This is a genomic window from Shewanella sp. WXL01, assembly GCF_012263345.1.
In the GTDB taxonomy this organism is placed as follows: Bacteria; Pseudomonadota; Gammaproteobacteria; order Enterobacterales; family Shewanellaceae; genus Shewanella; species Shewanella maritima.
Genome location: NZ_JAAIKQ010000008.1, coordinates 55847 through 113517, shown reverse-complemented (window position 1 = coordinate 113517; position 57671 = coordinate 55847). Strand labels below are relative to the sequence as shown.

The 57671-nt window shown below is 45.3% G+C and carries 49 protein-coding genes (2 of these 49 running past the window's edge); 19 read left to right on the top strand and 30 right to left on the bottom strand.

Annotation, left to right across the window (positions count from 1 at the left end; genetic code table 11):
• Positions 1 to 1149, top strand: partial view of a urocanate hydratase gene (hutU, locus tag G3R49_RS16070; RefSeq protein ID WP_167870333.1) — the 3' portion only. The gene continues 525 nt to the left of window position 1, outside the view; the window shows 1149 of its 1674 coding nt (coding positions 526–1674); its start codon lies beyond the left edge, outside the window; it ends in the stop codon at positions 1147 to 1149.
• A complete protein-coding gene (gene hutH / locus G3R49_RS16065) occupies positions 1149 to 2687 on the top strand; it encodes a histidine ammonia-lyase (RefSeq protein WP_167870332.1) in 1539 nt (512 codons plus the stop codon). Before hutU ends, hutH begins: the two co-directional genes overlap by 1 nt.
• 108 nt (positions 2688 to 2795) lie before the next feature.
• On the opposite strand, the gene G3R49_RS16060 is transcribed toward hutH, so the two are convergent.
• Positions 2796 to 3332 carry a TonB-dependent receptor gene (locus G3R49_RS16060; RefSeq protein ID WP_130599953.1) on the bottom strand — a complete coding sequence of 179 codons (537 nt, stop codon included), beginning with the start codon at positions 3330 to 3332 and terminating at the stop codon, positions 2796 to 2798.
• A gap of 191 nt (positions 3333 to 3523) precedes the next feature.
• Between G3R49_RS16060 and G3R49_RS16055 the strand changes: the two genes are divergently transcribed.
• On the top strand, positions 3524 to 4780 hold the full coding sequence (locus tag G3R49_RS16055; protein WP_130599955.1) for a mechanosensitive ion channel family protein: 1257 nt from the start codon (positions 3524 to 3526) through the stop codon (positions 4778 to 4780).
• A 27-nt stretch (positions 4781 to 4807) separates the two neighbouring features.
• On the opposite strand, the gene G3R49_RS16050 is transcribed toward G3R49_RS16055, so the two are convergent.
• Positions 4808 to 5365 (bottom strand): lysophospholipid acyltransferase family protein, encoded by a 558-nt coding sequence (locus tag G3R49_RS16050; protein WP_167870331.1) that lies wholly within the window; start codon positions 5363 to 5365, stop codon positions 4808 to 4810.
• A 158-nt stretch (positions 5366 to 5523) separates the two neighbouring features.
• Here G3R49_RS16050 and G3R49_RS16045 point away from each other — a divergent pair, with 158 nt between their 5' ends.
• Positions 5524 to 5943, top strand: a complete 420-nt coding sequence (locus G3R49_RS16045; RefSeq protein ID WP_167870330.1) for an SgcJ/EcaC family oxidoreductase — start codon at positions 5524 to 5526, stop codon at positions 5941 to 5943.
• Positions 5944 to 5993: 50 nt separating this feature from the next.
• Here G3R49_RS16045 and G3R49_RS16040 read toward each other — a convergent pair whose 3' ends face one another.
• The 4 genes from G3R49_RS16040 to G3R49_RS16025 all read right to left on the bottom strand — a co-directional run bounded on the left by G3R49_RS16040 (position 5994) and on the right by G3R49_RS16025 (position 9617).
• Positions 5994 to 6473 carry a DUF2489 domain-containing protein gene (locus G3R49_RS16040; protein WP_167870329.1) on the bottom strand — a complete coding sequence of 160 codons (480 nt, stop codon included), beginning with the start codon at positions 6471 to 6473 and terminating at the stop codon, positions 5994 to 5996.
• Between the two features lie 217 nt (positions 6474 to 6690).
• Positions 6691 to 7230: a Der GTPase-activating protein YihI gene (yihI, locus tag G3R49_RS16035; protein WP_167870328.1), complete on the bottom strand. Its 540-nt coding sequence runs from the start codon at positions 7228 to 7230 to the stop codon at positions 6691 to 6693.
• Positions 7231 to 7295: 65 nt separating this feature from the next.
• Entirely contained in the window at positions 7296 to 7961 is a 666-nt protein-coding gene (locus G3R49_RS16030; protein WP_130599963.1) for a class I SAM-dependent methyltransferase, read from the bottom strand.
• A 1032-nt stretch (positions 7962 to 8993) separates the two neighbouring features.
• Positions 8994 to 9617 (bottom strand): cytochrome c, encoded by a 624-nt coding sequence (locus tag G3R49_RS16025; protein ID WP_130599965.1) that lies wholly within the window; start codon positions 9615 to 9617, stop codon positions 8994 to 8996.
• Between the two features lie 255 nt (positions 9618 to 9872).
• Here G3R49_RS16025 and yihA point away from each other — a divergent pair, with 255 nt between their 5' ends.
• The gene (gene yihA / locus G3R49_RS16020; protein ID WP_130599967.1) at positions 9873 to 10523 is read left to right on the top strand and encodes a ribosome biogenesis GTP-binding protein YihA/YsxC; all 651 of its coding nucleotides are present in this window, start codon (positions 9873 to 9875) and stop codon (positions 10521 to 10523) included.
• Between the two features lie 1004 nt (positions 10524 to 11527).
• Here yihA and polA read toward each other — a convergent pair.
• Positions 11528 to 14284, bottom strand: a complete 2757-nt coding sequence (polA, locus tag G3R49_RS16015; RefSeq protein ID WP_130599969.1) for a DNA polymerase I — start codon at positions 14282 to 14284, stop codon at positions 11528 to 11530.
• A 670-nt stretch (positions 14285 to 14954) separates the two neighbouring features.
• Here polA and elbB point away from each other — a divergent pair.
• The gene (elbB, locus tag G3R49_RS16010) at positions 14955 to 15608 is read left to right on the top strand and encodes an isoprenoid biosynthesis glyoxalase ElbB (RefSeq protein WP_130599971.1); all 654 of its coding nucleotides are present in this window, start codon (positions 14955 to 14957) and stop codon (positions 15606 to 15608) included.
• 90 nt (positions 15609 to 15698) lie between these two features.
• On the opposite strand, the gene G3R49_RS16005 is transcribed toward elbB, so the two are convergent.
• The 6 genes from G3R49_RS16005 to G3R49_RS15980 form a co-directional block, all read right to left on the bottom strand.
• Positions 15699 to 16712, bottom strand: a complete 1014-nt coding sequence (locus G3R49_RS16005; protein WP_167870327.1) for a glycosyltransferase family 9 protein — start codon at positions 16710 to 16712, stop codon at positions 15699 to 15701.
• Between the two features lie 132 nt (positions 16713 to 16844).
• On the bottom strand, positions 16845 to 17693 hold the full coding sequence (gene glpG, locus G3R49_RS16000) for a rhomboid family intramembrane serine protease GlpG (protein WP_167870326.1): 849 nt from the start codon (positions 17691 to 17693) through the stop codon (positions 16845 to 16847).
• Positions 17690 to 17998 carry a thiosulfate sulfurtransferase GlpE gene (gene glpE, locus G3R49_RS15995; protein WP_130599977.1) on the bottom strand — a complete coding sequence of 103 codons (309 nt, stop codon included), beginning with the start codon at positions 17996 to 17998 and terminating at the stop codon, positions 17690 to 17692. The genes glpG and glpE overlap by 4 nt, the downstream gene beginning before the upstream one ends.
• A 115-nt stretch (positions 17999 to 18113) precedes the next feature.
• Positions 18114 to 19139: an L-threonine 3-dehydrogenase gene (gene tdh, locus G3R49_RS15990; RefSeq protein WP_130599979.1), complete on the bottom strand. Its 1026-nt coding sequence runs from the start codon at positions 19137 to 19139 to the stop codon at positions 18114 to 18116.
• A gap of 10 nt (positions 19140 to 19149) precedes the next feature.
• Complete coding sequence (locus G3R49_RS15985) at positions 19150 to 20343, bottom strand: glycine C-acetyltransferase (RefSeq protein WP_167870325.1); 1194 nt, start codon at positions 20341 to 20343, stop codon at positions 19150 to 19152.
• A gap of 439 nt (positions 20344 to 20782) precedes the next feature.
• Positions 20783 to 21433, bottom strand: a complete 651-nt coding sequence (locus G3R49_RS15980) for a TetR/AcrR family transcriptional regulator (RefSeq protein WP_167870324.1) — start codon at positions 21431 to 21433, stop codon at positions 20783 to 20785.
• Between the two features lie 122 nt (positions 21434 to 21555).
• Between G3R49_RS15980 and waaA the strand changes: the two genes are divergently transcribed.
• Positions 21556 to 22881 (top strand): lipid IV(A) 3-deoxy-D-manno-octulosonic acid transferase, encoded by a 1326-nt coding sequence (waaA, locus tag G3R49_RS15975; RefSeq protein WP_167870323.1) that lies wholly within the window; start codon positions 21556 to 21558, stop codon positions 22879 to 22881.
• On the opposite strand, the gene G3R49_RS15970 is transcribed toward waaA, so the two are convergent.
• Positions 22878 to 23642, bottom strand: a complete 765-nt coding sequence (locus G3R49_RS15970) for a 3-deoxy-D-manno-octulosonic acid kinase (RefSeq protein ID WP_167870322.1) — start codon at positions 23640 to 23642, stop codon at positions 22878 to 22880. The two genes, waaA and G3R49_RS15970, sit on opposite strands and share 4 nt — an antisense overlap.
• A gap of 133 nt (positions 23643 to 23775) precedes the next feature.
• On the opposite strand from G3R49_RS15970, the gene G3R49_RS15965 reads away from it, so the two are divergent.
• Together G3R49_RS15965 and G3R49_RS15960 are read left to right on the top strand one after the other, a co-directional pair.
• Positions 23776 to 24822 (top strand): glycosyltransferase family 9 protein, encoded by a 1047-nt coding sequence (locus tag G3R49_RS15965; protein WP_165399006.1) that lies wholly within the window; start codon positions 23776 to 23778, stop codon positions 24820 to 24822.
• 126 nt (positions 24823 to 24948) lie between these two features.
• Complete coding sequence (locus G3R49_RS15960; protein WP_130599989.1) at positions 24949 to 26028, top strand: hypothetical protein; 1080 nt, start codon at positions 24949 to 24951, stop codon at positions 26026 to 26028.
• 69 nt (positions 26029 to 26097) lie between these two features.
• On the opposite strand, the gene G3R49_RS15955 is transcribed toward G3R49_RS15960, so the two are convergent.
• From G3R49_RS15955 to rfaD, 4 genes are all read right to left on the bottom strand, one after another.
• Entirely contained in the window at positions 26098 to 27207 is a 1110-nt protein-coding gene (locus G3R49_RS15955) for a glycosyltransferase family 9 protein (RefSeq protein ID WP_167870321.1), read from the bottom strand.
• A 9-nt stretch (positions 27208 to 27216) separates the two neighbouring features.
• Positions 27217 to 27996, bottom strand: coding sequence for a glycosyltransferase family 25 protein (locus tag G3R49_RS15950; protein ID WP_167870320.1), 780 nt, complete (start codon positions 27994 to 27996; stop codon positions 27217 to 27219).
• A 69-nt stretch (positions 27997 to 28065) separates the two neighbouring features.
• Positions 28066 to 29067 (bottom strand): glycosyltransferase family 9 protein, encoded by a 1002-nt coding sequence (locus tag G3R49_RS15945; protein WP_167870319.1) that lies wholly within the window; start codon positions 29065 to 29067, stop codon positions 28066 to 28068.
• Between the two features lie 80 nt (positions 29068 to 29147).
• Positions 29148 to 30101, bottom strand: a complete 954-nt coding sequence (gene rfaD / locus G3R49_RS15940; protein WP_167870318.1) for an ADP-glyceromanno-heptose 6-epimerase — start codon at positions 30099 to 30101, stop codon at positions 29148 to 29150.
• A 297-nt stretch (positions 30102 to 30398) separates the two neighbouring features.
• Here rfaD and hldE point away from each other — a divergent pair, with 297 nt between their 5' ends.
• Complete coding sequence (hldE, locus tag G3R49_RS15935; protein ID WP_130599999.1) at positions 30399 to 31829, top strand: bifunctional D-glycero-beta-D-manno-heptose-7-phosphate kinase/D-glycero-beta-D-manno-heptose 1-phosphate adenylyltransferase HldE; 1431 nt, start codon at positions 30399 to 30401, stop codon at positions 31827 to 31829.
• Between the two features lie 12 nt (positions 31830 to 31841).
• Positions 31842 to 32321, top strand: coding sequence for a pantetheine-phosphate adenylyltransferase (coaD, locus tag G3R49_RS15930; protein ID WP_167870317.1), 480 nt, complete (start codon positions 31842 to 31844; stop codon positions 32319 to 32321).
• 134 nt (positions 32322 to 32455) lie between these two features.
• On the opposite strand, the gene mutM is transcribed toward coaD, so the two are convergent.
• From mutM to G3R49_RS15890, 8 genes are all read right to left on the bottom strand, one after another.
• Entirely contained in the window at positions 32456 to 33271 is an 816-nt protein-coding gene (mutM, locus tag G3R49_RS15925; protein WP_167870316.1) for a bifunctional DNA-formamidopyrimidine glycosylase/DNA-(apurinic or apyrimidinic site) lyase, read from the bottom strand.
• A 106-nt stretch (positions 33272 to 33377) separates the two neighbouring features.
• Entirely contained in the window at positions 33378 to 33836 is a 459-nt protein-coding gene (locus G3R49_RS15920) for a hypothetical protein (RefSeq protein WP_167870315.1), read from the bottom strand.
• Positions 33837 to 34257: 421 nt separating this feature from the next.
• Complete coding sequence (moaA, locus tag G3R49_RS15915; RefSeq protein ID WP_167870314.1) at positions 34258 to 35244, bottom strand: GTP 3',8-cyclase MoaA; 987 nt, start codon at positions 35242 to 35244, stop codon at positions 34258 to 34260.
• A 21-nt stretch (positions 35245 to 35265) separates the two neighbouring features.
• Positions 35266 to 37077 (bottom strand): bifunctional molybdopterin-guanine dinucleotide biosynthesis adaptor protein MobB/molybdopterin molybdotransferase MoeA, encoded by a 1812-nt coding sequence (locus G3R49_RS15910; protein ID WP_167870313.1) that lies wholly within the window; start codon positions 37075 to 37077, stop codon positions 35266 to 35268.
• A 27-nt stretch (positions 37078 to 37104) separates the two neighbouring features.
• The gene (mobA, locus tag G3R49_RS15905) at positions 37105 to 37686 is read right to left on the bottom strand and encodes a molybdenum cofactor guanylyltransferase MobA (protein WP_167870370.1); all 582 of its coding nucleotides are present in this window, start codon (positions 37684 to 37686) and stop codon (positions 37105 to 37107) included.
• A gap of 7 nt (positions 37687 to 37693) precedes the next feature.
• Complete coding sequence (locus G3R49_RS15900) at positions 37694 to 38428, bottom strand: energy-coupling factor ABC transporter ATP-binding protein (RefSeq protein ID WP_130600011.1); 735 nt, start codon at positions 38426 to 38428, stop codon at positions 37694 to 37696.
• Positions 38429 to 39136, bottom strand: a complete 708-nt coding sequence (locus tag G3R49_RS15895; RefSeq protein ID WP_130600013.1) for an ABC transporter permease — start codon at positions 39134 to 39136, stop codon at positions 38429 to 38431.
• The gene (locus G3R49_RS15890; RefSeq protein WP_130600015.1) at positions 39136 to 39954 is read right to left on the bottom strand and encodes a substrate-binding domain-containing protein; all 819 of its coding nucleotides are present in this window, start codon (positions 39952 to 39954) and stop codon (positions 39136 to 39138) included. Before G3R49_RS15890 ends, G3R49_RS15895 begins: the two co-directional genes overlap by 1 nt.
• A gap of 300 nt (positions 39955 to 40254) precedes the next feature.
• On the opposite strand from G3R49_RS15890, the gene G3R49_RS15885 reads away from it, so the two are divergent.
• The gene (locus G3R49_RS15885) at positions 40255 to 41622 is read left to right on the top strand and encodes a sigma-54 dependent transcriptional regulator (RefSeq protein ID WP_167870312.1); all 1368 of its coding nucleotides are present in this window, start codon (positions 40255 to 40257) and stop codon (positions 41620 to 41622) included.
• A gap of 44 nt (positions 41623 to 41666) precedes the next feature.
• On the top strand, positions 41667 to 43787 hold the full coding sequence (locus G3R49_RS15880) for a HAMP domain-containing sensor histidine kinase (protein ID WP_167870369.1): 2121 nt from the start codon (positions 41667 to 41669) through the stop codon (positions 43785 to 43787).
• Between the two features lie 986 nt (positions 43788 to 44773).
• Here G3R49_RS15880 and G3R49_RS15875 read toward each other — a convergent pair.
• The 3 genes from G3R49_RS15875 to G3R49_RS15865 all read right to left on the bottom strand — a co-directional run bounded on the left by G3R49_RS15875 (position 44774) and on the right by G3R49_RS15865 (position 47656).
• Positions 44774 to 45229, bottom strand: a complete 456-nt coding sequence (locus G3R49_RS15875; protein ID WP_130600019.1) for a GNAT family N-acetyltransferase — start codon at positions 45227 to 45229, stop codon at positions 44774 to 44776.
• Positions 45230 to 45377: 148 nt separating this feature from the next.
• The gene (locus G3R49_RS15870; RefSeq protein WP_167870311.1) at positions 45378 to 46040 is read right to left on the bottom strand and encodes a 7-cyano-7-deazaguanine/7-aminomethyl-7-deazaguanine transporter; all 663 of its coding nucleotides are present in this window, start codon (positions 46038 to 46040) and stop codon (positions 45378 to 45380) included.
• A 284-nt stretch (positions 46041 to 46324) separates the two neighbouring features.
• Positions 46325 to 47656: an isochorismate synthase gene (locus G3R49_RS15865; RefSeq protein ID WP_348633937.1), complete on the bottom strand. Its 1332-nt coding sequence runs from the start codon at positions 47654 to 47656 to the stop codon at positions 46325 to 46327.
• Between the two features lie 359 nt (positions 47657 to 48015).
• Between G3R49_RS15865 and G3R49_RS15860 the strand changes: the two genes are divergently transcribed.
• From G3R49_RS15860 to G3R49_RS15850, 3 genes are all read left to right on the top strand, one after another.
• Positions 48016 to 49209, top strand: coding sequence for an HD-GYP domain-containing protein (locus G3R49_RS15860; protein ID WP_167870310.1), 1194 nt, complete (start codon positions 48016 to 48018; stop codon positions 49207 to 49209).
• A 121-nt stretch (positions 49210 to 49330) separates the two neighbouring features.
• A complete protein-coding gene (locus G3R49_RS15855; protein ID WP_167870309.1) occupies positions 49331 to 49987 on the top strand; it encodes a paraquat-inducible protein A in 657 nt (218 codons plus the stop codon).
• An 88-nt stretch (positions 49988 to 50075) separates the two neighbouring features.
• Positions 50076 to 50252, top strand: a complete 177-nt coding sequence (locus G3R49_RS15850) for a hypothetical protein (protein ID WP_165399007.1) — start codon at positions 50076 to 50078, stop codon at positions 50250 to 50252.
• Between the two features lie 158 nt (positions 50253 to 50410).
• On the opposite strand, the gene G3R49_RS15845 is transcribed toward G3R49_RS15850, so the two are convergent.
• Positions 50411 to 51352, bottom strand: coding sequence for a YeiH family protein (locus G3R49_RS15845; RefSeq protein ID WP_167870367.1), 942 nt, complete (start codon positions 51350 to 51352; stop codon positions 50411 to 50413).
• Between the two features lie 224 nt (positions 51353 to 51576).
• Here G3R49_RS15845 and G3R49_RS15840 point away from each other — a divergent pair, with 224 nt between their 5' ends.
• The 3 genes from G3R49_RS15840 to birA all read left to right on the top strand — a co-directional run.
• Positions 51577 to 55581 (top strand): AAA family ATPase, encoded by a 4005-nt coding sequence (locus G3R49_RS15840; protein WP_167870308.1) that lies wholly within the window; start codon positions 51577 to 51579, stop codon positions 55579 to 55581.
• Between the two features lie 133 nt (positions 55582 to 55714).
• Entirely contained in the window at positions 55715 to 56728 is a 1014-nt protein-coding gene (gene murB / locus G3R49_RS15835) for a UDP-N-acetylmuramate dehydrogenase (protein WP_167870307.1), read from the top strand.
• Positions 56725 to 57671 carry the 5' portion of a bifunctional biotin--[acetyl-CoA-carboxylase] ligase/biotin operon repressor BirA gene (gene birA, locus G3R49_RS15830; protein ID WP_167870306.1) on the top strand. It continues 16 nt past the right edge of the window, so 947 of the gene's 963 nt are visible here — the first part of the coding sequence; its start codon is at positions 56725 to 56727; its stop codon lies beyond the right edge, outside the window. Before murB ends, birA begins: the two co-directional genes overlap by 4 nt.

The following is a 57671-nucleotide window of genomic DNA, read 5'->3' as shown; positions in this document are numbered from 1 at the left end:
GGCATGGGCGGCGCGCAGCCACTAGCTGGCACCATGGCTGGTTTCTCGGTACTGGCCTGTGAAGTTGATGAAACTCGTATCGATTTTCGTCTGCGGACTCGCTATGTCGACAAAAAAGCCCATAGCCTAGATGAAGCGCTAGCTATGATGGATGAAGCCAACAAAGCTGGTAAGCCTGTATCTGTCGGGCTATTAGCCAATGCAGCGGATGTATTTACCGAGTTAGTTGAGCGCGGCATTACTCCAGATGTGGTCACCGACCAAACCTCAGCCCATGACCCATTAAATGGTTACTTGCCACAAGGTTGGACCCTCGAGCAAGCGGCAGAGTTGCGCCAGCAAAATGAAGCTGCTGTGGTTAAGGCGGCTAAAGAGTCGATGGCAGTGCAAGTGAAAGCCATGCTAGCGCTACAAGCAAAAGGCGCTGCGACACTCGATTATGGTAACAACATTCGCCAAATGGCGTTTGAAGTGGGTGTTGAAAATGCCTTTGACTTCCCAGGCTTTGTGCCTGCTTACATTCGCCCACTTTTCTGTGAGGGTGTCGGTCCATTTCGCTGGGCGGCGCTATCTGGCGACCCTGAAGATATTTATAAAACTGATGCCAAAGTTAAAGAGCTGATCCCAGATGATAAGCATCTGCATAATTGGCTTGATATGGCGCGTGAGCGTATTGCCTTCCAAGGCTTGCCTGCACGTATATGTTGGGTGGGTTTGAAAGACCGTGCGCGCCTTGCAGCAGCATTCAATGAAATGGTTAAAAACGGTGAGCTGTCTGCGCCGGTTGTGATTGGTCGTGATCATCTTGATTCTGGTTCAGTAGCGAGTCCAAACCGTGAAACTGAGTCTATGCTCGATGGCTCTGATGCTGTGTCAGACTGGCCATTACTTAACGCCTTACTAAACACGGCAAGCGGCGCAACCTGGGTGTCGCTGCATCATGGCGGCGGCGTAGGTATGGGCTTTAGCCAGCACTCGGGTGTCGTGATCGTGTGTGACGGCACTGATGCTGCAGCCAAGCGTGTTGAGCGTGTGCTGTGGAATGACCCTGCAACGGGCGTGATGCGTCATGCTGATGCTGGCTATGACATCGCTAAAAGCTGCGCTAAAGAGCAGGGCCTAGATTTACCTATGATGGAGGCGAAGTAATGGCTAAGTTATCGCTTACCCTGGAGCCAGGGACATTATCGTTAGCGCAGCTGCGCCAAGTAAGCCGTCATGGCGTGACAATGAAACTTGCCGATAGCGCGATTGCGAACATCAACTCAAGTGCGGAGCAGGTGCAAAATGTTATCCGCGAAGGCCGCACTGTTTATGGCATTAATACCGGCTTTGGCTTGCTAGCAAATACCAAGATTGCGCCTGATGACTTGCAGTTGCTGCAACGCTCAATTGTGTTGTCTCATGCCGCAGGTACTGGTCAGTACATGCAAGATGAAACTGTGCGCCTGATGATGGTGTTAAAGATCAACTCGTTAAGCCGCGGCTTTTCAGGTATTCGCCTTGAGGTTATTGAGTTTCTTATCTCGTTGGTTAACGCTGGTGTGTATCCATGTGTGCCAGAGAAAGGCTCTGTAGGCGCATCAGGTGATTTAGCGCCGCTATCACACATGTGTTTGCCGCTACTTGGCGAAGGTGAAATGAGCTACCAAGGGCAAATTATCAGCGCGCAAGAAGGGCTGGAAATTGCAGGGCTTAAACCGCTTGAGCTGGCTGCCAAAGAAGGCTTAGCACTACTTAATGGTACGCAAGCATCGACGGCATTAGCGCTTGAAGGCTTATTCAACGCTGAAGACTTATTCGCATCAAGCTCTGTGGTTGGCGCTATGAGTGTTGAAGCGGCAATGGGCAGCCGTAGCCCTTTTGATGCACGTATTCATGAGGCTCGTGGTCAGCAAGGGCAAATCGACTCAGCTGCTATTTTCCGTCACTTGTTAGGTGACGAGTCGCAGATTAGTCTAAGTCATGTTGATTGTGAAAAGGTGCAAGATCCTTATTCGCTGCGTTGTCAGCCGCAGGTACTAGGGGCATGTTTGACCCAAATTCGTCAGGCTGCTGAAGTACTGGCTGTTGAGGCCAATGGCGTTACCGACAACCCGTTAGTATTCCAGGATACTGGCGACATTATCTCGGGTGGTAACTTCCACGCAGAACCTGTTGCTATGGCAGCAGATAATCTGGCGATAGCCATTGCCGAACTTGGCTCGATTGCTGAGCGCCGTATTGCACTATTAATTGATTCAAGCCTTTCAAAATTACCACCATTTCTGGTGGATAACGGCGGGGTAAACTCAGGCTTTATGATTGCTCAGGTAACTGCGGCTGCGCTTGCTTCTGAGAACAAAACTTTTGCTCACCCAGGCTCGGTCGATAGTCTGCCTACCTCTGCTAACCAAGAAGATCATGTATCGATGGCAACCTTTGCAGCCCGCCGCCTGCGTGACATGAGTGATAACACTCGCGGCGTACTTGCTGTTGAGCTGCTAGCGGCTGCGCAAGGCTTAGATTTTAGAGCGCCATTAGAGCCGAGTAAGGCTGTGGCTGCAGCGAAAGCTGAGTTACGTGAGCTAGTGGCGTTTTACGACAAAGACCGCTATTTTGCGCCAGATATCGACAACGCGACCGACTTACTCAACACGGCAAGCTTTAATCAATACTTACCAGCGCATATGCTCGCTAGCTTTTAGTACTAGATATTGCGCTAATAACGCTTAAGTTAATTACTAAGCCTCAAAATGAAAAACGGCGTCGATTGAGACGCCGTTTTTGTTAATGCGATTTAAACCAGTACATAACTACATGGTAAAGCCAAAGCTAATAACCGCTGACTCAGTACGAGTGTCATAGCCGGCGCCAATCATAAACGAGTTAGCGATACGGTAGCGTAGACCCGCCTCTGCACCCCAGTAACGGTCATTGCTTCGCTCCCATACGGGTTCACCACCTTCAATCAATGGCACGATATTATTGGTGGTGTTGGTTTCATACACATAGTTGGTTGCACCAAAGTAAATGCTGAAATCTTCGGTCATGCTATAGCTAACACCAAAGCGCCACATGTATTCTTGAATGTAACCTTCACTTGGCTCTTGTAGCTCTAGATCGGTTTTTTGACCTTTAGCATAACCAATGTAATAGCCCCAATCTGCGTAGTCACGGTCATAATGCCTAGGAGCAAGGGTTACGCCATACATCTTGCTTGGAGTATTCACGTAGTCAAAAAGAAGCGCCACTGCAGGTTGATAACCTTGTTGGTCATCATTAGCCTTAGCGTTTGGCACTGCAACTAGGCAAGCGAGGGTGAGCGCGACAACTAAAGAATAATATTTCATGATTGACTCCCGTTCTTAGTTGCCCGTATTGTTAATGCATCACTGAAACTGGTCAAATAACGACAAGGAAAAACGAGCTAAAATAAGGGCTTGTTGAGTGCTTGTTACGTTGCAGTGCACGCTTGTTATTTACTGTGGCGGTTTTTGCTAATGATATTCGGTTTAAATATTTCCATAAAAGGAACCCGATTGTGAATACAGATCTTCGTGTCGAGTTAACCTCTTGGTTAACCAGTATCGGCATAAATGCCCAACCTTCTGATTTACTTACCACAAGCATCATTATTGTTGTATGCCTGATAGTTGCAGCTATCAGCTATTACTTAACCCACCGCTTTGTCGTGCATGGGGTTAATTTAGTGATCAAACGCAGCGCTGTACAGTGGGACGATGTGTTTGTTAGTCATGGTGTTTTTGAGCGTTTGGCGCTTTTTGTACCTGTGTTGCTGCTTGATTTAGTGGTACCAATTGTTCTAACTGAGCATGAGTTACTGAGTACATTTTTTGACCGTGGTTTAAGTGCGCTGCTGGTTTTTGTAGCGATTCGCGCGGCGTTTGCCGGCTTAAATGCGGTTGATGATATCTCTGATATCAATCGAGTGAATCGCCGCATTCCAGTGAAGAGCTTCGTGCAGCTGATCAAACTGTTTATGTTTATCATAGGTTTGATTGTGGTGGTGGCTATTTTGTCTGATAAATCACCCGTTTATTTCTTTAGTGGTTTAGGTGTTGCCACCGGTTTAGTGATGTTGGTGTTTCGCGATACGATTTTGGGCTTTGTTGCTGGTATTCAGCTAGCGGCTAACCGCATGGTGAGTAAGGGCGATTGGATTCAGATGGATAAGTATGGCGCTGACGGCGAGGTTACCGACGTCACCTTAACTACCGTAAAGGTACAAAATTGGGATAAGACTATTACCATGATCCCTGCCTATGCGCTGGTTTCAGATGCCTTTAAAAACTGGCAGGGTATGTCGCTTTCAGGCGGTCGCCGCATCAAGCGTTCAATCAATATCGACATTAGCAGCATCGGATTCTTAACTGAGTCAGATATTGAGCGCTTAGGTAAAGTTAATTGTTTGAAGCAATACCTGCCGAGCATCATCGCAGAGATTAGTGCAGATAACGCCAATGTGGCTGATGCTGAGTTAATGATTAACGGTAGACATTTGACCAATATTGGCACCTTTAGGGCTTATTTACAGGCGTATTTAGAGGCGCACCCGAAAACTCATAAAGGTATGACGCTAATGGTACGTCAATTAGCGCCGACAGCTGAAGGTGTGCCAATTGAGCTGTATATCTTCACTAACGATACCGTGTGGTTTAACTATGAGAGCATTCAGGCAGATATTTTTGACCATATTTTTGCCATCCTGCCAGAGTTTGGCTTACGCGCTTTCCAGCAGCCATCAGGTAGTGATTTTGGTGCGTTAAAGCCTAATTGAGAAATTAGCGCCTAATTAGGCCAACTATTAATCTTCAAGTTTAAAGGTCGGGATCTGTTTGGGATGCCGGCCTTTTATTTGCCTGAAAAATGTCATCAGCTGCTCCATATCGACCTCGATATCTTGAGTAGGAGTAAAGCGCTCACCTAAGACTATGGTTTTGCGCGCAAAATCGAGCCCTACAGGAATAATATCTATATTGGCTTTGACGGCAATATGGTAAAAGCCAGTCTTCCAACGCTTGACTGGACTACGGGTGCCTTCAGGAGCAAGCGCCAGCTTGTAGTTGTCATGTTGCTGGTAAAGCTGGGCAACAGCATCAACTAGATTGTTATGTTTGCGGCGATCTACTGGGCTGCCACCCATGGCGCGAAACAGCCAGCCCCAAGGCGGTATAAATAGCTGGTGTTTACCCAAGAAATGAATGCGTACACCTAAAGCGCTGCGACCTAATATTCCGATGATGAAGTCCCAATTACTGGTGTGTGGCCCTACTGCCATAATGCAAGGCTTGTCAGCGTCTAGCTCGCCCTCAAAGCGCCAACCCATTAGTTTTAAAATAAAGCGTGATAGTGCAGTCATCATAGTTAGAGTCCATTTTTCCAAGTACTAGAAATGCTTGCCAATTTGGCTAATGCCATACCTGGTTTTAATGATATTTTTATGTGGTGTTATGCTGTTTTCCTATACTCTAATCCAAGCATGAAATGCTATTTTCGACAACCTAATTGTGGGAGTAAGCCATGAAGTATTGTTTAGCGATTGGCCTATTTATGTATGCTTGTTTTGCCAGTGCGCAACCAGTTGAGCAAATTCAATCCTTATTTCAAAAGCAAACTCAGGCTTGGAATCAGGGCGATGTTGACGGCTATATGCAAAGCTATTGGCGCTCAGACAAGCTGCAATTTGTAAGCCGTGGTGAGCTGGTTTATGGCTGGGATGAATTGTATCGCCGTTATAAGAAAAGTTACCCCAATAAAGCGGCCATGGGTGAGCTTAGTTTTGATATTCAAAGCGTTAAATCGTTGTCGGATAATGCTGCGTTAGTGAGTGGGCAATGGACGTTAGCCCGAGATAAAGACCAGCCAACTGGTGCATCGACCTTACTGATTGAGCGCATTGATGGTCAGTGGTTGATCACCCATGACCATTCGTCGGATTAATTTATCTGAGGTTAGTGGTAGCTGCGAGTATGTTGCTTACACTTATGCAATCAGTGCAGCGCTGGCTCGTCAAACTCACTGATTTTTTTGACCTCGCCTAAGATGACTTGTTCAAGCTCGGCCTCAGATTTCATGCGAGTGAAATCAAGTTTCATCCGCTGCTGTTTTGGTAAAGCTTTGCGTGCTTCTTTAATCGGGTGTGACTCAATGAGCCTGTAGTGTTTAAACAGGTTAGGGTAGTCGTCTTGCACTTGCTCTGACATTGATAAGGCATCAAACAGTTTACCTATGCGCATCACGCCTTCAGACAACTCGCAGCGCTCTTCTAGCATGGCGCTAGCGATGTAACGAATATCGGTCAACACGCTTTGGCGACGTTCCTGAGCAAGCTTTTGCTGCTCTGCTTGAGCTTGTTGTTGAGCTTGTTGTTGAGCCTGAGTTTGACGTTTAAGCTTAAGCAGTAAATAAGCAGCGTAGCCACCGAGTGCCACAAGGATGAGAACGGCAATAACAATAACGAATGTAGACACACACTTTCCTTTTTATGTTGCGCAAAAGCCCCTGCGAATTTGCCTATAGACACAAGTCCCGCGTAATACACGGTAGCTCAAATTGGAGACGCTAGTTTTGATGGCTAATTTTACTGCACAAGTCGCGCTTAAGATACTGCTTGCCATAGCTAGATATGAAAAAAGCACCCTTTAGGTGCTTTTTCTATGAGTAATTCTGACTAAGCTTAACTACAACTTAGTCCTTGTACATGTTTAGCAGATCTTCACCACTTTCAAAGCGGTCAAATAATTCATCATCGCTAGCTGGCTTGCGGGTTTCGACTTCTGGCTCAGACTCGTCCATACCTAAGCGCTTCATCAGCTGCTCAATGGTATCTAGCTGTTGATCTAACCAAGCTTGGTCGGTGTCACTTAGGCTGCGACCTTCTTCAAGCATATCAAGTAGCTTGTTTAGTCTTGGGTCTTCCTCAAGCTTTAGTAGTTTCTGCTCGTCAGTGAGTTTTGGTTGTTTAGCTTTTGGCTTTAGTGGCTCAGTAATACTGCTTGGTAAGGTTAAGCTAACTGGCTTTTTGCTGCCATGGCGTGGGTCTTGGCTTGCAGATGCCGCATTGTTAGCGCTTTGCGTTTTCAGCAGCGCTTCATTGTGGCGATTGCCTGACTTACGTCCTGAATCTTTCTTTTTGCCTTCAACCTGTTTGCGGTCGGCTTTTTTTACTCGTGGTGCGCGCTTTGCCGCGTTTTCACTAACTTTGCGAGTTTTTCTGCTGCGAGCCATGGTGCTGTATTACCTTGATCAATCAAATTCTATAAAGACTTAGTATCGTAGTACGAGGTGCAATACTAAATCGGGTTGCGCTTTATATCAGATTCTGATGGTTTTTGCATCAAAATGAAGTCCTTTGAAGCAAATAATAGATCAAAACCACTGACAGCGGCCATATATTCAAAGGTTGCTTGCTGATAGAAACTCACATGAGTCGGATTGGTTTTATAGTGCCACTTAGCAAATTGGTTGAGGTTGCTCAGTAGCGGAGTGCTGATTGCTAACCAGCCACCAGGGCGCACAAGCTGTGACAACAAGCGCCATTCTTTTTGCGGGCTTCTAAAGTGTTCAAACACACGGTAGCAGCAAACAAAATCATAGTCTTGTTTGAGTACCTCTGGGTTGGCTGCAAAAAATGGATCGTATTGATTTAAGGTGTGCCCTGCAGCATTAATTTCGTCAATGCTGTTTTCATCTAACACCCGACCAAAATTAAGGCCAGTAAGATGAGTTTGAGGTTGTTGCTGAGTAATTTGCGCTAATAGTGGGAATACAAATTGTGAAAGTTGCTTTTGCTTGGCGGCCTTATTGGCCCGTCCATAGCGTTGGCGTTCAACGTTCGGTAGAAGATGAGAGCTTGGCGCAGCGAATACAAGTCCGCAATGTAGGCATAGGTAAAAAGCACGCTTTTTGTCTTGGATGAAAAAGTCAGCTTGGTGGCTACAAAGAGGGCAAAGGCTCATGAACGACAGCAGTATCCAATCGGCAGGTGGGTAACTTCAGTATATCGACAATATTCAAAGTTAAACAAGCTCTAAGCTTTTAATTTTTAGAACCTTATACCAATTGGGATAAATAAGTGATCAGATATTACGCAGGAAAAATCGTTTAGAACAAGGCAGAAATTACAGCTAGCTAGTTGCTCTACCTACAAAATTTCTAACGAAGTTATAAGCCCTTTTTTCCAGTAAAAAGTAACCAGTAAGAATGATCACATTCTTGTGCTAATTGGTATTAGTGACTTGGCAAATATTGAAGTAAAAAAAAGGTGGCTGTAAACAGCCACCTTACGGTCGGTACAAGTAGTACCTTATTCTGATTCCAAGTTTCCGTACTTGCTATGCGACTTTCCCGGTCGGATCCTTCTTTTTTTTAGCGCTTTCCGTGCTATTAGTTAGTTATCGGTCTTCTTTGACGCTTTATTAATGTCTGTTGCCTTCCTGACCACAGTTTCCGTAGATGGTCTCAATGACTCATCACTATCCAAATGTCTCCATGACGTAAGTAAACCATCCGTGTATCAAGATCTTCCAGTGATAACAAGCATCCAGCGAGTGCATCCTCAGCGTTAGCATCCAATGCTGCAATTTGAATCCTTCAAACTGCTATCCGTTAGGCTTATCACCTCTGTTGCGTAAGAAAATGCTAAAAAGCGAGGCGACCAAGATTAGTCTATGTCTTACAATTTCTAATGACCGGGATTTCAAGGTGAAATCGCTACTCGTTATTATTATTAGTGAGTGGTCTTAATTATATTATTGTTATTAGTTGACTTTATTCTTATATCTTAAATGTTAAGTAGCCGAAATCTGTCTAATAGCGTTTATTTTTATTGGATAAACAGTTGGGTTCATTTCGGTACGGGGCTATTTAACCCCAAAAGCGTGATTGATGTCAAGAAAGAATCTTTAACACTTGACGTAAACGTCAACTTGCTGTCAAAAAGAAAGGGCAATTAATGCCCTTTCTTGTTTGGATTCTATACCTAGATGTAGCTACTTAATGCTTGATATATATTTAGATAATGCTTCGATATCAGCGTCAGATAACTTTTTACTTACATCTTGCATCATGCCGTTTAAGTCGTTGTTACGATTTGTATCGCGGAACTTCGTTAGCTGAATTTTTAAATAATTAGCATGTTGACCGCTCACTTTTGGGAAGCCTGCAGCTTCAGTTCCGTTGCCGTCAGGGCCGTGACATGCGATACAAGCAGTGATGCCGCGAGCTGCATCGCCTGTTTTGTATAGTGATGCGCCTAATGCTGGTACATCTGCAACGTCAACAGTAGATTGAGTTTGACTAGCGTAAAATGCTGCCAGGTCGGCAATATCTTGCTCGGTTAATGTCATTGTCATACCGCCCATTACTGGGTCCATACGACCTTCTTTACCGCCTGTTTTCATTGCTGCTTGAAAATCAGTTAATTGCTTTGCTAGGTAATTAGCATGTTGACCAGCGATTTTTGGATACATATCGATCATGCTGTTGCCGTCAGGCCCGTGACAGGCGGCACAAAGTGCTGATTTAGCTTGGCCAGCTTCAGCATTACCTTCTACAGCCATAGCAGGTGATGACATGGTGGCGAGTACAGACAGCGCAAGAGCTAACTTTTTCATGGCGTTCCAACTTCTTGTTAATTTATTGTCCTGAGCTTACATGGTTAAGCTGTAAGCGTGGTAAAATAGTCGTCCCAAGCCATTCATCCTCAAAGCGCTGTATTGGCGCAATGCCAAACAGTAACGCACACATTATTGTAGCTTGGGGTTATAATGTGATCAGGCTAATATTTTACACGAAAATGTGGAAAAGACAGCATTTGTTAAACATTTATACATATATAGCTATTTTTTGTAATTTAACTGGAGCAAACAGTGTCAGAATCTCGTATTGACTTTCGCCAAGCAAAATTTTTAATTAGTGCCCCAGATATCGCCCATTTAGACGAATATTTGCCGGGTGATGTAGGTGTTGAGATTGCGTTTGCAGGTCGTTCAAATGCGGGTAAATCAAGTGCATTGAATGCCTTAACTGAGCAGAAAAACTTAGCTCGTACCAGTAAAACGCCTGGTCGTACTCAGTTGATTAATGTATTTGCTCTAGACGATGACCGCCGTTTGGTTGATTTACCGGGATATGGATTTGCAAAAGTACCACTTGCGATGAAAAAGAAGTGGCAAGCGGCATTAGGTGAATATTTACAGAAGCGTCGATGCTTAAGTGGTGTAGTGGTATTAATGGATATTCGTCATCCGCTCAAAGACTTAGACATGCAAATGATTGAGTGGGCAGTGGCCAGTGAAATTCCGGTTTTAGCTCTACTAACTAAGTCAGATAAGTTAGCACAAAGTGCCAAGATGAAAGCGGTAAACAAGGTGCGTAAAGAGCTGGCCGATTTTGGCGATTGGGTGAAGGTAGAGCCGTTTTCATCAACTAAAGGAACAGGTAAACCTAAAGTGCTAGGCATTTTAAATCAGTGGTGTCACCCAGATTGGTTGCTGGAGCAAACGCAAGAACAAGAGTAATGAGCTTGTTTAGATAAACAGAGAGGCTGACCATGAGGTTGGCCTTTTTGTTTTCGGCCCTAAACCACCTCCTACTTCAGTAGGTGGTTATCATTCGATTTGGCTTTGTCTGTAAATTCTAGCTTTTTCCATATCTGGCAGCTTTGATTATTTGCTCACGTCGCAATGACATTTAAAGCACGCAGCAAGCACATCCCCCCTCTTTATTTCACAAGAATGCTCGACGAAAACATCCATGTTTTCAACAGCTTTAAACGTCACCACAAGTATAGATCATGAAGGTTAGTCAGAAGAGGCTGTACCAAGTTAGGCGGTGGTAATGAAATCTAGCGTAGGCAAGCATGAATTTCAGGCAAAAAAAACCGACAACCATAGGCTAGGCTGTCGGCAAATAAAAATTAGCTCTTTTGGGGAGAAGCTAAAATTCAACAAGACTCAAGTGCCACCATAGTGGTGACCCTCAACGACTATAGAATACTCGTTTGCTAATCTTATTTAAAGTATTTGCTCTAATTTTTTAACTTATGATTGAGATTAATCGTTTCTATTGAGGAAATGAGTCAGTTTCTCGAGCGGTGATTACTGTTTTTTAAGTGCGAAGTTTTGCTAATTTGCCAAGGTTTTCTTAATAGTTGGCTAGATTAAGAAAGGGTGGCTTGGGTGAATAGATTGCTAGCTGAAAAAAGACATAAAAAAACCCCAGCAACTTACATTGCTGAGGTGCCTAATTTGGCGCACTATTGCTAGTGAAATAAAGGTTTTTAAGATTGAACATCTTAACCTCTGTACCCTACGCAGAGAATATTACTTTATTTATTCTTAAATAGAAAACAGTATTTTTGTTTTGTGATGAATAATGTGATTTTTCGCACAAAAGGTGGTCATTTTTTGCACTTTAAGTTGTTTAAAGCATAAAAAAGCACGCATGAGCGTGCTTTTGTAGATAAGCTGTTTTCTATTTAAAGCTAATAATACACTTTGTACTTAGAATTTGTTGCTGACAATTAGTGAGCTTGCTGCCAGTTGTCACCAATACCAGCTTCGGCTAGCAATGTAACATCCAAGCTCGCGGCTGCGGCCATTAGCTCACAAACCTTAGCTTGTAGGCTGTCAGCTTTGTCTGCATCGACTTCAAATACCAGCTCATCGTGAACTTGCATTAGCATGGTGATCTCGCCGCTGGTGTCTTGTTCAATCCAGTTAGCTACGCTAATCATTGCCTTTTTAATAATGTCAGCAGCTGTACCTTGCATTGGCGCGTTAATCGCAGCGCGCTCTGCGGCCTGACGGCGCATTGCATTGCGATCTTTAATATCAGGTAGATACAAGCGGCGGCCAAACAAGGTTGATACATAGCCAAGCTCAGCAGCTTCAGCGCGAGTGTCTTCCATGTACTTTAGTACACCTGGGTAGCGCGCAAAGTAGGTGTCGATGTACGACTGAGCTTCTGCGCGAGCAATATCAAGCTGCTTGGCCAAGCCAAAGGCAGACATGCCGTAAATCAAACCAAAGTTAACCGCTTTAGCGCGGCGGCGTTGCTCACTAGTCACTTCTTCAAAGTGAACGCCAAATACTTCCGCAGCGGTCGCGCGGTGAATGTCTTTCCCTTCAGCAAAGGCGCTAAGTAGGCCTTTGTCTTGCGATAGGTGCGCCATAATACGCAGTTCAATTTGCGAGTAGTCGGCGGCCAGAATCTTTTTACCTTCAGGTGCAACAAATGCCTGGCGAATACGGCGACCTTCTTCGGTGCGAATTGGAATATTCTGCAGGTTTGGCTCACTTGATGACAAACGACCTGTAGCCGCATTGGCTTGGTGGTAACTGGTATGTACGCGGCCAGTAACAGGGTTGACCATTAACGGTAGCTTGTCGGTATAGGTGCTTTTTAGCTTAGATAAACTGCGGTGCTCGAGAATGATCTTTGGCAGCGGGTAATCGAGTGCTAACTCAACTAACACTTCTTCTGAAGTTGATGGTGCACCTTTAGGGGTTTTCTTGATAATCGGGTAGCCAAGCTTTTCAAAGAACAAGCCTTGTAATTGCTTAGGTGATGCTAGATTGAACTTCTCGCCTGCAATCTCATAAGCCTTTTGCTCTAATTCATCTAGCTTTTGCGCAAGCTCCTGACTGTGCTGACTTAGCAACATAGAGTCGATGTAAACGCCATTACGCTCAATATCTGACAAAATGTTAATCAGTGGCAATTCAAGCTCGGTAAACACCTTGGCAAGCTCGCCTTGTTTCTCAAGACGTGGCCACAGGTGTTGATGCAAACGCAGGGTAATGTCAGCATCTTCGGCTGCGTATGGGCCAGCAGTTTCCAAGTCGATTTGATTAAAGGTAAGCTGCTTCGCACCTTTACCGGCAATCTGCTCAAAGCTAATGTTTTTATGCCCTAGATATTTAAGTGCTAAACCATCCATATCGTGACGCGATGCTACAGAATTAAATACGTACGACTCCAACATGGTATCGAATTGGATACCTTTAAGCTTCACGCCTTGATTGGCAAGAATACTGATGTCGTATTTAAGGTTTTGGCCTACTTTAGCTGGTTTGTCAGCCTCTAAAATAGGGCGCAATTTATCAAGCACTAGCTGCTTGCTTAACTGCTCTGGCGCGCCTGCGTAGTCGTGGCCGACTGGTACATAGGCTGCTTTGCCAGCTTCTACGGCAAACGATAATCCCACTAGCTCAGCTTCCATATAATTGAGGCTAGTGGTTTCAGTATCTATAGCCATTAGCTCTGCCTGGGTTAATTTTTCAATCCAGGCATCAAGCTCTGCTTCAGTAACAATGGTTTGGTACTCAGTTTCTATATCTGCCTTTGCACTTGGGGCTTCTTCTGACTCAGTTGCAGTCGTTGCAGCGCCAGATTTGTTGTCTAATACTTCTGCTAACCAGCGCTTGAACTCCATCTCGCCATAACAAGCCACTAGCTCGTCACGGTTTTGTGGTTGGATTTCTAGTTGCTGCCAGGTTTGTTCTAGCTCTACATCGAGTTTAATGGTAGCAAGCTGGTACGACAGTTTGAGCAGCTCGGCGTTGTCGTTGATTTTCTTTGGCATCGATTTAGCACCACGGAAACCGGCATCGACAACGGCATCAGGGTTAGCCAGCAGGGTATCGACACTGCCAACGCTAGTCAGCATGGCAAGAGCGGTTTTCTCGCCCACACCCGGCAGGCCAGGAATGTTGTCAGCTTTGTCGCCCATTAAGGCTAGGTAATCGATGATTAACTCAGGGCCAACACCAAACTTGGTGGTTACCTCTTCAGGACCCATAATGGTGTCGGTCATGGTGTTAATTAGGGTGACATTGTCGTCAACCAATTGCGCCATGTCTTTATCGCCAGTGCTAATTAGTGTTGCACGGCCGTCTGCACTTGCTTGACGAGCAAGGGTGCCGATAACGTCATCTGCTTCAACGCCTTCAATGGCAATCAGAGGCAAACCTAGCGCACGGATAATGCGGTGTAGCGGCGCAATTTGGCTACGCAGATCATCTGGCATAGGTGGGCGCTGGGCTTTGTATTCGCTGTACATGTCGTTACGGAAAGTCTTACCCTTAGCGTCAAATACCACAGCGACATGACTTGGGTTGTAACGAGAAAGTAGGCTTCTAAGCATGTTGACAACGCCATATACGGCACCGGTTGCTTCACCCTTAGAGTTGGTTAAATGTGGCGGTGCATAATAAGCACGGTAAAGGTATGAAGAGCCGTCGATTAGTACCAGTGGGTTGTTTGGGATCGTTGCCATAATGGGTCTTTCATCGTCATTCAAAAGAGGTGCTATAGGATGACATTATCGCTTTGATTGCTCAACCTTGATTCGCCGTTGTAGGCCTGTGGAAATGCATGCGTATAGGATGAGATTTAGCGGTATGAGCTAGGTTAGATAATGGTGGCAGTTGCTTGTTGATGAAAACTGATCTGTTCCGATCGTTATGTGGGTGATCCTATTGATAATAGTAAGATCTCAGGCACAGTAAGATGACCAACAGCCTGTGGATAAGTCTGTTAGTTAAAACCTGTTAGTAGAAATTACTTTTTCGACATAGTGCAAGCGCAAAAGTATAAATCACTGTTTTTTATTGTATTTTTAAAATAATGTGAGCTGAGTGATGATCTTTGAAAAAAAATAATATATGTGGACTTTTTCAAAGTAATCAGATATGACACAAACATAGAACGGCGATCGGTGTGATTGTTATCCCTAACAAAAGTTGGTCAAATTTTGCAAGACTTAATCGAAATGAGTTGCAAAATATTGTCACTTCCCTGAGGTAACAGAGAGTCGATCTCACTGTTGATTTTTTCGTCACATTATTTCGAGCAACTAAGTTAGCATGATTGGTTCTCAGATCAATAGTTTTGTTTGTTTTTTGTTAAATTAATTTTTGAGCTCAAAAAGGATATGGAGTAACAGCATGAAAAAGGTAGCAGTTTTACTAAGTGGTAGCGGTGTTTTTGATGGGGCAGAAATTCATGAAAGCGTTCTGACGCTACTGGCAGTGGTTAAAGCTGGCGCAAGTTATCAGTGTTTTGCCCCTGACATTGCTCAGCTACACGTAGTGAATCATTTAACCGGCGAGGTTGATGAAGGCGCTTCACGTAACGTGCTAGTTGAGGCTGCTCGCATTGCTCGTGGTGAAATTAAAGATGTGACTAACCTAGAGCTTGAAGAGTTCGATGCACTGATTGTGCCTGGCGGCTTTGGCGCAGCGAAAAACCTATGTAACTTTGCCTTAAACGGCAAAGACTGCACGATCGCTCCACAAGTGGAGCAGTTTATTCGAGAGTTTGCTTTAGCTAGCAAACCTGTAGGCATGATGTGTATTGCGCCAGTAATGGTGCCACTTATTTACGGTGAGAATGTGCAAGCAACCATAGGTACAGATATTGATACTGCCGCTGCTGTGAATCAAATGGGCGCGACACATGTGGATGCAAACGTTGATGAGATTGTTGTGGATGAAGCAAACAAGTTAGTGACAACACCTGCCTACATGTTGGCGACTAATATAGCCGAGGCGAATGAGGGAATCGAAAAATTAGTCAAACAAGTGATCAGCATGGCTTAGTTTGTCTGATGATTTAAGCTATAAAAAAAATGCGGCAGGAGTTACTCCCTAGCCGCATTTTTATTGGTTTAGCGTTAGTGAAACAGAACGCTAGTTGTCACCATATAAAGCATTGATTTTTTCAGCGGCTTTAGTGCCTGCAAGTTTAGTGTCGACTAAAGCTAGGTTCGCCCCAGTACTCTTACCCATAGGCGGTGAAAATGACAGGCGCTTGTAGTCGTCACTTAAAGTTTGCCAACGGATCTTATCGTCACGAGACTCATGGGGATAGAAGCCAACCGTAATCGCATTGTGTAGACTCGCAACGTGCAGTGGCCCAGTTGAGCCAGCAATCATCACATCGGCGGCGACCAGTGAGCGTGAGAATTCGGCGATATCTTTAATGGGTTTAGCTGGTAAGGCATCATGCTGCTTGTCTTGCAGTTGCTTGGCTACGGTATCAGCAAGTTGCTCTTCGCCTGGGCCAAATGTGACTACAAATTTGAGTTTGTGTTGGCAGTTTTGCGCTAGATTGTCGGCAATGTCGACAAACTGAGCGGGCGATAATGAGCCTTCTGAGCCGCCGCTTCCAGGATGAATAAACACCATAAGCTCATCATTGGTTTTGCCATAGAATTCTTGCCACTGCGGCTTTTGCTCAGCAATGTCCCACAGCCTTTGGTGGATGTCAGCAGGCGGAATATGGTGCTTACATAAGAAGTACTCAATGTGATCAGTACAGTAGCGCCATTCTGGTTTTAGGCAGGCACTGCGATTTAATGGTGCTCTGTGGGTATAAAGGTACTGAAACCACTTACGACGTTGGCCTAGACGGTAAGGAATATTCGCTTGCTTAACAACTTGCGCCATATGTTTATGGCTGTGCATGATCAAAGCCGCTTGATAGTTTCTTTGTTTAATCGTATCAACTAGTTGAGGGTCGTCTTTACGGTAAATCAACAGGTTGTCGATAAAATCAAACTGCTTAGCCAATGGCTCAATAATCGGCGAAACAATAACGTCAATTTGCGCATCAGGAAGTGAGCGTTTTAATAATGAAATAGCTGGTAATGAGTGACAAAAATCGCCCAATTTATCTACCCTGACTACGAGAATACGTTCCATATTTCAGATGCCTCAAATTAAAAAACTCTTTATACCTTGCTCTAGGTATTTACACAATTAGTCTGGGGCTATTGCTGCCATAAACGTGCGTGATACAGTTGATTTACTATATTGTGGCTAATCGCAGTGTCGCTATCGCTTAATGCGGCGAGAGTTGCGAGAGTCGATTAGTGCTTGCAATAAGCCAACTGCTAGGCCGCCAATATGGGCGCCATTTGCCATGGAAACACCGAGAATATCGGTAAAGCCTAAAAGCAACCAAATGATCATAAAGCCCATGTAAGAGTCTGGCAGGAAAATACCACTTTGGGGACTGCGTTTACCCATGAGATAGCTATAGCCAACCAGTGCGTATACCACACCAGAAATACCTAAAAAGTTAGGGCCAGACACAAAATACTGCACGATATTTGGCAAGGTGCCAGCAACCAACAACAGTGTGAGTAATGGCATAGTGCCGAGGCGGTTTTCAATCTTGCCACCAAGATACCACCACCACAGCAGGTTAAATACGACGTGCATGATGGAGCCGTGCATCAAGCTTGGAGTGAACACTCGCCAAACTTGCTCAAGGTCTGCGCCAGGCACCGCATTGAAGAATGATAAAGCGCTGTAGACTTGATTACCAAAGCCTAGATTCATCACTGCAAATAGCAGGACACATACTGCAAATATGACCAGCGTAAGTGGGCCCGCACCTGTGATAAATTGCGCAGCTAAGCCTAACCCGCCAGAACCATAGTCGAATTTAACCCCGGCATCGCCATTGTCCCATGATGCCTGTAGATATTTAGGATCGTTTGGATTTTTGATGAAAAGTTCAAGTTCTTCGCTCGCACTAGTTAAGTCGGCTGAATTGGCTAACACTAGCTTCACACCTTGCTCAACTGGCATGGCGTGGCAGCTGATCCCTAATCCTGCAAGGTAATCGATAAATGCCTGCGCCATTCGCGCATTTGGTATCACTCCAAGTTCTATCATGCGTGAGCACTACTCCAGGCTGTGAAGCCACCATCAAGGCTATAAACATCATCAAAGCCTTGCTCAATTAAGTAAGTGGCAGCGCCTTGACTGCTGATGCCGTGATAGCACACCACGATTAATGGTGCGTCCATGTCGGCATCGGCAATAAAATGGGCGATGTTTTCATTGGTCAGGTGGGTTGCACCTTGAATGTGCCCTTGTGCAAAACTTGCTGCATCGCGAATATCCACAATTTGCAGGTCGCTTTGTTCGGCTTGCATGTGAATAAGTTCATTGATGGATAAGTGTTTAAAGTTTGACATTGCGGTTACCAAAAGGGCTTAAGATTTATGCAGATTATGAAGTAAGGGGCTGCCTGACGACAACCCCTTAAAGTTTGTGGTTACTTAGCTAGCGCAGTCATCGCGCATTAATTGGTTATTGCCAATCTAAGATAACCTTACCTGACTGACCTGAGCGCATGGCGTCAAAGCCTTGCTGGAAGTCATCAACCTTGTAGTGATGAGTAATGATAGGCGATAGATCTAAACCTGATTGAATGAGACTTGCCATCTTGTACCAGGTTTCAAACATCTCGCGACCATAAATACCTTTTAAGATTAAGCCTTTAAAGATCACTTTGCTCCAGTCAATTGCCATATCTTTGCCAGGAATACCCAACATAGCGATTTTACCGCCGTGGTTCATGGTATCTAGCATAGAGTGGAATGCTGACGGCACACCTGACATTTCTAAACCAACGTCAAAACCTTCGGTCATACCGAGCTCGTCCATCACTGACTTTAGATCTTCATTGGCAACGTTAACCGCGCGGGTGGCGCCCATTTTACGGGCAAGCTCTAAGCGGTATTCGTTAACGTCTGTGATCACCACATGGCGCGCGCCAACATGCTTACACACTGCCGCTGCCATAATGCCAATTGGACCCGCACCTGTGATCAGCACATCTTCACCGACTAGGTCGAATGACAAAGCTGTGTGTACTGCATTACCAAATGGGTCGAAAATAGAAGCAAGATCATCAGAGATATCTGCAGGGATTTTAAAAGCGTTAAATGCTGGAATAACCAGATATTCGGCAAATGCACCCTGACGATTAACGCCCACACCTGAGGTGTTGCGGCAAAGGTGAGTGCGGCCGCCACGACAGTTACGGCAGTGACCACAGGTAATGTGACCTTCGCCTGATACGCGGTCGCCTACGCTAAAACCACGTACTTCCTGACCCATATCAACGACTTCGCCCACATACTCATGACCAACAATCATTGGCACAGGAATAGTGTTTTGTGACCACTCGTCCCAGTTGTAGATGTGAACGTCGGTGCCGCAAATGGCGGTTTTCTTGATTTTAATTAGCAGATCGTTATGGCCTAGCTCAGGCTTAGGCGCATCAACCATCCAAATGCCTTCTTCAGGCTTTAATTTGCTTAATGCTTTCATGTTCGTGACCTTAGATAATGCCCATTTCTTTACCGATGCGGGTAAAGGCGTCGATTGCATGGTCTAGTTGCTCACGTGTGTGTGCTGCAGACATTTGCGTACGAATACGAGCCTGACCTTTAGGTACGACTGGGAATGAGAAACCAATCACGTAGATGTTTTCCGCCAGTAGGCGGTTAGCAAAATCGCTAGCAATTTTGGCATCCCCAATCATCACTGGAATAATGGCATGATCAGCTCCGCCTAGGTTAAAGCCTGCCGCTGACATTTGCTCGCGGAAGTAACGGCTGTTTTCCCAGACTGCCTCTCGTAACTCTTGACCATCTTTAAGCATGTCAAGTACGCGAATTGACGCACTCACAATTGAAGGCGCTAATGAGTTAGAAAATAAGTAAGGGCGTGAGCGCTGACGTAACCAATCAACCACTTCTTTTTTGGCTGAGGTGAAACCACCAGATGCGCCACCCAGTGCTTTACCAAGCGTACCTGTAATGATGTCTACGCGATCCATTACTTCACAGTACTCGTGAGTACCACGGCCTTGCTGACCAACAAAACCCACTGCGTGAGAGTCATCAACCATCACAAGTGCACCGTACTTGTCGGCTAAATCACAAACGCCTTGCAGATTGGCAATCACGCCATCCATTGAGAATACACCGTCGGTGGCGATAAGAATATTACGCGCACCTGCTTCAGTAGCGGCAATAAGTTGCTGCTCAAGATCTGCCATATCATTGTTGGCGTAACGGAAGCGTTTAGCTTTACATAAACGCACACCATCGATAATTGAAGCATGGTTTAGCGCATCAGACACAATCGCGTCGTTGGCATCAAGTAGAGTCTCGAAAAGGCCAGCATTAGCATCAAAGCAAGAAGAGTAAAGAATGGTGTCTTCCATGCCTAAAAATTCACTTAGGCTAGCTTCAAGTTGCTTATGGATGTCTTGCGTACCACAGATAAAGCGCACTGATGCCATACCAAAACCGTGGTTATCTAGGCCATTTTGCGCAGCTTTGATTAGCTCTGGGTGATTCGCTAAACCAAGGTAGTTGTTCGCACAGAAGTTGATGACTTTATCATCGTTTACGTCGATTGCCGTCTGCTGGGCTGAAGTGATCACGCGTTCGCTTTTGTATAAGCCGTCGGCTTTAACTTCAGCTAGCTGCTGATTGATACGGTCGTAGAATGAAGTAGAGGCCACCTGATGTCTCCTGCTAATGGTTATTATGTTAATCCAAGTGTAGTCAATTTGTGTTTTAAACAAGTTTGCTTGGAGTGGAGTATGTCGGGCATTCTACTCCTAAATAATCCCTAGCCACAGCGTTTTTTTTAACCGTGGCAGTATTATAAAAGGGATTAGGGCACAGCAGATTTTTTGATAAGTAAAACTAATCCTAATACTTTGTGAATTAGCATTAACAGCGAGTATATTTGGGGTTGTTTGGTGAGTTTAAATGAGTGCTAGGGGAAGGTTTGCATTAACAACAAGTTGGAGCAGAAAACGATAGACGACCTAGAGGCGTGTTAGCGCTAATTAGTAGTGGAACACAGTTTTAAGTCGCTGTTCATAAGCGGGTGTTATGTGTCCTAGCTGATTGCTTTAGTTCTTGAACTCTTGCTCATAAACCTAAGCTGTCAGCTTAGCCTTGTCCTGGTTTCTTAATCATGGCGCGGTAGTGCTGCTCTAAGCGGTCAAAGGTATCGCGCGAATGCTCAGTCGAGTATGCCTTAAATACCATCAGTACTCTTAACAAACCTTTGTATAAAGTCGCTTTGGTGATGGTTGAATCATCTGATTGGGTTAGCTGATAGCTGATCCAGAAGCTGACCATCATTTTTAGTGTGTCAGCAAGCTCGACTATGATGTTTTCATCAACTGCTAGAAAGCCGTCATTAGTGAGCTGGCGCAGAACGTTGCTTGAGCTTTCTAGAACATTTCTTTGCGCCACTAAATAGCGCTGCTTGAGTTTTTCATCGCGGCTTAAAATGTCAGCTAAGTTGGCGTACATGAAGCGGAATTGCCACATGGTGTAAAACATGGCATCGAAATAGCCAAGGAGCAGCTCGATATCAATCGCAACGTCTTGATATGGCTTAGAGCCATTTTCTAGGTGGGTTTCGTATAAGGTAAAGATAGAGTTGATAATGTCTTCTTTGTTGCGAAAGTGGTAGTACAGGTTGCCGGGGCTAATACCTAAGTGAGCCGCGATATGGTTAGTGGTGATGTTGCGTTCACCGTGCTCATTAAACAGCTCTAGGCTGGCAAAAACAATTTTATCGCGGGTTTTCATAGCACTTCCAAAGTCAGTCATTTATTGCCTAGCTCAAGGGGCTAGGTCGCACACATATCCTTATTAACAGCGAGTATGGTAGCATTGCGGCTATGTTTCGCAAAATCATTTAAGTCTTTGTTATGACTCGCTCAGTTTATTCACTGTTACTGTATCTACTGGCACCTTTAGTGGTGCTCTACCTTGGTTTTCGCAGTATTAAAAGCGCTGATTATCGCAAGCGTTGGTCTGAGCGCTTTGGTTTTTCAAAGCTAGTGCAAACCGATGTGTTATTTCATTGTGTATCCATGGGCGAAACCCTAGCTGCAGTGGATTTGATTAAACAGCTAATGCAGCAATATCCCGCTAAAAAATTCACCATTACTACCACAAGTCCAACTGGTTCAGAGCAAGTTACCAAGGCATTTGGCGACAGTGTTCAGCATTGTTATCTACCTTTAGATTTTAGTTATGCCGTGCAGCGATTTCTTAACCAGGTTAATCCAAAAGTGTGCGTGATTATGGAAACTGAACTATGGCCAAACCTAGTTCATTTTGCCAATAAACGCGGCGTTGAGTTGATACTGGCAAATGCGCGACTATCGCAAAAATCGGCTGATAAATATCAGGCAAAACCTAAGCTCAGCATTCCGATGTTGAAAACACTCGACAAAGTGTTGGTGCAGACCCAGACTGAGGCTGAGCGCTTTTTCAAGCTAGGTGTTGATACTCAGCGTGTTCAAGTGACTGGTAGTGTTAAGTTTGATATCAATATTGATGCCAGCAAGCGTGAGCAGGCGCATGAACTTCGCAGCCTTTGGCAAAGACAAACCGCCCCAGTTTGGGTAGCAGGTAGTGTTCATCCTGGTGAGTTCGACATTATGCTGCAGGCCCATAAGCAAGTGTTAGCACACTATCCAAATGCATTGTTAATTATGGCGCCGCGTCACCCGGAGCAATTTGACGCGGCAGCGAAGGCAGCAAACATTGCTGGACTGAACTTATTGCGCCGCAGTGAAGGGCAAGCTGTCGGTGAGCAAACCCAGGTGTTACTTGGCGATTCTATGGGTGAATTATTGATGCTCTATGGCACAGCCGATCAAGCATTTGTGGGTGGCACCTTGATTGAAAATGGTGGTCACAATCCACTTGAACCTGCGGCTATGGGGTTGAATGTATTTGTTGGCCCGCATCACTGGGATTTTGCCGAAATTACTCAGTTGCTTAAGCAAGCTGGTGGGTTAAAGGTGGTTGCAGCAGATAGCGCTGAATCAGGAGCTAACGGCTCGAAGGGGGATGATTTAAACCACGCTCAGCCCGCAGATGAATTAGCGCAACTCTTGCTGTTAAATTGGGATGACAAGCAAGCGCATCAGCAGCAATGTAAGGCAGCGCTTGCTGTGGTGGAGCAAAACAAAGGCGCGTTAAAAGCGCACTTTGATGCCATCTCGCCAGTGCTAGCAGGCTAGGCGCTTTGATAGCCCCGGATGAGCTGTTGCCAATTATCTTCGCTGAAATGCAATTGTGGCTGCTTACCTAGCTCTTTATTAAATGAACGCAGTAGGCGAGCAAGGTTTGCCTGTTGCCAGCTATTGTCTGGTTTACGCATTTCGCCGCGGTCAAAATCAATCAGATAGAATTTATCTGCGCTCAGCAGAATGTTCTTAGCGTTAAGATCGGCGTGATATACCCCATGCTGGTGAAACTTAGCGATTGTAGCCCCTAAATGCTGCCACTGGGCGTCGGTCATTGGCTCATTTGATAAGTGTGCAACTAGATCTTTTGCGCCAGCGATACGCTCGATAATAATGTCAGCGCGATACCATAAACCGAAGCGCTCAACATTGGCGGCGATTGGTCTTGGTACGGCGAAACCTTGTTGATACAGCTTTTCAAGTAAGGCTAATTCGGCAAAGGCGCGAGTATTGAGTTTGCCGGTATACAGATAGGCATCTTTAGATAACTTTTCAGCAAGACCACCGCGCCAGTAGTGGCGTAAAACCCACTCGCAATCAGCGTGTTCATTAACACTCAACTCTGGCTTGACGCTATGCTCGGTTTTTTCCAACAGCTCAGGTTTGACAAACCAAGTCGTATAACGGCCACAAGATTGCCCAGTAACTTGACCCTTTTCCTGCCAAGGTGTCACCTTAAAATCTTCAGGTGTGAGGTTTGCTGCTTGCTCACAGCACCAAGCGATAAAGCCTGTTGGAGTAGATTTTATTTGCATGCGTGCTCGCGAAAGCTAGGGCTTCTAAAGTAGATAAAAAACGCATTATACCTTAAAATTCTGGGCTTGCGATTACTCACTATTTCAAGCTCTTAGCTTCGTCTTATTGGGCGAACATTGCCAGCAGGTGAACATGTCTAACGATTTCAGCTCAATCCAATCTTTATGTTTATTGCGCTTATCCGCAATTGGCGATGTTTGCCATGGCGTTGCTATGGTGCAAGCGATTCAACGTCATTACCCAAACCTGAAAATCACCTGGGTAATCGGTAAGGTTGAGCATCAACTGGTGAAGCATCTACCTAATGTCGAGTTTGTGGTGTTTGATAAGTCCCAAGGCTGGCGCAGCTACCGCAATTTACGTACGGCATTAAAAGGGCAAAAGTTTGATGTGCTGCTGCATATGCAAGTTGCACTAAGGGCTACCATTGCTTCGCTAATGATTAAAGCGAAAACCCGCATAGGTTTTGACAAGGCGAGGGCTAAAGAAGGCCAGTGGTTAGTGACCAATGCCGCCATTGCGCCGCAGCATCAACCCCATGTGCTTGATGGCTTTATGGGCTTCGCTAAAGCCATTGGTGTAACGGATATTACCCCGAGCTGGAATATCCCTGTACCTGAGGCGGACACGCATTTTGCTGCCACGCAAATTAGTGATGACGCTAAAACCTTAGTGATTTGCCCTGCAGCCAGTAAAGCAGAGCGTAACTGGCTACCTGAGCGCTATGCCAAGGTTGCCGATTATGCAGTAGCTCAAGGTTATCGAGTATTGCTGTGTGGCGGGCCAAGTAAGCTTGAAAGTGAGCTTGCGACACAAATCGTCAACCAAGGAACCAATAGCATTGAAAACCTGGTTGGTAAGACCTCATTAACGCAAATGCTTGCCATACTAAAGCGCGCCTCAGTGGTACTTGCGCCTGACACTGGCCCTGCACATATGGCAGTGACCCAAGGTACACCTGTGGTTGGTTTGTATGCGCACTCAAACCCAGGTCGAACAGGCCCCTATTTTAGTCAGGACTTGGTTGCAAATGTTTACCCGCAAGCAATAGCTCAGCAGGTTGTAGGCGAGGTAAAATGGGGTAAACGCGCCAAGGGCGAAAATTTGATGGCAATGATCAGTGTTGAAGATGTGATTGCCAAGTTAGATTGCGTTGATAAACAAGTTAGACCGCGTTGATAAATTGGTGTAAAAACCTCAATTAACCATGTTAGGATTTGTTCCAAGCAAAGCGATACGTGCGCTTTGCTCAACAGTTCTACCAGGATGTAGATGAACTGCCCTCAAAAGTAAACGGATGTAACCATGCCAAATGAGCCAAAGCTGTTGTTTATTCCAGTATCTTCAGATGAAGGTATTGGTGAATATATGCGCTCAACCATTATTGCTGATGAAGCAAAATGTCAATGGCCAAATGCCCAAATTGATTTTGTATTGAATCGACATGCGCCTTATTGTCATAGCTGCCACTATCGCACGCATTTACTTGACGATACGCCCACCAAAAAAATCAAGGAAGTGAATCAGCTCATTACTGAGCTTAAACCCGATGTAGTGATTTTTGATGCTGCTGGCAGAAAATCACAGCTAAAGCATGCCAAACGCTCTGGCGCGCAAGTGGTGTTTATCAGTCAGCATAAACGTAAGCGTGCTCGCGGCATGAAGCTGGAGCGAGCATTGGCGACTGATAGTCACTGGGTAGTACAACCTGAATTCGTGATTGGTGATATTTCGGCGTTTAATCGCTTCAAGCTCAATTTGATTAAGCGGCCAGAGCCAATTTGCATTGGCAGTATTTTTCCGCACCCAGATATTAAACTGCAGCAGCAATTACTGCAGAGATATCAGTTAGTAGCAAAACAATATTTATTCTTTAGTGCAGGCTCTGGCGGACATTTACTTAACAATAATTTGTTGGCCGCTGACGTATGGGCGAAAGTTGCCCAGCAAGCTTATATGGAAACGCAAGTTCCTAGCGTGATGGTGTTTGGGCCGAACTACCCTAAACCGCTGCCTGAGTTGCCTGGTGTGATTGCTATATCTGCGCTTGATACTAAAGAGTTTATTAGCTTGCTAAACGGAGCTAAAGCTGCGGTATTGAGTGGCGGAGATACCCTATTGCAATCAATCGCCCTGAAAGTTCCTACTGTCGTAGCGCCTGTATCGAAAGACCAGCCAGATAGAATTAGAAAATGTGCTCAGGCGCACATGGTGCTTGCAGCAGATGCGAGTTATCAGTCACTGCTAAGTACTGTTCTTGGGTTACTTAAAGAGCAGAGTTTTCAGGAGCTGTCTGCTAGTTTACAGGCGTCACCTACTGAGAATGGGTTAGTAGCGGCGATGGACAAACTGCAACAGTTGGTCAATACGCAAGCTCACATCTAAGTTGTTAACCCTATTAACCGTTGATGAGAATTTGCGATTAGAAAATTGAGCGTTAGTTGAGGTTGAGCGCTAGATGATAGCACTCAATTGTTGGTTTGCTGCTGCGATGACATCTTTTACGGCGACTTGTCTTGCTTTGCCGTTTCCTTCCAAAATAATGCTATTACCTTGTGGCTGCCATAATTTAAAGTCACTTGCCATGATAGTGACTTGCGGCACGTCTAGGCTTAATGCCAAATGCGCAGTGGCGGTATCTACGGTAATAACTAGGCTACACAGGCTCATTAACGCGGGTAGCTCAAAGAAGTTGGTCTTTGCTGTTGAGGCACATACTGCAAGGTTAGATAAGTCACCGTCTTGCGCGATTGCCTGCTCGACTTCATCAAGCTTGTCAGGCGGGGTATTAACAATAAACGCCAGTGTTGGATGCTGCTTGCTTAGCTCGACAATGAGTGTCTTAACACCTTCCCAAGGGTAATCTTTTTTTGATGCAGTGGATAAATGATTTATAAATACCAGTTTTTTATCTTGTGCTTGCGCGACCAGCTTACTTACAGTTGGTTCAACTAGTGCTAAATACTCAGGCTTAACTGCAAGTGGTAATTGCTGCTTGCCTGCAACCAGATCACTTGTTTCTAATCCCAAAAGTTGGTTAAAACACTGGCTGTATAGCTCGGTAATGTGCGATACCTTGGCGGCAATGTTGTCATAGCTGATCACGCCATCCATCTTTTTCATGTGCATGTAGTTAGCAATGGGGTTAGATAGTGGCTTGCTGTTGGTTACTGCTATTTGTGCGCTATGTGAAATCTGTCTGGCAATTTTGGCAAACTTTTCAGGGCGGTTCTTGCCGACAAACACAATAATGTCGTACTGCTTTGCTTGCGCTTTCGCAATTGATTGCGCGCGCTGCTCAAGATCTGCAACAATTGGATAGGTGTCGTCAAATTCTTCTGTAGCATCAATCCATTCTGTCAGTGTCTTATTGCGGCCCGCAGCCCAGTCTTGTGGTTTGCTGCGACAATCATCAAACCAAATATCAATACTTAGCTGAGGGTACTTATGTTTAAGTGCTTGTAACCACACGCCTTGGTAGACGAAGTCTCCAATCGCGAGGTGGCTCATGTACAGCACTCGCTTGGCTTGTTGTAACTGTGAGTGGCTAACAACCGGTATCATATTGATATCCTACTTAAGCTGTTGTTTAAATTGATTAAAAGCTTTGTCTAGCTTAGGTGTAGCTAGCATCCGGTTAAATGCGCGTTTCCAATTGAGAAGGATTTTATGCACTTTACGCTGCTTGAGTTTATTAAGCTCTTGCTGACCAGGATTGATATCCGACTGGCCATCGACATCGATGCCTATGCAATACGGTGATAAGCCGAAAGGCGTTATATCGAGTTCCCACCAAGATTTGATATGACCATCTACCGGTTGAACAACATATGGCATATTGTTTATCAAAGCTTGGGCTCCGCGGCGACTAATTATTTGGCCAACGGCACTAATAGGGTACTTGTGGTAACTAACGAAACGATGCCCTTTATATTCAATTGAATCGCGAACGTTACTTTCACCGCCTTTTTTAAATGGGAATAACTTTATATAGTCCCAGTCCATTGTTGGTAGTTCAGCCATCAGTTCTACAATGGATTTGAAATTGTCCTTTAGATAAATGTCATCTTCTAAAATGATGGCAAAATCTAAATCATCGTCGAGAATTTTTTGCCATGCTTTTTGGTGACTGAGACTGCAGCCAACTTCCCCTTTATTTAGCGGGCGAAAATAGTGCTGTTGTACTAATGATTGAGGAGAGTATTTCTCGATTTCTTCATCGCTAAGCTTGCGGCCATCAACTGCATCAATGCGTTCAAACGGTACCTGAAATTTGCCTAATTGCTCAGTGATGTGCTTGAGGCGCTCAGTGGAGCTTGCTAAGTTAATGACAAAAACTTTGAAGTTATGCATCTTGAGTAAATTCTCTTTTTATCTCGTCGTTTCGGTTGTTCGCTGCTATGGGTTGTTAGATTAGCCTAACTAGTTTTGAGCATTTAGATATTGTGCTGTCTCTGTCGCAACTTTATCAAAATCAATCAACGCCATGTTGCGACCGGTCTTGCGGCCAACTGGCGGGGTAAAAGCAAAGCGTTTTTCTGCTTGCGATAAAGTCTGCCAGCGAATATGCGGCGCTGAGCGGCGCCCTGCATAAAAACCCACGGTGGCGACATTGTGCAATCCCGCAAGGTGTAGCGGCCCCGTTGAGCCAGCAATAAACATATCTGCGGCGACAATAGACTCTGCAAAATCGGTCAAACTCGATAATGGTTTGGCAATATCAATATTGATATCAGATTGTGCTAACCCTTGATGGATATTTTGCGCTAACACCAGCTCATCGCCATTATAGGTCAAGATAAACCTAACTGGGTGGTTAAGCTGGCCATGCAGTTGAGTGATGAGATTAATATAGTCTGACTCAGCGACTCTTCCTGATGAACCACCTGTACCTGGATGGACAAAAATCAGTTTCTCGCCCGCTTGATGGCCGTAATGTTGCAGCCACTTGTGACGATTTTCGCTTGCATCCCAATACTGTTTTGGTAACGCGGGAATCGCAATATTATGGTGTTTTAAAAAGTGTTCGACTAACAAGCAGCCGCCACGCCAGCAGCCTTCGTGCTTTTCGTACAGGTTATTGACTCTGTGTTTATACAGATACTGGAACCATTTGTGTTTTGGCGCCAGGGTGTAGCTTGCACCACTGTTTTTTACCAGGTTGTAAATTCTTAACTCAGACGATGATACTAACACCACGTCATAGTTGGCATCATTGATGGTTTGCCTTAGCTGAGTATCATCACCTGTGTCAGCAATGACATTATCGATATAAGGGCAAGCTCTGGCAAAATCGGCAACGACTGGAGACACAAACACCTCGATACTGGTATCTGGTAGCGCGGTCTTTAGCAGGTAAAATGCGGGCCACATGAGGACGAAATCGCCAATTTTATCGTTCTTAACTAGCAGTAGTTTCTTCATCGATTTGCTATTCACTTAACCTAATTAAACAGTGTTGGGCTGTGTATGGGAGACGGCTAATACCGTCTCCTTTGCGGTGGTTATTGGCCGATGAAATGTTGTTCTGCTAACCAGTCTAGGTACTCAGGTACTGCCTGCTCTACGGTTTTGAATGGCGCCGTATAGCCCGCAGCTCTTAACTGAGTTAAGTCTGCCTGGGTAAAGCTTTGGTATGCACCTTTAAGCTTGTCTGGGAACGGGATGTATTCAATTTTGCCTGCATTATGGTAGTTAATTACTGCATTAGCGACGTCGTTAAAGCTTTGCGCTTGGCCTGTACCACAGTTGAAGATGCCTGACACTTCAGGGTTTTGCCATAGCCAAATATTTACAGCAACGACATCTTTAACGTACACAAAGTCACGCAGTTGCATACCATCTTCAAAACCGTCAATTCCCGCAAATAAGCGACAAATTTGGTTCTCTTTGATCTGGTTATTGAAGTGGAAAGCGACACTCGCCATTCCGCCTTTGTGCTGCTCGCGCGGGCCATAGACATTGAAATAACGTAGACCAGCAACTTGAGAGGTCAGTGATTGAGTACGCACATATTGGTCGAATAAGAACTTTGAGTAAGCGTAAACGTTAAGTGGCTTTTCAAACTCGCGCTGCTCGACAAACTTCTCGCTACCGCCGTATACAGATGCAGATGATGCATAGATAAATTGGCAATTATGTTGCTGGCAGAAATGCAGTAGCGTTTTAGAGTATTCGTAGTTGTTTTGCATCATGAACTTACCGTCCCACTCAGTGGTGGTAGAGCAAGCGCCTTGATGGAAAATCACTTCTAACTTACCGTCAAATTCGCCGGCTTCAATCAAAGCTAGAAACTGGTCTTTGTCTAGGTAGTCGGCAATTTCACAGTCGGCTAAGTTAAACATCTTGGTGCCGTCGGTTAAATCGTCAACAGCAATGATATCTTTACGGCCTAATTCGTTAAGCGTTTTGACTAGGTTACTACCAATAAAGCCCGCTGCACCGGTTACGACTATCATATTTATTCCTATTCTGACTAAAGGCTACTGAAGATAGACTCAGTTAAGGTCTGTTAGTTCAGCAGTAGTTGTTTAACAATTTCGACCAATTGAAATATAGCTTAATGCTCTGTATCAACTGTTGGGTGTAGCTTTTTACACCGATTTATAGCGCTGTATTATAACAGTTTTGCTCCTTGCGGTTACGTTTAATCGCCAAACTTCGAATAAAGCAGTAATTAAATTGATGAAAAGTAACAGCTGTGAACAAATTTAGGTACAATCGGGGTTTAATTTTTAGCAGAAAGAATAGGCGTTATGAAGGTAACTTTACCCGTATTTGAACAAGCAAAAGTCTTAGTAGTTGGAGACGTGATGCTCGATAGGTATTGGGCAGGTGATACAGGACGTATTTCTCCAGAAGCTCCTGTACCAGTCGTACGCATAAATCAAAGTGAGGATCGCCCAGGCGGCGCCGCTAACGTAGCGTTAAACATTGCTACCTTAGGCGGGCAAGTTGCACTAGCGGGTATTGTTGGTGACGACGAAAACGCTCAGGCGCTGACTACAGGTATTAAGGCGCTTGGCGTTGAGCCTTGCTGGCATACTGTTGCCGAGCTACCCACTATCACCAAGCTAAGGGTGATGTCGCGTAGTCAGCAGCTCATTCGCTTAGACTTTGAAGAAGCTTACCCGGAAGCTGAAAGCCATGCGCTAATGGCATCTGCAGTAAAAATGCTAGGTGAAGTTGACGTCGTTATTCTTTCTGATTACGCCAAAGGCGCACTAACTGATTGTACCGACTTTATTGCCCAGGCAACGAAGCAAGGCGTTAAGGTGCTGGTTGATCCTAAAGGCAGCGACTTTTCACGTTATCGCGGTGCATCGCTGCTGACGCCTAATATGCTTGAGTTTGAACTTGTTGCTGGCAAGGTGACCAGTGAAGCAGACTTAGTTGAAAAGGCCCACAAGCTGCTGCATGAGTTTGACCTTGAGGCATTGTTGGTGACTCGCTCAGAAAAGGGCATGACACTGATCACCCGTGACAATGACGAATTACATATTCCAACCGTTGCGCGCGAAGTGCACGACGTAACTGGTGCTGGTGATACTGTTATTTCAGTATTGGCTTCATCGTTAGCCGCCGGTAGCGATTTGCCACAGGCTTGTGCTATCGCCAATGCTGCCGCTGGTATTGTGGTCGGTAAGCTGGGTACATCTACTGTGAGCCGCATTGAGCTTGCGCAATCACTAAATGTTCACCAAGGTGAAATGGGTTTTGGTGTAGTAAGTGAAGACCAATTGGCATATGCGCTTGAACACGCCAAACTTGCTGGCGAGCGCGTGGTAATGACCAATGGTTGCTTTGATATTCTTCACGCTGGTCACGTGAGTTACTTAAATGAAGCTCGTGCTCAAGGCGATCGTCTGATTGTTGCGGTTAACGACGATGACTCTGTTAAACGCCTTAAAGGTGAAGGTCGCCCGGTGAACCCTGTTGAGCGCCGTATGGCAGTGCTTGCTGGCCTTGCCGCTGTAGATTGGGTAGTGCCATTTTCTGAGGACACGCCACAACGAGTGATTGCTAAATTACTGCCTGATTTACTTGTCAAAGGTGGTGATTATAAGATTGAAGAGATTGCTGGTGGTAAAGAAGTGATTGAAGCTGGCGGTGTGGTGAAAGTGCTGAGCTTTGAAGACGGCGTTTCGACCACTAAGATCATTGAAAACATTAAGGCAAACAACTAGGACGTTTGATTCATGCATAGACGCGCGATTTATCCTGGTACTTTTGACCCAGTAACCAATGGCCACGCCGATTTGATTGAGCGTGCGGCAAACTTGTTTGAGCATGTGATTATCGGCATTGCCGCTAACCCGACTAAGCAACCAAGGTTTAGCTTAGAAAGGCGAGTAGAGCTATTGCAGCAAGTGACTGCCCACCTTGATAATGTTGAAGTGGTTGGTTTTAGTGGCCTGCTGGTGGACTTTGCTAAGCAGCAAAATGCCAGCGTGTTAGTTCGTGGTTTACGTGCTGTATCTGATTTTGAGTATGAATTTCAGCTTGCCAATATGAACCGCCGCCTGAGCCCGCAGTTAGAAAGTGTGTTTCTCACTCCAGCAGAAGAAAACTCGTTTATTTCATCTTCACTGGTGAAAGAAGTTGCACTGCATGGTGGGGATGTTAGTCAGTTTGTACATCCGATTGTTGCTGCCGCTTTAAATGAGCCGAAGACCTAGTGTTTAAAAGCTAGCTATAACGAGCTTTAAGAACCACAAAACGCGCTACTGTAGCGCGTTTTTTTATTCCTTCACCATGCCCCTAGGCATGGAATGCACCACTCATATCACACACACGTTAACGACTTAGTAAGTTATTTGCTTTGGCACAAACCACAGAACACCGTCGCTCGTTGTCCAAGTTTGATTTCCGATAGCAGGTTGCCACAACTGGTGCAGGTTTCACCACCGCGGCCGTAAACATGTAGTTTCTGGGCAAAATAGCCGGGCTTACCGTCGGCATTGGTAAAATCTTTCAGTGTGGTGCCACCTTGTTTAATCGCCTGAGCCAAAATGCGTTTTACCTCGGCGACTAACATCTCAAGGCGCTCATCATCGACTTTGCCAGCCTCTGCTTGTGGGTGAATCCCTGCGGCGAATAAGGCTTCATTGGCATAAATATTACCGACACCCACTACAATGTGATTGTCCATTAGGCACAGTTTGATGGCTTTTTTCTTGTTCGCCAGCGCGGCTTTTAATTGCTCAAGGTTAAATTCATCACTGAGTGGCTCAGGGCCGAGCTTTGCCAGCAATGGGTGAGCATGTTCAGGCAATTCATACCACAACCAGGCTCCAAAGCGGCGGGGGTCGTTGAACCTGAGCATTTGACCATTACCGAGTTTAAGGTCGATGTGGTCATGTTTTTCGGCTGGGGTATCACTGGCCAGCACCCGTAAACTGCCAGACATACCCAGATGCACTATGGTGACCCCAGCCTGAGTCTCAATCAGTAAGTATTTCGCGCGGCGGCGAATATCAATAATCTGTTGACCAACGATATTGCTCGCAACATCTGGCACAGGCCAGCGTAATGAACGATTGCGCACGATCAGCTCAGTAACGGTTTGCGCGATAAGGTGAGGTGAAATACCGAGTCGGGTCACTTCTACTTCGGGTAATTCAGGCATGGCGTGATTATTCCTTTACTGGTGTTCGGCAGTGGTTAGCTCAAGGTTTGTTGGTGTGTTTTTTGTTGGCGCATTGCCACATTTGGGTGTTTATACGTTTAGAAATTTAGTGTTGATTAAGATCGATGACAGGTATTAACTCAGGGCGCAAACTTGGCGGGATTTGATACCAGCTACCAGCTTGAGTCTGTATTAAACCTTGCTCTGGATATAGCGTCCATTGCTGCACTTGGTGCTGCTCAATCTTAATGGTGAGAGATTGTCGCTGCTCACCTTCGGCGACAAAATCATCAGCTTGAAACGTCATTGGCGATACCTTGATATTTTGCCAGGCCTTGGCCCACTGCTGACAGTTGAGCACCTTGCTATCACACAGCCATTGGCCTTGCTGTTGTTTGAGCCAAACCTCGTCCAGTTGCAGCTGCACTAATGGGGTATCGTCAGCAAATAAAGGCAGCGCATCGTTAGGAATAGTAGACTGGTTGTCTAGGTAGGAGAGCACTGAAATCATCATGATGCTGGCAGCAATAATAATGTAGTTCCACTTTTTACGTGACAGTGCCATATGCCGTCCTATTGTCCCTTAGTTTAAGCTTAGAATTGGCAGTGTAGCATTAAGCTTGGCTGAGGCGAATAGGATTGAATGGCAGTGCGATCGCGTGAGTGATTGATTATCAACCATGTGCTAAGGGGTAACGAACTTTGATTGCGCAAGACGCCGTAAAATCATCCCCTGTGGCTACGTTAAGGGCTCCGCTTTAGCATCCTTGCTAAAGAGGCTTGCTTACTCAAAGCTCATTAGTCCCACAAGAAGACACGCGATAAATGTTCGCCCTGGATTGAGTGGCGCCTAGAGGTAAGCATTGGTAATTGTCGAGATAAAGCCAAACTATTACGTACGCTATTAAGGTAGCTGTGAATAGATAGATGGGAGACGTGCGATCGGCGCAGTACCTTACTTTGTACTGCGCTTTAACATAAGAGTATTAACCGCCAGTGGCATTCATAAAGCGCAGAATTTGCACTTCATCTTGATGACCAAAATGATGCTCTTTCGGCTTACGTTTAATACCTTCTAGAATGGCGGTTTTGAGCCTGTCGATATCGCCTGGATGCTCACGTACAATGGCTTTTAAGTCCACCGAATTTTCGTTGCCTAAACAAAGTAGTAGACGCCCTTCAACGGTTACCCGCACGCGATTACACTCGTGACAAAAGTTATTACTGTGAGGGGAAATAAAGCCAATATGGGTGTCGCTATCAGGCATTTTGTAATAACGAGCCGGCCCGCCAGTACGCTTGCTCGATGGGATTAGCTGGTACTGCTGCTCAATGATTTGGCGTACTTCTGCACTTGAGCAATGACGGCTGCGTTTGCGCTCATCAATAACCCCAAGTGGCATTTCTTCAATAAAGGCAATGTCTAGGCTGCGTTCGCGGCAGAAGTTAACCAAATCAATTACTTCATGGTCGTTTTGTCCTCGCAGAATAACCGCGTTAATTTTGAGCTTAGTAAAGCCTGCAGCAATAGCTGCATCAATACCTGCAACAACCCGCTCTAACTTGCCGTTACGGGTTAACTGAGTGAATAACTCAGGGTTTAAAGTATCTAAACTGATATTTAGCCGTTTAAGACCATTTTGCTTAAGTGAGGCTGCCATCTTACTGAGACGTGAGCCATTTGTGGTCATCGACAAGTCGTCCAACCCCGGTAAATCACCTAGCAGTTTAACTAGTTGCTCACAGTCGGTGCGCACCAACGGCTCGCCACCGGTTAGGCGGATCTTTTTGACGCCAAGCTCGGTGAATGCTTGAGCAACCCAAGATAACTCCTCAAGACTCAGCACATGATCACGTGGCAGAAACTCGGGATCTTCACTCATACAATACACACAGCGAAAATCACAACGGTCGGTCACCGACAGGCGCAGGTACTCTACGTGACGGTTAAATTGATCAACAATTTGGCTCATAACGACTCTTACTACAGCTGCTTACAACACATCAGCAAAGGGTTGAATAAATACCATGTTACCAGCAGCAACAGACTTAGGTTGCTCACCGATCACAATTAAACAGTTCCCTTGTACCATAGAGTTAAGCATGCCTGAGCCTTGGGCACCGGTAGACTTAACGTGCAACTTACCATCGTTGCCAACGTGGTAAATACCACGTAAAAATTCAGTGCGACCTTCACGGCTGCGTAGATTCTCATCGGCTACGGCAGGTAAGAAAGTTGGCTGCCAATTTTGCTCGCCAGCAAGTTTACGCACCGCAGGTTGTACAAACTGCAGGAAAGACACCATAACCGCAACCGGGTTGCCAGGTAGCCCAAAGAATGTCGCGTTGTTGAGTTTACCAACAGCAAGTGGGCGACCCGGGCGCATGTTAATGCGCCAGAAATTAATGGCGCCAAGTTTTGCCAGCGCTGTTTTAATGTAGTCGGCATTACCCACTGATACACCGCCCGAGCTAATTACGATATCGGCTTGTTCAGATGCTTGAGTTAAGGTTTGCATTAACGCATCTTCGTTATCTTCGATGATGCCTAAATCAATAACCTTGCAGCCAAGGCGTTTAGCCATGGTTTTAATGGTGTAACGGTTTGAATCGTAAATGCAGTTTGGTTGCAGCGGCTCACCTGGCTGACTCACTTCATCCCCGGTTGAGAACACGGCAATGGTTGGCGCTTTGCTCACTTTTGCCTGACTTAAGCCCAGTGACGCCATTAGTCCAACTTCTGCTGCGCTCATGCGGGTGCCAGCTTTTAGTGCCACCGCATCTTTAGCAATATCTTCACCCGCTAATCGCACGTGCTGACCCGCTTTGATGGACTCAGCTTCAAGCAGGCTCAGTTCGCTATTTTCTTCTTTGGTTAGCTCGCGCGGCATAATGGTATCTGCGCCTGCTGGTACAGGCGCGCCAGTCATAATGCGCACAGCTTCACTCGCATTAAGGGTTTTGCCATATTCGTGGCCAGCAAAAACTTCGCCGACGACTTTCAACGGTGCTTGCGAGACACTGTCATAAGCAAAAGCGTAACCGTCCATTGCTGAATTGGTTTGCTGCGGCACGTTGACAGGTGAAATGACATCGGCAGCTAATACGCGATTATCTAGTTCATCTAAGCTGCACTGCTCACTATCACTTGTGGCATTAATGCTATTCAGCACATAAGTGATGCCTTGAGCCACACTGAGACCTTGCTGATACGCGTTATCGCTATCTAGCGCTTGTGGCAACTTGAAGGGCAGGTCTGCTGCAGGTTGCTGCCAGCTTTGTTGATACTCCACCACAAAGTCAGCAATTTGCCCGACATTGTTAAGGTCAAGGCGCTTTAGCTCAGCCGGCGTCTTGGTGTCATCACAACATGCAATGGCGACGATGTTGTCGTCTTGCTCGTGAATAAATGGTTTACCGTGAGCGGCGCGGTGCAACTCAATTTTAGGTAGGGTTAGCTTTTTAAAACCCTCAACCAACACAATATCAACCTTGTCGGCTTCAATTTGCCTGAGTAGGTGATCGAGCTTTGGATCACCATCAACTGCATCTTCAGTCATCAATGCCCAGCGCACGTGGGACGCAACCAGCATTTGTCTTGCGCCAGCTTTGCGCATTTCATAGCTGTCTTTACCTGGAATATCGACATCGAAATTATGGTGAGCGTGTTTTATCACGGCTAAACGCAATCCACGGCGGTTTAGCTCAGGAATAAGTTGCTTTAATAAAGTGGTCTTGCCGGTGCCGCTGTATGCACAAAAGCCAAGTACTGGAACTGGAAGCGGGTTAGAAAACGGAACACTCATAAATAACCTCGTCGAAATTTGGGTAACTTAGCGCGCAATCGCTTGGGCGAGTCGTTGTTTTTGTTCTGGCGTATTAACGTTCACAAAGGCGTCTGGTTGGTCGCTAAATTCGGCGACAGCACAGCGATGCGCGGCGTACCAGTCATCGATTTTACGATTGCCTGCATCTAAAAAGGCCTGCATTGACGTCAACAATTTAGGTGTAAGTAGCAGCACAACAGGTTGCTCGCGCTCGCCGTCACTGGCTACTGCTAACTCGGCTTGTTGCGCTACTAGCGCTGCGTGTAAACGGATAAATAAATCTGTTGGTAATAGCGGGCAATCACACGGAACTACCATTACATAGTCGGCCTGAGTTTTTGCAAGTGCGGTAACCATGCCCGCAAGTGGGCCGAGATAGCCTGACTCGTTGTCATTGAACACTTGATAGCCAAACTCAGCGTATGTGTCTTGGTTGCGGTTGGCATTGATTAAAACTTGCGTCACTTGTGGGCTAATGCGGTCAATCGCATGGGCAATCATGGGTTTGCCCGCAAGCTCTACCAATCCTTTGTCATTGCCACCCATACGTCGCGCCATACCGCCTGCGAGAATGACTCCATCGACCATGTAAGGGTTAGTTGGCGCTGACATAATTTAATCCTGTGGAATTAATTGGTTGCTGAGTAGAAAAGCTAGGTACGTGATCGCTTACAGTAATTTGTTGTTTAGCAATATGCCAGTGCTTTTGGCATAAAGCGGTTAAGCCACATGTTTGATGGCTGCTTATCAACAAGCCTGTACCATCATCTTTTAGTTGATTGATCATAGCTAATACTAGTCGCTGTGATGGCTTGTCCATATTGGAAATAGGCTCATCTAACATCAGTAGCTTTGGTTGCACAATCCAGGCGCGAGCCATCGCAAGGCGTTGACGCTCACCGCCAGACAAATCACTGGCATTGCGGGTGAGCAAATGCTTAAGCTGTGCCATTTCAATTGCTTGGTCAATACGTTCAGTCAGTGCACTTTGGTCAAGTTTTGACTGGTTCGCAGCGAACTTGAGATTGTACTCTACACTACCGTCAAAAAGGTAAGGATGTTGGTGCAAATACAAAGCTTTGCCTAACATGCCATCTTTACGCCACCATGCCGCTTTTTCAAATCCTTGATGACTAAACTTCCCTTCAGGTGCGTGTATTAAGCCAGCGAGTAATTTCATTAGCGTTGATTTACCTGTGCCATTGTCACCTTGCAGGTAAATCACATCACCTTGGGCAAAAGTTAGCTTGGCAAACGAAAACAACACCTTGTCGTTGAAGCGCATAACGACATGCTCGGCATTAATTTGAGCTTTATGAACGGTTGTCATCTAGTGGCTCCTTGGCATCGCTTTACCGCGCAAAGTGCCTAGTGTGAAGTTTAATATTAAGGCTAAGATCAATAACACTAAGCCTAATGCAATGGCTTGGGCAAAGTCGCCTTTGCTGGTTTCTAGGGCAATCGCGGTAGGAATGTTGCGAGTGGCATTCAAAATATTGCCGCCCACCATCATAGAGCATCCTACTTCAGTTAGAATTCTGCTAAATGCGGCGATAACAGCAAGCAGCAGTGGTACTCGTAGCTCACGGCATAAGACATAAACCGCGCTTGGCCATGATACGCCAAGCGTGCGTGAGGTTTCCCAGGCTCGGCGATCAACACTTGAGAATGCTGCTTGCGATAAGGCTACTAATACAGGGGCACAAATTAGCATTTGCCCTAGGATCATACCTTTCTGGGTAAACAACCATTTCAAGTCACCCAGCACGCCGTTACGAGTTAATAGTAAAAACACCAACAAACCTATCACCACTGTAGGAATAGATTGCAGCGTTTGAATAAGGTTGGTAACCAGCCAGCGCCCACGAAATTGCGTGAATGCAAGGACAAAGCCTAAGGCGATAGATGGAATAAGGGTGATAAGAAGCGCAGCGAATGACACGCTAAATGAAACATTGATGATTGACCATACTTCAGGGTCAAAAGACAGCAGCAAGCTAAATGCTTGCTGCAGTAGTACTAACCAGCCTTCGCTCATTATTTTTGAGATGCCTTAAACAATTGCTCTCCTTGCACTTTGTAGTTGTTGATCATTTTCTTTGCTTCTGGGCTGACTAACCAATCACTTAGTGCGCGTGCACCTTTGTGGTTTAAGTCTGGGTATTTTTTAGGGTTAATTAGAATAATTTGATAAGGGTTAGCAAGTGCTTCACCACCATCGAATTTAATTTCTAAATCTAATTTAGCTTTATAAGCTACAAAAGTACCGCGGTCAGTCAAGGTATAAGCTTGCAGTTCGTTAGCCATAAGTAGCGTTTTACCCATACCTTGGCCTACTGCAGTATAGCCATTAAAGTCGGTCGTGACATTGGCATTGTTCCAAATTGCTAACTCCTTCATGTTCGTGCCTGAGTTGTCACCACGAGAAATAAAGGTTGCTGGCTTAGCAGCGATTTTAGCAAAAGCTTGGTTTACATCTTTACTACCATTGATTTTGGCTGGGTCATTCTTTGGGCCTAATACCACGAAGTCATTTGCCATGATGCCACGCGGCTCAATACCATAACCTTCGTTAACGAACTTAGCTTCTGCCGCTGGTGCATGAGTCATTACAACATCCACGTCACCCTGACGAGCTAGTTTTAAAGCTTTACCTGTACCTGTTGCAATAACCTGTACTTCAAAACCAGATTGCTTTTCGAAAGTCGGTAGGATAGCGCCTAACAAGCCTGAGTTTTCTGTGCTGGTGGTTGTCGCTAGCTTGATAATTTCATCAGCTAGTGCAACTGGGCTGAATGCCACACTCCCTAGTACTGAAGCGGCAAGTAATAATGCAGAAGATTTTTTAGTAAACATAGTCGTTCCCTGGAGAATAATTGTAAGTTTGGTGAAGTACTTATGCCATTCAATATCGTGGGTACTTTCTTATTTTGCCTCTATAAAGCAATTAAAATGCCAAGGTTGAATTCAAATGTTGTAGTTCACGCTAGAAATTTAAACTGTGATCATTATCAAGTTTATTGTGAAATTGGCGCGGACAAATTGTCTCAACTCACGGTAGTATTGACCCATACTGACCAATGATTTCGCTGTCTTTGAAATAAATTCCCAAAACAGAGTCATTTTGTCCAACTGAACTAAGACGAGCACGACTGCATGAAAACTTCATTTCCAACAGGTATGTCTGTATTAATTGTTGATGATGAGCCAGGGATGCGCAGCTTTTTAAATAAAGCACTGAGTAAAAAGTTTGCTTTGGTGGATACCGCATCCACGATTACCCAAGCTGAGCAGATGCGCTCTCAAGGTCACTATGATCTACTTATTGTCGATATTCGTTTGCCCGACCGCTCGGGAATCGAGTGGCATGAAGCGCTAGATGATCCTGATCGTCAGTCGGATATTATCTTTATGACAGGTTATGCCGATATGGACGTTGCTATTAAAGCGCTGCGTGCTGGTGCCTCTGACTTTATTATGAAGCCGTTTCATTTAGAGCAGATGATGACAGCAGTTGATCGCTGTATTGAGCGCCGCTTGCTGAAACGTGAAAACTTTATGCTTAAGCGCGAGCTTTCACACGGTAAAGCATCCAGCATTATTGGTCGCAGTGATGCCATGGTTGAAGTAAAACAAGTGATAGAGCGTGTCGCGCCAACTAACGCTGTGGTGTTAATTGAGGGTGAGTCCGGCACAGGTAAAGAGCTGGTAGCCAGACAGTTGCACCACCTAAGTGGCCGCAGTGGTCCTTTTGTGCCTGTTAATTGTGGCGCAATTGCTCCTGAATTATTGGGCAGTGAGCTATTTGGTCATACGGCGGGGTCATTCACCGGCGCTAAATCGAGTCGCGAAGGCTTATTTAGTTTTGCATCGGGTGGCACGATCTTCCTTGATGAAATTGGCGAAATGCCAATGAACATGCAAACGGCTTTGTTAAGGGTGCTGGAGCAGCGTGCTATTCGTCCAGTAGGCAGCGAGAAAGAAGTCGCTATTGACGTGCGCATTGTGGCGGCGACCAATCGTACCTTACAAGAAGAGGTTGAAGCAGGACATTTCCGCCGCGACCTCTTCTATCGCTTAAACGTGTTGAATATCCTTATTCCACCGCTGCGTGCCCGCAGTGAAGATATTGTTGAGTTAACCCATTACTTTACCATGCAGATCACTAAAGAGATGGGCATGAAAGAGGTGATATGGAGCCACGAAGATTTACAGGTACTGCAACAGCATGAGTGGCCGGGCAATATCCGTGAGCTACGTAATATGATTGAGCGCTGCATCTTGCTTGGCAAGCCGCCGGCAGAATATTGGAAGGTGGACACTAAAGAGTCAGTACCTGAAACATCTGGCTATCCGCTTGATTGGCCACTAAAAGAAGTTGAGAAACAGCATGTAATGCAGGTTGTCACCGCCCACGATGGTAATAAGTCGGCTGCTGCGCGTGATCTTGGGGTTTCTCGCAAAACGCTCGACCGTAAGTTCAAAGAGTGGGCTGATGTCACCGCCCCAGAGCAGGAAGAATAATCGTGTCTTTGTTTAATCGAGTTTTTGGCGTTACCTGGCAGCAAATGCGTGCCAAGGTACGCTATCGCTTGCTAGTACTGACGCTGCTGCCTATTTTGTTGACGTTAGTCAGTCTGGTATTTATTACCATTTATTGGAATATCAGCTACACAGGTCAGCAGCTATTTATGAAGGTAAAAGCTGATCTGGCGGTCGCTAACAATACCTTATTGCAGGTACAGCAAGAGCAGCAACAACAGCTGGTCAATATTAGTCATTCTTGGGAATTTCATACCTATTATGAGCGCCTGATATCACAAGGCCGCAAGCAGCAACGAGAGAATCAAGCGCAACTTAACCTGAAACTCAATGAACAAAAGCAGCGTTATGGACTCGATTTTCTGCGTATATTAAGTATTACCGAGGCGGCTGCAGATCCTGATCTAAGGCTCATGTTGTCTGACATTAATGATGGTCAAGCTTATTCAGGTTTGACTGTGTTATCACCTCAGCGCTTAAGTCATATTAATCCTGAGCTTGCGCAAAAAGCGGTGATCCCAGTATCTGAAACCCTTAGGGCACAAGAGCCGAAAAAAGATGAAGAGAGTCGAGGGTTAGTCAGTCGGACAATTTTGCCGGTACTCGACCAAAACGGTAATGTGGTGTGGTATCTCGACAGTGGTATTTTGATCAACCGCAATACTGTGATAGTCGACTATATTCGTGATCTGGTCTACGACAAAGGCACCTTACCTGAGCGCTCAATTGGCACGGTAACAATTTTCCTCGATAACATCCGCGTCAGTACCAATGTACCGATGAAGCTTACCTTTCCTGAGCAAGAGACCATGACCCGCGCGCTAGGTACTTTGGTGTCCGATGAAGTGCGTGAACAAGTGCTTGAGAACGGTGAAGTTTGGGTTGACCGCGCGTTTGTGCTTAATGATTGGTTTATTTCGGCTTACTCACCGATTGAAGACATTCGCGGTAAGCGTATCGGTATGATCTACACCGGATTCTCGGAGTCACCGTTTATCCATAACTATCTGCTAAACATTATTGAGCTTGGCACTATCTTGATGTTGGTGTTGCTAATTTCCGGTTTGCTGGTTTATCGCGGAGCCTATAGTTTATTGCAGCCGATCGAGAAAATTCACCATGTGGTAAAAGCGGTTCAATCAGGGCGTAATGTGCGTATTGGAGAACTTGGGCTTGATAGTGAGAATGAATTGTCCAATCTAGCTGAACAGTTCGACCGCATGCTTGATTTACTGCAGCAGCGTAATAGTCAGATCCAAGCGGCAGCGGAGCAGCTAGAAGTCAAAGTTGAGGAGCGTACTCGCAGTTTACAGGATAAAACTGTTGAGCTTCAGCGCAACGTAGCACTGCTAAATGAAACCCGTCAGCAGCTAGTGACCAATGAAAAGCTTACTGCACTAGGTGAGTTAACTGCAGGTATTGCCCACGAGATCAATAATCCAACAGCAGTGATTTTGGGCAACATGGAACTGCTGAAATACGAGCTTGGTGAAAAAGCTGAAGACGTAGAAGAAGAGATCGACTTAGTGATTCAGCAAGTAGGTCGTATTAGTACTATTATCCGCAGTTTATTGCAGTACAGTCGCCCGGGAGAGTTCAACGCGCCGCTGCAGCTACATTCTGTTACGCCGATTGTTGAAGAAATGCTGGTACTGGTCCGTCACTCGATCAGGAAGCAGCAAGTTGAGTTGATTCAGGAGCTCAATGCCACTACTGAAGTGGAAATTAACCGTCCGCAGATCTTGCAGGTACTGATTAACCTTGTGGTGAACGCAGCTCACGCCAGTGAAGAGAAAGGACGCATCTTTGTAAAAACCTTTGATTGGCTTGATGACAAAGGGCAGTGCATTGGAGTGAAGATTGAAGTTGCCGATGAAGGGGTGGGCATTTCTGAAGAACAGCTTAGCCGTATCTTTGACCCTTTCTATACTACGCGTAAAGACGGTACAGGCTTAGGTTTATCGTTAAGTTACGGCATTATTAAGCGTATTGGTGGCACGATTGAGGTGAGCTCTACGCTTGGAGAGGGTACAGTGTTTACTATTGGCCTGTATCATCAAGCTCGTGATGAGCATGCTACCAACCCTTATGTTGGTTTGCACTTCGGCGGCCGTAGCAAGTTCGTCGATAAGGACAAGCCGCTGTAATCAGCCTTGTCAGTATTAAAGCGGTATAAGCAACAGTGCCACTTGCTCGGTTTATCTGAGTGAGTGGCATATTTGTATCTCTAGGCTGGAACAACTTTGAGAGTCAGAAAACAGGCACTAAAAAAGCCGGGTGATGAAGCCGGCTTGTTTTAGGAGTATTGAGTGATACTACTTTGTGCAGCGTCTAACTAAAGGTGATGAAGCTCTAGCATGACGCTTTTTGCAGAGAAGTGAAAAGATGATGAGACTTATCACTAAAAAAGTAGAAAGGTGATGAAGCTCTCTACTTCGGAACGCAAGTTAATAATAATGATTCTCATTTAGTTTGCAAGCTAAATTTGACATTTTTTTAGCTTAATTAGGCTATCACTGTAGTTTGATAAGGTTTGTTGCTTGTTAAGTGTTTGAATTTATTTGTTTAACTGCTTTGGTGAAAGCAAACATAAAGTTAACGGTTTGTAGCTATGGCGGCATGAATCGTCGCCGAAGTTGACTGCTAACTAAGCGTTACAGCAATCAGTAATAGGCACAGAGCAGTTTGGCAAACGAATTTAAGGTGGATAGATAATGCGCTGGCGCTCTTTTGTGGAGTTATTTTACAGGGAAGTCGACGGTTAAAAGTACGCTTAAAAGCGCGTTTTCGCCTGTACTATGTCGTTTCAAAAGCTTGCACCTAAAATAACCACTATTCTCAGCAGCGCAAGATTCTGCTCAGTGATCACATCTCCGTCAATTAGTAATGAGTTGCAAAACTGAATTTCAGGTAAAAAAAAGCCGGGATAAAATCCCGGCCACAAAGTGTGTGAGCAATGTCGTGCTAATTAAAACTCGGAGGGGAGTTAAAGTGATGAGCCTTTAACTGTCTGAGTTTTGGAACGCAAATAAATAATAATCATTCTCATTATCACTTGCAAGTGTAAGATGGCAATTAGTGCTATCTTTACAATTGCCGTTTGTAACACCTTGATAGTGTGAGCCTTTAATTCCTACAGCTGTTTTTGTAAATGCAGTTTGTTGTGGGCGATATCAGCCGCTGGCGCAATTTCTGTGATCTGATATTGGCTACGAACCAACATAGTTAACATGGCTTTGAAGTGATTTCGGGTTTTAACTGTCATGGTTTGATAACCTTGCTCAGCAGCCCATTTCTCTTGATACTCCAACATTGACTTCGCCAGGCCTAGGTTTCTAAAGTCTGGTGCAACTCCACCTAACCAGCTGTAAAACACAGTGTCAGACTCGGCGTAACCTAGTTTGAACCCAGCGAGTTCATCTTCAACATAGGCAAGTAACACCAAGCATGGTTTGTTCGCTAAACGCTGTTGCAAATCTAGCTCAGTTTGCGGGCGGTCTAACTCAGGGATCATGTGAGTTAAACGAGTCAGTTCGCTTAGAACTTTTGATGAAAGTTGGCTATAAGCCTTAATTTCAGTGGAGTACATCACAACTCTCCTTGGTATAAATGCCATTAACTAAAGGGTTAAAATTGCGGCAAGTATAACAGGTCAGTCCAGTTATCTGCTAGTGTGCTGATCAGAATGAGCGAACAGTAACCGTGATCTTGTTCGCTCAAATGACATAAATCTGTCGTTAGTTGCGTAAGGTTTGCTGGTCTGTCGTCGCTAAAATTTTGTCTTGCAGCACTTTAAGTAGTACACCGTAAGCGGGTAAAAATAGTCCAAGGCTAACAATAAGCTTGAAGCCATAGTCGACACTGGCGATTTCTGGCCAGTGCTGCGCCATAAAGGCGTCAGTCGAGGCGTAAAATGCCACACTAAAGAACACTATAGTATCCACTAGATTGCCCACAACTGTGGAGGCAGCCGGTGCGACCCACCATTTTTTCAGCGTACGTAAACGGGCGAACACAGTAATGTCCATCAACTGACCAAATAGGTACGCCACAAAGCTAGCAAAAGCGATACGCAATACAAAGGTATTGATATCGGTTAGCGCTGTTAGGCCTTGAAACTGTCCTTGAGTGAACACAACACCCACGAGATATGAGATAAGCAGTGCAGGGATCATAGCTTTAAAGATGATCTTACGCGCTGCCTGTTGACCGAAAATACGCACGGTGAGGTCAGTTGCTAGGTACACAAATGGAAAGCTAAATGCCCCCCAAGTGGTGTGGAAACCGAATATTTGAAATGGCAGCTGCACTAAGTAGTTGCTGGCGCAGATGATTAAAATGTGAAAGCTCACCAATAAAGTGAGGGCGCGGCGAATTTGCGGCGCAGTTAAACTAAGCATATTGTGACCTTTTTAGTTTCATTATGCGGGGTGAGGGAACCCGCGAAGTTAACGCCGCTGCTGATTATTGATTTAAGAGTTCAGTTTTTAGCAGCGCTTGTACAGAGTATAACTAACTTACCTTAGCGCTCTGAACTTCGAGCTAGGAGCTTAAGCACTAACAATTAACAAAGAGTCTAGGCGTAAATTAGGGGGCGGGATAATAGCACCAAGTGTAAGCAGCGAAAAGCGCAATTTAGCTGCACTGCGTTGCTAGGTTATACTGTTCTTACTGAAGTGTTTGATTAGAAATCAATTAGTATCGATAAAATGGTAGCGAGTTTATTTTCTAACTCTTGCCACTCGGCTTGCGGATCTGAACCTGCCACAATACCTGCGCCTGCGAACAGGTTAACGCGGTTAGGCTCTATCAGTGCACTACGAATGGCCACTGAAAACTCCGATTCATAATGGTTTAAATAACCACACGCTCCTGCATACCAGCCACGAGCGTAACCTTCTCTTTGCCGAATAAAGCTTAACGCTGACTGCCTTGGTAAGCCGCCGACTGCTGGAGTCGGGTGCAAAGCTTTCAGCAGATCAAAATCGTTCACTCCAGAATGCAGCTGTGCTCGAATAGCACGGTGCAAGTGCTGAATATGGTTCAGCTTGAATATCTTGGGTGTTTCTTCTGCGCCGACGTACTGGCTTAACGATGACAAGGAGTCGACGATATGTTCACGCACCAGCTGGTTTTCGTGGCTGTTCTTAGTATCTTCGAGTAACTGCTTTGCGAGTTGGTTGTCTTCTTCTGTATTGAGCCCGCGAGTGGTGGTGCCTGCTAATGCTTCAGTGTAGAGCTCTTGTTGGCGGCGCAGGTATAAGCGCTCGGGTGAACAGGAGATAAACGCCCGTTCTGGCGAGAACTGAAAACCAAATTGAAAGCTATTTGGATTACGGCCTTGCCAGCAAGCAAGTACGGTCCAAGGGTCAATATTACCACTGACCTCAAGCTGAGTTTGTCGAGACAGTACTACTTTGGGCGTGGCTTGATTAAATTGCTGTTGCGTGACTTGTTCAACCAGCTCTTGCCAGCGAGGGTAATTTGGCAAGTCGCTGCGGCCCATTAATGACAGTTTACTTGGTGGTGTTAGTGGCAGAGGCTTCTGCAGTTGTTGTAAATCGGCAAGTGCAGCGTCGCACTCTTGGCTGGGGTCTTTGCCTTCAAAGTCAAGGTTGAGCAATATACGCAGCTTGTTGCCGTGGCGACGAATTTCAATCCTAGGCAGCACAAAGCGCGCGCGACCAAATTCGTCCCAGCATTCTACTGTGCGGTCAAATGCTAAGCCGCCATAGTAGCGAATGTCTTGGCCGTTACTTTTATTGCGCTGGCTTTGATAAAGTCTAGCGAGGTCATCATCATTAATTTGATCATGAAAGTAGAAGTCTTTGCAGGCACCGATTGCTGCGACTTCTTCTACTTTGTCACGTCCATGCCAGTAGATCCTCGGGTATAAGGTTTGTGCCGCTAGCCATGATAATACGGGCAGAGAAGGGGCTTCTACTGACAGTTGTAGAATTGGGTCAGCGATAGGCGCATGTCTCAATTTAGCGAGTTTTTGTTTTAGCTCGCTAATGTGTGTCGCAAAAACCTGGCCCGGCAATGTTCTCTCCCACGTGTTTATCTCGGTGCTATCTTACTATTTGATTGCACATGAAAATCTAATATACCAGCCTGAAATTAAAAAGCCGATATCCAATTTTCAGTCTTGTGATACAAGAATTACTTTAATTTATACGTCTAAACTCGCATTTATGGGCAAAAGCGTGGATCAATGCCTTATTGAGGTAGAGATACCGGATACAGGTCTAAAAATAAGCAAGTTTTTATTTGGAAATTGTTACTGACAAAGCATAAAATTAATCAGACAATAACAAACCTCTTTTCTGTATCCGCCTCTATCTGCAATATCAACTTTGTTGGAGCGCTGTATAAATGAATGTATCTGCGGGATCAGACAATCTGATTAAGATCCCCGTGTCTAAATTGGCTATCGGCATGTTCGTTACCGCCATTGACCACAATAATAGTAAGGTCGCTGTTTCTAATGCAGGCCAGATAAAAAACCGTGATGCTATTACTAAGTTAACCAAAAATGGTATTAAAACCGTTTGGGTCGATGTCGAGCGCTCGTCGGATAGCTGCGGGTTGAAAAAGGTGAAGCCAAAAGTATCTGGTAATCCGTTAGCGAAAAAGCCTGCGACGAATCCTCGCGACGTTAAGCAAAAACAGGCGAAGAAACTTTTGTCTGAAGCTAAAGGCTTGATCAAAAAAGTGATGTCAGAAACCTTCGAGGGTAAAGCTATCGAGGTGGCGCAGTTTGGCGAAGTGGCTGACAAAATGATCGAGTCGGTAATGGATGATGCCGATGCTTTTAAGTGTATTTCAGCACTACGTTCAAAAGATGCCTATTTACTTGAGCACTCGATTAACGTTGCCTTTTTGCTGGTGACTTTTGGTCGCTACCTTGACCTTGACCCTGAATTGATTAAGCAAATGGCCGTTGGTGGTATCTTGCATGATATTGGCAAGGTCAAAGTCGATAATGAGATTTTGCATAAGCCTGCCAGACTGACCGCTGAAGAATTTGAAAAGATGAAGCTGCATCAAGTTTACGCAATCGATATTATGCGCGACATTGAAGGCTTGTCTCAGGTCAGTATTGACGTGTGCTTGATGCACCACGAAAAACTTGACGGCAAAGGTTATCCTAGAGGCTTGAAAGGAGATGAAATCCCTATGCATGGCCGTATGAGCTGTATTGTTGATATTTACGATGCGCTCACGGCAACGCGCTGCTACAAAGAGGCGATGAGCCCTGCGGCCGCATTTAAAATCTTAATTAGCTTAACCCCATTCCATCTAGATCAAAAACTGGTATACGAGTTTATTCGCTGTGTCGGTGTTTATCCAGTTGGCTCGTTGGTGCAATTGTCTGATGAACGTGTTGGTATTGTATGGGATTCAAAAAATCGCGACGCATTGCATCCGATTGTTAAGTGTTTTTATTCGCAAAAACATCGTCGTTATACCGAGGTAGCATTTGTCGATTTGAAAAAGTCAGACTTAGTGATTGAGCGAGGCGTGTCGCCAAGTTCACTTGATGTTGACCCGACGCCTTTCTATTAGTGGGTTAATTTTTGTCACTCAATCGTGTCACCTGGTTGTTGTAACTATGCTATCAAAGGTGACATAAAAACAGGCCATCGACTATGATGGCCTTTTTTGTGTTTATATCTGCGGGTTTTTCATGAGAGTTGTTATTTCTATTGTGTTGGTTGTTTGCTCCCTTGCTTTACTTATTCCCGGGGTGACGCAACCGGTATTAACCATTACTGGCAGCATCGAAAAAGCGCAGATGGTGGACACTGGTAAGCAGCTATTGCTGGACAATGTATCTGCCAACTCACAATCTAGTGCAGCAAGTATGCTTAATATGGCGCTGTCTATGCTCGGGTTAGATGAGGTTGAAGGGCAAGTCGAGGTATTTCACAAGACCCGCAGCATTGCTGATACCGTTTCAGAGTTATATCTATCTAACCATCTACTCGTTGCTGCACTGGTGGGGTTGTTCAGTATAGTTATTCCAGCTATCAAGTTGCTGTTGATGTTAGTGATACATTTACCAATAAAGTTAAGTATTCGATTAGGTATTTATCGTTTTATGGCGCTAATTAGTAAGTGGTCTATGGCCGATGTCTTCGTCGTGGCGCTGATTATTGTTTATATGGCAGGTAATGCCTCAGCGGGAATGGGTGAGATGCTGCAAACCCAGGCTCAATTTGAGAATGGTTTTTACTTTTTTGCGGCCTATTGTTTATTTGCTATAGCCAGTCAAGTGCTGTTGCAGCGACCTAGCGATAAGGTGAATGCAGGTGAGTCGCAAGCTGATGAAACTGCGCGGTAAAAAGAAAGGCATATCATAGACGGTATCGTTATTGGCAACTTAGCAGGGTGGCCGAGATAATTTACCTAACATAAAGTTGGGGGAATTCATGAAGTCACTCATTGCCAATAAACGAATCAAAGCTGTATTGATCGTGCTGCTATGCGTGATTGCCGTAGTGGCATCTATCTATACTTCAGGGTTAACTCGGGCGCTGATCGAGTTAAGCGCCTTTGCGAGTCTTATCTGGTTGGTATTGTCCAAACCATACATTGAAGAAGGTTAACTTCTATCCTTGCGAGTTCATTTCAATCGTTTAGCCAGGACTGCTAGCCTAGAGTTTTGCTATAGGGCTCGATGCCAGGAATCAAACACCTCTCATTGCTGTAGCTTCAACATCTCAGCGAGTCCGCCACTTAGTTGAATTACTGCCAAGTGATTAAATTATTGCCCGGTCATCAAAATGTAGGCAAGTGAACTTGCACCAATTGCGAACCAGAGTAATACCCCAAGCAGCAGCGGCTTAGGTCCATTAGCACGCATTTTCTTAACTGTAATTCCCGCACCAATTAAAAATAGACATACAATTAATATACGCTTGGAAGCGTTAAACGCGACTTCATAAACTGCTTGCCCTTGAGGTAAAAAGTAGGCAATCGCGATGGCGAGGCAGTAAAAACCAATAAAGTATGGAATGGCGATTTTGCTGCGATCGCCACCAAAAGCGACAGCGCTCAACAGCGCAATTGGAATAATCCATAGCGCTCTGGCAAGCTTAACTGTGGTAGCGGTTTTTAAAGCTTCATCTCCATAGGCGGCAGCTGCGCCGACAACCGATGAGGTGTCGTGAATCGCAATTGCGCTCCATACACCAAAATCATATTCAGACAGGTTAAAGGCGTGTCCCAGGGTTGGGAATACGAACAAGGCCACAGAGTTGAGTAAAAAAATACAGGCAAGCGCGACAGCAGTTTGATCATTTTTGGCATTGATTGCTGGTGCAACCGCGGCAATCGCGCTGCCGCCACAAATTGCGGTGCCGCAGCTAATCAAATGACCGGTTTTCTGCTCTAACTTCATTAATCTTGTTAGGCCATATCCCAGAACTAGGGTGAAGATAATAGAGCCAATAATCAGCCCGATATTGTCACGACTTGCAGCGATGGCTTCAGGTAAGTTAATGCCAAAACCTAATCCAACAATGGAGTATGCCAGCAGTTTTTTAGTCCACTTAGCTAAATCCAGATTGTCTGGCACCAAGCCAAGGCTTGCTAGGGTAAATCCCATTAGCAGTGCAATAGGTGATGAAATAGCGGGTAACAGGCATGCTAAAGCGAGAGCAAAGAATAAGAAAGGCTTAAATTTGTGAGATTGAATAACTGACATGGCGAGCGGATATGCCTTGCTGCGTTGCTGTGAGAGGCACATTGTAACAGACCTAAAGCCAACTTCCGATGTTAAACCCCAGTTGGTATAAATAATTGTATTTTTGAGGTTAGGACGCTGTGGTTGTGAGGTGATTTGTAATACAGTGTAGTTTGTTGTTTGGGCTGATTTTTTGGCTCAGTTTGTACTGCTATGTGGGTAAAGGGAAGTTTAGGTCAGCAAGCATGATTCGGATCAGTAAAGCGTTTTTTAATCGTTGCGATGTGGTATTTGGCGATGAAGTACTATCAGAAGATATGTTGTGCCATGAAGACATGTTTATGCCACTGATTTTGGCGGTAACTGCTCGCTTATATGGTGAGCAGCAACTTAAGTCGGTGGTTGATTTCTCTTTAATTACTGATACCAACAGCCTGCTGTTTTTTCGCACTGATAAGCTGAACATTAAAGATGAGCAAAAGCTCATAGACATTATTCATGCTTATGACGGCGCCAGTTGTCTTACTCCTTTTCTATTTTTGCCCCGTGATATTAGTGGTCTAATGCTGGGCCTCAACGTCGGCGAGTTTGCCGGATACTGCCGCGAGCATTTTAAAAGCGTTCCTGCAAATACCCATATTGATGTTTATAAGGACTTACAGTTTTTGTTTAATTTTCTTGATAACGACAAGCTCAACGAATTGAGCGATAAACTCAAATCCATGTTCGATGATAACGCAGAGCAAGCAAAAGCGAGTGTGGCAACCAAGTCATCTAACCCGAGTCACCAAACCGCCCAAGTAAAACCTAGTGCCGAACAGCCAACTGCTGAAGATAAGGTGCATGTTGCTACCGCTGAGTACAGTAATTTAGATGTTTCAAGCTTTCTACCTTCAGATACGCCAACTAAAAGTACTACAACTAAAAAGAATAGAAAATCAATGGCTTTTACCGATTTGCAATCAGCTTATGCCGAGCTAGATAACGCTTCAAAGCATATCATTCAAGAACTTGCCGTAATGGCAGCGGCTAAATACTTTACTGAAAATAGTGACAGCACTCATGAAGACATGGGTTCTGCCAAGGTTGTTGATGATAAAGCGCTGCTTGGTGCCTTTTTAGCCAGTAGACCTTTGTTAAATGCATTGGCAGAGCGCTTTGGGTGCCAGCACTACCAAATCGTGTTCCCACCAGTTGTGTATGAGCAAAGGTTACAGCTAGAGCAAGTCGCCGAGACCCGTAGCTTTGGCGAGCCGACGACAACCTGGTATCAACTAGCAAAACGCAATGCTCCCAAATTAAGATTTCCGCAAATAATAAAGGAATGTTTGCTTAGTGCTATATCTGCCGATGGCAAGCTCGACGTAGCGGAGTTTGTTGATAGTCTTTGCAATAGCAATATTGCCTTATTTGAGCTGCTTAAGCAGCAAAACCAGGTCGCCAACCGCCTGATAAATTCAGCGCAAACTAGTCAACGAATGAAAAAGGCGTTGGCTGATAAAGTGATTGGTCAGTCTTATGCGATTGAGCAGTTATGCCAGGGGTATTTAAGCTCATGTATTGAAACTCATAGCGGGCCAAGAGCGATTTATACTTTTCTTGGACCATCTGGTGTAGGTAAAACCTATTTGGCGACCGAGTTTATCGATGAGCTAAACGCGTGTGAAGGCAGTGGCTACCAGTATAAGATGTTTAAGATGGAAGGTTATTGCGATAAGCGCGATCCATCAAAGTTATTTGGTAGTGGTATTCAGTACATAGATGCTAGCTTAGGAACCTTAACCTCTTTTGTTCGTGCTAACCCTCGCAGCGTGTTGATTTTTGATGAAATAGAAAAAGCTCACCCCAATGTGATTCAGTCGTTATTGTCGGTGCTGGATAGCGGTATTGCTAAAGACAATACCAGTCAGGAAGACGTCGACTTCAGTCAGTGCTTTATCTTGTTCACATCTAATCTAGGCCAGGACTTACTTGCAAGTAAGCCGCAAAACAAACAGCTCAGTGTGTTTGACGTGCTATCTAGCTCAGTGGCAAATGGCAGTAATACCCGATTATCGCCAGAGTTTATTAACCGTCTGGCAAAAGGTAACGCAGTAATGTTCTCACCATTAAAGGTGAATCATTTATTGGCGTTAGCCGAGCGCAGTCTGCGGTCGAGTCAAGAGCAAAAAGGGTTGAGTTATCATTGGCCTGAAAACTTTGCCAGTTTTATGCTTAAAACCATGGCGCCTGATTTATCAGTGCGCAGACTTAACGGCCGTTTGTCACAGCTGCAATCACAACTGCTTACTCAAGGTGCAGGCCTGTTAGATGCCAACAGATCTGAGCTTGAGATTACCGTTGATGTCGAGACGAAGCCGTTAATGGAGCCCTGTCAGCCAAGTATTCTGGTACTCGACGACGACCCTAGAGTATTTAGTGCGTTAAATGAATTACCAGCAGAGTACAACTGTCACCTGTGCGACGAGCCGACTCAGTTATCGGCCTTGGTAAGTCAGGTTCGCCCTGACGTGTTATTACTTGATTTACAACTCGTTGAAAAGCTAGGTCAACCACTAGATAGCTATTTAGTGCAGCACTTAGCTGACGTACCGCTAATGCCTATTTTTACCTACCAGCTGCTGTCAGGTTATGAAACACATAAGCCTACAGGGGCTGATGTACTTGCCAGTAGTCATGATATTCGTGAACACTTTAATCTCACCCCGGCACAAGAAAACTGGCTGACTAGTATGCTGACTGTTGTGAGTGATGAGTTGCATATGGAGCGCAGCTTGCAGCAAATGCAGCGCAGGAACTTGCAGCTCGATTACCAATTAACAATGCAGTCATCGGCGAGCGGGTTAAGTGTGTGCTATCACGAGCTAGGCTATGTGCAGCAAGTGCAAAGTCAGGATGTTCGCGGTGACGAGCTATTTAGTCATGATGTGCCCACAGAAACGCTAGCCGATGTTGTTGGGCTAGAGCGTGCGAAAGATCGTTTAACTCAGGTATTGCAGTGGCTTAAGTCGCCACACCAGCTTGCCGCGTACAATGTCAAACCTCCGAGTGGTTTCTTGTTTGCCGGTCCATCTGGCACTGGAAAAACCTTGCTGGCAAGAGCCCTTGCTGGCGAAAGCCAGTTGCCTTTCTTTAGTGTGTCATCATCAAGCATATCTGCGTCGCATTCAGGTGGCAGTGCTGACAATATTAAAAAACTGTTTGCTGCAGCGAGGCGCTATGCTCCATCAATAGTGTTTATTGATGAAATTGATGCTATCGCGGGGCAAAGAACAAGTGGCGAAAGCAGTGCTGATAAAGACCGTAACCTAACGGTTAATGCCTTGCTCACTGAAATGGATGGCTTTGATCAGTCTGCCGGGCAAGTGTTTGTTATGGCTGCGACCAACTTACCAGAGTTATTAGACTCAGCCTTGATGCGTCCTGGGCGCTTTGATGAAACCATTTATTGTGACTTACCTAATAGTGCCGCAAGAAATGCGTTCTTTAAACGCTTTGCAGATAAATACCAATTACCCCTAAGTGATGAGTTGCTTATCGACTTGGTAAGTGCGTCGCGTGGCATGTCGGCAGCGCAAATTGAGCAGGTTTTCAGAGAGACAATCTATAGCGCAGTTAGCGAGGGCAAAGAAGTGACTTTTGCCAACTTGCAACAAACCATGATCCGGGTGAGTTACGGCACTCCGTCTGAAAATATTTCGATGTCGGATGAGGAGAAAAAACGCACAGCGTATCATGAAGCAGGGCACTTGTTGGTCTCAAAGCTGTTGTTCCCAAATCGTGAAGTAGACTTTGTTACCATTGAACCCCGCAATCAAGCGTTAGGGTTTGTGGCTCTGCGACCAAGTGAAAGCTATGAAAGCTTGTCTAAAACCACAGCTATGTCGCACCTTGAAGTTATGCTCGCGGGACGCATGGCTGAGAAAATTCTAACCGGTAATAGTGACGAGGTGAGTGCAGGTGCCAGTAATGACATTGAAAAAGCCACTAATCTAGCCATGCACGTGATTTACGAAGCTGGGCTAGATGAAGAGTTGGGGCCGCTTAATATCAAGCTATTAACCCGCTATGAGGAAAGTGACTTATTGCTGCAAGCTCAGCAAAGCGTACGCAACTGGCTAGTGACCGCCGAGCAAAGTGTCGAGCGTCGTTTAGTCAGCCATAAGCCTTTGCTTGATAAAATCGCTGATGCGCTAACTACTCATGAGTCATTGTTAGCTGAGCAAATTAATGCTTTGTTTGAAGATTAACTTACGAAAAGGCGTTCATTCTCCCTCAAAGTAAAATGGTAAGTCCTAGTAGCATTATTGCATCGCGCCTGCTAGGGCTTTGTTTTACAATAACCTCTAAGTTTATCCGTCTATTCAGCAAAGGCAGCCTTTCATGCCCGTCTCTTTACAGCAATACAATACTCTAGGGCTAGCGCAGTCATGCCAAGCACTAGAAGTCATTGAAACTAAATCACAGTTAGTCACTGCGTGCCAGCAGCTCAAAGTAAACAATACGCCTATGTTGATATTAGGCGGTGGCAGCAACGTGATTTTAACCGCTGATTTTGCTGGCACATGCCTACTAATGAATAGCAAAGGCATAGAAGTTCATCAGGTTGACGGCGGTGTAGAGTTGGTTGTGCAGACGGGTGAAGACTGGCATCAATTAGTCGAGTTTTGCTTAGCGCATGGTTATTACGGCCTAGAGAATCTGGCGTTAATCCCGGGCACCGTTGGCGCGGCGCCAATTCAAAATATTGGAGCCTATGGCCTCGAGTTAAGCCAGTTTTGCCGCTCTGTGGAGTATCTAGACCTTGAGTCGCTCACTTTCAAAACGTTAAATAACAGTCAGTGCGAGTTTGCCTACCGAGATTCGGTTTTCAAGCATCAGTTAAAAGACAAGGCGATCATTAGTGCTGTGACCTTGTTTATCCCAAGTGATTGGCAACCGAACCTGAGTTATGGTCCGCTAACTCATTTAATCGGTACAGATGTTAGCGCTAAGCAGGTATTTGATTGTGTGTGCGCAACGCGCATGAGTAAGCTCCCCGACCCTAAAGTACTGGGTAATGTCGGCAGCTTTTTTAAAAACCCGATTATTGGTGGGCAACAGTTTGCTGAGTTAAAAAAGCGGTTTGACAAGATTGTCGGCTATGAGCAAGACAACGGCTCGGTGAAAGTTGCTGCCGGTTGGTTAATCGATAATGCGGGTTTGAAGGGGTATCAGCAAGGTGCAGTCGGTGTTCATCATCAACAAGCGTTAGTGCTAGTGAATTTAGGTGGGGCAAACGGCGCGGATATTCGCGCTTTGGCTCATTATGTTGTTGAGGTCGTCGAACGTAAGTTTGCTATTCGTTTACATGCAGAGCCGAGAGTGTTTGGCGAACAAGGGGAGATAAGCCTATGAGTAACCAACATTGGTCGAGAAAGCGACAAATCTTACAATTATTAAGTGCGCAGCGTTTTGTATCAGGTGAGACCATTGCCCAGCATATAGGCTTAAGCCGAGGCGCGGTTAATCAGCATATTGATGCAATGGCTGAATATGGTATCGATATATATAGCGTTAAGGGTAAAGGTTACCAGCTAGCATCTGCGGTGAGTCTGATTGACGAGGCTGAGCTTATCGCCAACATCGACAAGCGTTGCTTTTATTTTGATGAAATTGACAGTACCAATGCTTTTGTTATGGGTCACGCTGCTGAGTTGGCAAGCGGCGACTTTTGTGTTGCTGAGTATCAGTCGCAGGGGCGAGGGCGCCGAGGGCGAGCATGGCAATCGCCATACGGGCATCATTTATACACCTCACTGTTTTGGCGGAGTCAGTTAGCACCTCAGCAATTAATGGGACTGAGCCTAGTGGTTGGCTGCGCGTTGGTTAAGGTGCTACAGGATTTTGGGGTGACTGAGCTAGGGCTTAAATGGCCAAATGACATCTATCTTGAAGGGCGTAAGCTCGCGGGTGTGCTGGTGGAGCTTGGGCAAAATCAAACTCAAGGCGTTGAGTTAGTTATTGGTATTGGCTTAAACATGAATATGCCAGCGACTCAGGGAAATCAAATTGATCAACCTTGGAGTGACTTGTCGCATCTTGATAAGAGCATGAGTAAAACCCAACTGCTGATCGCGTTGCATAAACAGCTAACTCTTGATTTACGTGAGTTTGAGGCGAATGGCTTGGCAAGCTTTATTGAGCGTTGGAATCAGGCTGATTTATTTATGCAAAAGCAGGTCAAACTATTGATGGCACCGAATGAAGTTCATGGTGCTTATCATGGCATTGATAATCAAGGTGCTGTGGTACTTGAAACTGAAGCTGGTATGAAGAGCTTTATTGGCGGCGAGATCAC

Coding starts and splice junctions, on each gene's coding strand:
- G3R49_RS16025 (WP_130599965.1), bottom strand. CDS start 9,617: ATGAAAAAGTTAGCTCTTGCGCTGTCTGTACTCGCCACCATGTCATCA.
- G3R49_RS15960 (WP_130599989.1), top strand. CDS start 24,949: ATGCCAAATGAGCCAAAGCTGTTGTTTATTCCAGTATCTTCAGATGAA.
- moaA (WP_167870314.1), bottom strand. CDS start 35,244: ATGAGCCAAATTGTTGATCAATTTAACCGTCACGTAGAGTACCTGCGC.
- G3R49_RS15875 (WP_130600019.1), bottom strand. CDS start 45,229: ATGTACTCCACTGAAATTAAGGCTTATAGCCAACTTTCATCAAAAGTT.
- murB (WP_167870307.1), top strand. CDS start 55,715: ATGCCCGTCTCTTTACAGCAATACAATACTCTAGGGCTAGCGCAGTCA.
- G3R49_RS15870 (WP_167870311.1), bottom strand. CDS start 46,040: ATGCTTAGTTTAACTGCGCCGCAAATTCGCCGCGCCCTCACTTTATTG.
- yihI (WP_167870328.1), bottom strand. CDS start 7,230: ATGGCTCGCAGCAGAAAAACTCGCAAAGTTAGTGAAAACGCGGCAAAG.
- G3R49_RS15850 (WP_165399007.1), top strand. CDS start 50,076: ATGAAGTCACTCATTGCCAATAAACGAATCAAAGCTGTATTGATCGTG.
- G3R49_RS15845 (WP_167870367.1), bottom strand. CDS start 51,352: ATGTCAGTTATTCAATCTCACAAATTTAAGCCTTTCTTATTCTTTGCT.
- hldE (WP_130599999.1), top strand. CDS start 30,399: ATGAAGGTAACTTTACCCGTATTTGAACAAGCAAAAGTCTTAGTAGTT.
- G3R49_RS15955 (WP_167870321.1), bottom strand. CDS start 27,207: ATGATACCGGTTGTTAGCCACTCACAGTTACAACAAGCCAAGCGAGTG.
- G3R49_RS15860 (WP_167870310.1), top strand. CDS start 48,016: ATGAATGTATCTGCGGGATCAGACAATCTGATTAAGATCCCCGTGTCT.
- G3R49_RS15910 (WP_167870313.1), bottom strand. CDS start 37,077: ATGAGTGTTCCGTTTTCTAACCCGCTTCCAGTTCCAGTACTTGGCTTT.
- G3R49_RS15950 (WP_167870320.1), bottom strand. CDS start 27,996: ATGCATAACTTCAAAGTTTTTGTCATTAACTTAGCAAGCTCCACTGAG.
- elbB (WP_130599971.1), top strand. CDS start 14,955: ATGAAAAAGGTAGCAGTTTTACTAAGTGGTAGCGGTGTTTTTGATGGG.
- mobA (WP_167870370.1), bottom strand. CDS start 37,686: ATGGTCGATGGAGTCATTCTCGCAGGCGGTATGGCGCGACGTATGGGT.
- G3R49_RS15855 (WP_167870309.1), top strand. CDS start 49,331: ATGAGAGTTGTTATTTCTATTGTGTTGGTTGTTTGCTCCCTTGCTTTA.
- polA (WP_130599969.1), bottom strand. CDS start 14,284: ATGGCAACGATCCCAAACAACCCACTGGTACTAATCGACGGCTCTTCA.
- mutM (WP_167870316.1), bottom strand. CDS start 33,271: ATGCCTGAATTACCCGAAGTAGAAGTGACCCGACTCGGTATTTCACCT.
- G3R49_RS15970 (WP_167870322.1), bottom strand. CDS start 23,642: ATGCAAATAAAATCTACTCCAACAGGCTTTATCGCTTGGTGCTGTGAG.
- G3R49_RS16045 (WP_167870330.1), top strand. CDS start 5,524: ATGAAGTATTGTTTAGCGATTGGCCTATTTATGTATGCTTGTTTTGCC.
- tdh (WP_130599979.1), bottom strand. CDS start 19,139: ATGAAAGCATTAAGCAAATTAAAGCCTGAAGAAGGCATTTGGATGGTT.
- rfaD (WP_167870318.1), bottom strand. CDS start 30,101: ATGATAGTCGTAACCGGTGCAGCGGGCTTTATTGGTAGTAACCTAGTC.
- G3R49_RS15900 (WP_130600011.1), bottom strand. CDS start 38,428: ATGACAACCGTTCATAAAGCTCAAATTAATGCCGAGCATGTCGTTATG.
- hutH (WP_167870332.1), top strand. CDS start 1,149: ATGGCTAAGTTATCGCTTACCCTGGAGCCAGGGACATTATCGTTAGCG.
- G3R49_RS15885 (WP_167870312.1), top strand. CDS start 40,255: ATGAAAACTTCATTTCCAACAGGTATGTCTGTATTAATTGTTGATGAT.
- G3R49_RS16050 (WP_167870331.1), bottom strand. CDS start 5,365: ATGATGACTGCACTATCACGCTTTATTTTAAAACTAATGGGTTGGCGC.
- G3R49_RS15890 (WP_130600015.1), bottom strand. CDS start 39,954: ATGTTTACTAAAAAATCTTCTGCATTATTACTTGCCGCTTCAGTACTA.
- glpE (WP_130599977.1), bottom strand. CDS start 17,998: ATGTCAAACTTTAAACACTTATCCATCAATGAACTTATTCACATGCAA.
- G3R49_RS15945 (WP_167870319.1), bottom strand. CDS start 29,067: ATGAAGAAACTACTGCTAGTTAAGAACGATAAAATTGGCGATTTCGTC.
- G3R49_RS15880 (WP_167870369.1), top strand. CDS start 41,667: ATGCGTGCCAAGGTACGCTATCGCTTGCTAGTACTGACGCTGCTGCCT.
- G3R49_RS15895 (WP_130600013.1), bottom strand. CDS start 39,136: ATGAGCGAAGGCTGGTTAGTACTACTGCAGCAAGCATTTAGCTTGCTG.
- G3R49_RS15980 (WP_167870324.1), bottom strand. CDS start 21,433: ATGAAAACCCGCGATAAAATTGTTTTTGCCAGCCTAGAGCTGTTTAAT.
- G3R49_RS16030 (WP_130599963.1), bottom strand. CDS start 7,961: ATGAGCCTTTGCCCTCTTTGTAGCCACCAAGCTGACTTTTTCATCCAA.
- G3R49_RS15840 (WP_167870308.1), top strand. CDS start 51,577: ATGATTCGGATCAGTAAAGCGTTTTTTAATCGTTGCGATGTGGTATTT.
- G3R49_RS15965 (WP_165399006.1), top strand. CDS start 23,776: ATGTCTAACGATTTCAGCTCAATCCAATCTTTATGTTTATTGCGCTTA.
- waaA (WP_167870323.1), top strand. CDS start 21,556: ATGACTCGCTCAGTTTATTCACTGTTACTGTATCTACTGGCACCTTTA.
- G3R49_RS15920 (WP_167870315.1), bottom strand. CDS start 33,836: ATGGCACTGTCACGTAAAAAGTGGAACTACATTATTATTGCTGCCAGC.
- glpG (WP_167870326.1), bottom strand. CDS start 17,693: ATGATAGAACTTGGAGTGATACCAAATGCGCGAATGGCGCAGGCATTT.
- G3R49_RS16060 (WP_130599953.1), bottom strand. CDS start 3,332: ATGAAATATTATTCTTTAGTTGTCGCGCTCACCCTCGCTTGCCTAGTT.
- coaD (WP_167870317.1), top strand. CDS start 31,842: ATGCATAGACGCGCGATTTATCCTGGTACTTTTGACCCAGTAACCAAT.
- G3R49_RS16005 (WP_167870327.1), bottom strand. CDS start 16,712: ATGGAACGTATTCTCGTAGTCAGGGTAGATAAATTGGGCGATTTTTGT.